The sequence below is a fragment of the Thalassotalea euphylliae genome, from assembly GCF_042682785.1.
GTDB classification, from domain to species: domain Bacteria; phylum Pseudomonadota; class Gammaproteobacteria; order Enterobacterales; family Alteromonadaceae; genus Thalassotalea_F; species Thalassotalea_F euphylliae.
This window is the reverse complement of sequence record NZ_JBHUIB010000012.1, coordinates 1-56,163: the sequence shown is the minus strand read 5'-3', so window position 1 is coordinate 56,163 and position 56,163 is coordinate 1. Positions and strand designations below refer to the sequence as shown.

Below are 56,163 nucleotides of genomic sequence, written 5' to 3'. Positions count from 1 at the left end.
CAAAAAACGAAGTGATTTGGCAGGGTAACACAGCAACAGCTGACCAAGTTGACGAAGCGATCAAAGCTGCTCGCGCAGCTTTTGCTAGCTGGTCAATGCAAAGCTTAGAAGCGCGTATCGCAGTTATCGAAGCATACGGTAAGCAGCTGGAAGAGAACAAAGAAGAAATGGCGCGCACCATCGCAGAAGAAACGGGCAAGCCATTGTGGGAAACACGCACTGAAGCTGGCGCAATGATGGGCAAAATTGGCCTTTCATTAAAATCGTATCACGAACGCACGGGTACAGTTGAAAACCCTATGCCTGGCGCAAAAGCGTTTATTCGTCACAAGCCACATGGTGTTGTTGCGGTATTTGGCCCATACAACTTCCCTGGTCATTTACCAAATGGCCACATTGTGCCAGCATTAATTGCGGGTAACACGGTAGTATTTAAGCCAAGTGAATTGACGCCTAAAGTGGCTGAATTCATGTTAAAGCTATGGGAAAAAGCAGGTCTACCAGCAGGTGTAATCAACCTGATTCAAGGTGAATTAGAGACAGGTAAAGCGCTTGCTAGCCACCCGCAAATTGACGGTTTATTCTTCACGGGCTCTTCAACAACTGGCAAGTTGTTACATGAACAGTTTGGTGGTCAACCGGGCAAGATTTTGGCACTAGAAATGGGTGGTAATAACCCACTTATCGTAAAAGACGTTGAAGACGTTGATGGCGCAGTGCATGAAATCATCCAATCAGCGTTTATTACGACAGGTCAACGTTGTACTTGTGCACGTCGCCTATTCATTAAGAATGACGCTAAAGGTGATGCGATCATCGCAAAGCTTATCGAGGTGACAAAGAACATCAAAATTGGTCACTTCGACGCTGAAGACCAACCATTTATTGGTTCAATGATCTCAGAGCGAGCAGCATTGGGCCTAGTTGCAGCGCAAGCACAATTGGTTGAAATGGGCGGTAAGAGCTTAGTTGAGTTGAAGCACCTTGAAGCAAGCACTGGCTTTGTATCGCCAGGTATCATTGACGTAACAGCGATTGATGCATTACCTGATGAAGAGCACTTTGGTCCTCTACTAAAAGTGTTCCGCTACGATGACTTCGATGCAGCAATTGTAGAAGCAAATAACACAAGCTTCGGTTTATCAGCTGGTCTACTAGCGGATAGCAAGGAAGATTACGACTACTTCTTTGCACGTATCCGTGCTGGTATCGTTAACTGGAATAAGCAAATCACAGGTGCAAGTGGCGCTGCGCCATTTGGCGGTATTGGTGATAGCGGTAACCACAGAGCAAGCGCTTACTACGCAGCTGACTACTGTGCATACCCGGTTGCTTCAGTTGAAGCGGAACAGGTTGCAATGCCAGCAACATTAAGCCCAGGTTTAACGATTTAGTTGATCTACATTAATTTTTCGTGGCGGTAGTTACTGTATAGTAATTACCGCCTTGATTGGTTAAAATATCAACATGACTATGACATACAATTTACGAACTGCGGGCCGTCGCCCAGCATTCTTCAAAAGTATCGATCAAATCTAATTTCTGACGCTATTAGTTAGCGTCGGCTCACGTCTGTATATCTCATTATCACGCTTAGTTTGTCGCTAACTGTTTACCTTTTTTTATTCGTTTTATTAGGAAGACAACTATGACAGCGCAAGTCTCAGCACTATTTGACAACATTTGGGAAAACTACCTAGAAGTTACCCCTTCAGCAAAAAAAGTTCATGCCCTATTGGGTTCTGGTAACGACGTGATCAACGACCATGTTGCTTACCGTACGTTCAACATTGAGAAAGTAGGTCTAGAAAAGCTTGCTGCTCACTTAATTAACTTAGGCTATAAAGAATGTGGTGAGTACCACTTCGAAGCTAAGAAGCTTTATGCAAAGCATTTTGAACATGCCGATGCAACAATGCCTAAAGTATTTATCAGTGAACTACTTGTAGAAAAGTTCTCTGAAGAAGTACAAAGCATTATCCATAAGTTAGTTGATCAGTTACCTGCAGAAGCTGTGCTTGCCGATGATTTTCTTTTCTCAGGAAAGAATTGGGACGTGAGCTATGAAGACTACCAAACGCTTCTAGCGGAGAGTGAGTATGCTGCTTGGATGGCGGCTTGGGGCTACCGTGCAAACCATTTCACAGTAAGCATTAACCACCTAGAAAACTATAGCTCGATAGAAGCAGTGAATGATGCGGTAAAAGCAGGTGGCTTTACCCTAAATAGCTCTGGCGGTGAAATCAAAGGTGATGAGTCAGTAAAACTAGAGCAGTCATCAACAATGGCTGATGTTGCTCCCGTTTCATTCAGCGACCAAACCGTAGAAATCCCAAGCTGCTTCTACGAATTTGCTAAGCGTTACCCATTGGAAAATGGTGAACTTTACACAGGTTTTGTTGCTGCATCAGCTGATAAAATCTTTGAAAGCACCAACGCTGCAGCATAGATTAGCGTATTGTTTTAAAAAAGCCCGCTATAGCGGGCTTTTTTGTGCGTTTCGTAAAGACAATTATGGTCAAGTAATCGCCACTTGCTATAAACAGGGCAAACAGAGTAAAGTAAAGCCTCTTCGAGAAGGTTTAGTTTTATCGACATATGGTTACAGATACTGACGGCTACGTACATATAATCGAGTACCTAACCGAACATTTAAGTTTGTTTGAAAGTGCTGAGCAAAGCAGCTCTAGTGATACCGTAATGGCTGTCATTGAGCAAGAACTGAGTGAGCAAATCATTCTAGTTTGTAGTCAAAACGAAGCATTGACCTTCAACCAACGCAATATGATTATTCGTGAAGTAGACTCCATTGTGTACGATCTCGAAGAAATCCTATCCGGCGTAGTAAACAACCCAGTATCGACCCAACAGAAAACGTTTATCGTTGAGTTTGCCACGCTAATCAAAAATCTATTTGATACCGAAATCCATAACTTGCCACATTAGTGCGACGACAAGAGTCGCAATCAATTTATCGTATCGCTACAATAGCTTTGTCTCCCTTTTTTGGTTATGAGGAAAGTATGAAAGCTAAAGTAGAATGGATGAGCGATGAGCGTTTTGTTGCCACCACAGAAAGTGGTCACGCCATAGTATTAGATGCAAATGGTGGTAAAACAGCGCCAAGCCCTATGGAAAACGTTTTACTGTCTCTAGGTGGTTGCTCTTCCGTTGATGTTGTTAGCATTCTAGAGAAAGCTCGCCAAAACGTAACAGCAGTACGTGTCGAGTTAGACGGTACCCGCGCGGATGCCGTTCCTGCGTTATTCACTAAAATCCATTTACATTTTGTTGTCACGGGGAAAGGCGTTGCAGAGAAGCATGTTGAACGCGCTGTGGCATTATCTGCAGATAAGTATTGTTCAGTGGCATTAATGCTAAATAAGGCAGTAGAAATCACTCATGATTTCGAGGTTATTGAAGGCTAATAGCAGCTTAGCTTGTTTGGAGCCTGATAAAGGGCTCCAAACTATTTGAGAATCAAAACGTCCAACTCATTGAGTCCTGCCTCGTCCAGATAAAGTGACGCTGCCGAGCGAAATTGATCAACACCTATCTCTTGGCTAGATTTTTTGTTGTGTAGCAATGCCAACCAAAAATCAAAGGCTATTTTTTCTGGATTACCATTACTCTTGGCCATTTTTTGATAAATCGCATGTCCACACGAGTATAAGTCACTATATTGTCCTTGGTCAGCGAAGTTATCCAGTGCGGTTTTATTTAACGCGCTTTTACACGCTTCTCGCGCTTGTTGTCGTTTACTCGCCACAAAGCCCTTACTTTCAGGTTTAAGCATCAGTAGGAGCTGCCCTGCAACGAATTCGGCATGCCCTTCATGTATCCACGCGTCTTTGTTCGATATAGATAATGAATCATTGCCTTGATACAAATGAGCAACTTCATGTGCAAAGAACCATAGCAGTTCTTCCATAGGCTCATCGCTTATCTTGCCATACCAATGCATAAAGATTTGATGGGGTAATACACCACCCTGCCGTCCATATCGGTCACCTTCCGTTTGTCCAAAGGAGGCAAACAACATGGGTTTAGTCTGGATTGGTGGGAATCGTGTACCAAGTGTCCTTATTGCAATAGGAATGAATGAAGAAAATGCGTCAACTACTGACTTAGGGAGACCTGGGTCGACTACTGCAAAATAAGCCGTATCATTAGTCTGATTCACCTTTCCAACATACACTTTCCGGCCATCGTTATGATCATACCAACTGACTTTTTCATACGCCGTCATGCCGTTGATAATAATAGCGTCAGAAATAGGGGCTGAAAACGTTAAATACCACGTGTTTTCTGTTCCGGAGCAAAAGTTTGCACAAGCAAAAAAACGACCGCTATGAAACAAGTTACTACCATCAGAATAAGGCGAAAATGGCGCATAGGATTTGGGCAAATTGGTATAAGTAGGGGTCAATTCAAACGTAACTTCTGTGAATGTTTTTCCACTATTGGCAAACACTGTATCTCTACCACTAAGAGATTGAAAAGTTAAACCGGTAGTTTTTAAGCGCCACCTGTCATGGCGAGAATGATCAGGGGTATGATGAAACTGAATGCTCGAAATCGGTGTTTTACTTCGGTAGGTAACTGACCAATTATTATCCGCTGTTTTAACAATATCGGTAATTAAGATATTGTTTGCAAACGTAGATAGGCTACAACTGAATATACAACCAATTACTAGCCTAAGAATAACGCACATTTACAAGTCTGACATCCAATCAAGCTGCTTATTCGCTTCCGCTTTTTTGTCCATTAGATCACGTATTAAGGGCGTCAAAATCAGCTCCATCGCTAAGCCCATTTTCCCACCAGGTACAACTAACGTATTTACACGAGACATAAAGGCACCATCAATCATTGATAAGTAGAACGGAAAATCTACGTTGGATGAATCTCTAAAACGAATAACTACAAAGCTTTCGTCTAGCGTTGGAATTGCTTTAGCACTGAATGGGTTAGAGGTATCAACAGTTGGTACGCGTTGGAAGTTTACATGTGTACGTGAAAATTGCGGCGTAATAAAGTTGATGTAGTCATCCATTGATCGCACAATGCTATGCGTAACCGCTTCACGACTATGGCCGCGTTGATTGGTATCTCGGATGATCTTTTGAATCCACTCCAAGTTAACAATAGGGACCATTCCAATAAGCAAATCAACGTGTTCTGCGACATTATTTTTGTCAGTCACTACGCCACCGTGAAGCCCTTCATAGAAGAGTAAATCAGTCCCTTCCCCAAGATCTTCCCAAGGCGTAAAAGTACCTGGCATTTGATTATATGGTACGGCTTCGTCAAACGTATGCAGGTAACGACGCATTTTGCCTTTGCCTGTTTCAGAATAGTCCTTAAATAACCGCTCAAGCGCGTCAAAGTCATTCGCCTGATCACCAAAATAACTAATAGTTCGACCTTCTTCGCGTGCTTTGCGCTTTTCAAGATCCATTTCTTGGCGGGAAAATCGATGGAAACTATCTCCTTCAACATTTGCCGAGACAATACCTAGAGTACGGAAGATGTGCTCAAAGGATTCCGTAGTTGTCGATGTGCCAGCACCAGATGAACCAGTGACAGCGATAATTGGGTTGCGTGAAGACATGAAATGCCGTTAGTTAACAATTAAGCAACAGATGTTATACGGGTTATTAGTGTTTATATCAAGACATGATAAGAAAGGAGTGTATTCGCAGCATATATTTCGGACATAAAAAAACGGAGCATAAATGCTCCGTTTTTATTTAGATAATCTTTCGATTATGCGTCTGCGTTAGCTTCTTCCGCTACTTCAACTGCTTCTTCAACAGCTGGACGGTCTACTAACTCAACGTAAGCCATAGGTGCTTTATCACCAGTACGGTAACCACACTTAAGAATACGTGTGTAACCACCTGGGCGTTCTTGGTAACGAGGACCAAGTTCGCTGAATAAAAGACCAACAACTTCTTGATCGCGAGTACGAGCGAAAGCTAAACGACGGTTAGCAACGCTGTCAGTTTTAGCCAAAGTAATTAGTGGCTCTACTACGCGACGTAATTCTTTAGCTTTAGCAACAGTAGTTTTGATAACACCGTGCTTAACTAAAGAGCTTGCCATATTGCGGAACATCGCTTGACGATGACTGCTATTACGGTTTAACTGGCGACCGCTTTTACGATGGCGCATAAGTTAATCCTTCTCTACAAATTAGTTAACGATATCGATTTAGTCGTTATCAGCGATGCTTTCTGGTGGCCAGTTTTCTAGGCGCATACCTAGAGACAAACCACGAGACGCTAATACGTCTTTAATTTCAGTAAGTGACTTCTTACCCAAGTTAGGTGTTTTAAGAAGTTCAACTTCTGCACGCTGTACTAAATCACCGATATACTGAATTGCTTCTGCTTTCAGACAGTTCGCTGAACGAACAGTTAACTCTAAGTCATCAACAGGACGAAGCAAGATTGGATCAAATAGAGGTTTCTCTTCTTTTTGCTCCACTTCAGTCACATCACGTAATTCAACAAACGCATCTAACTGTTCAGCTAGGATTGTTGAAGCGCGACGGATAGCTTCTTCCGGATCTAACGTACCGTTAGTCTCCATGTCGATAATTAGCTTATCTAAGTCTGTGCGTTGTTCAACACGCGCAGAGTCTACGTCATAAGCAATTCTTTCTACAGGACTGAACGATGCATCAACCAATAAACGGCCGATTGCACGATCTTCTTCTTCGGCATCACGACGAGTAGATGCTGGTACGTAGCCACGACCAATTTCTACTTTAATGCGCATGCTGATTGAACCGTCACCAGTTAGGTGACAAATCACATGCTCAGGGTTAGCGATAGTTACATCGCCATCGTGTTGGATATCAGCTGCCGTAACAGGGCCTTCACCAGACTTAGTGATAGTTAGAACAGCTTCATTTTTGCCTTCTAAGCTAACTGCAAGTCCTTTAAGGTTTAACAGTATTTCGATGATGTCTTCTTGAACACCTTCTTTACTACTGTACTCGTGTAATACACCATCAATTTCAACTTCAGTTACAGCACATCCTGGCATTGAAGATAAAAGAATGCGGCGTAACGCATTACCTAATGTGTGACCAAAACCACGCTCTAATGGCTCTAAAGTAACTTTAGAACGTGTAGGGCTGACAGTTTCAACATCAACTAAACGTGGTCTTAAGAATTCGGTTACAGAACCCTGCATTATAGTCCTCTCTTAAAGTTCAGCTTTACTTAGAGTAAAGCTCGACAATCAACTGTTCATTAATTTCAGCAGACAAGTCTGAACGCTCAGGAACGCGTTTGAAAACGCCTTCCATTTTCTTGCTGTCTACTTCAACCCAGACTGGCTTCTCACGTTGCTCAGCTAATTCTAAAGCTGCGACGATACGCGCTTGAGTCTTAGACTTTTCACGAACTGAAACCACATCTTCTGCTTTAACAGTGAAAGATGGAATGTTTACAACTACACCGTTAACTACGATAGCTTTGTGGCTAACTAGTTGACGTGCTTCTGCACGAGTACTTGCGTAACCCATACGGTAAACAACGTTATCTAAACGTGTTTCTAGAAGCTGTAGCAAGTTCTCACCAGTGTTACCTTTAAGACGAGCTGCTTCTTTGTAGTAGTTGCGGAATTGCTTCTCTAATACACCGTAAATACGACGTACTTTTTGTTTTTCACGAAGCTGTACACCATAGTCAGATAAACGACCGCGACGCGCGCCGTGCTGACCAGGGATAGTTTCGATTTTACATTTAGTATCGATCGCGCGAACACCAGACTTAAGGAATAAGTCAGTACCTTCACGACGGCTAAGTTTTAGCTTAGGACCTAAATATCTTGCCATTTTCTTTCTCCAACTATCCTATTAAACGCGACGTTTCTTAGGAGGACGACAACCATTATGAGGAATAGGAGTAACGTCAGTAATGTTGGTGATTTTGAAACCAGCAGCATTTAAAGCACGGATCGCAGATTCACGACCTGGACCTGGACCTTTAACGAATACTTCAATATTCTTCAAACCAAACTCTTGCGCAGCTTTACCAGCGCGATCTGCAGCTACCTGAGCAGCAAATGGAGTAGATTTACGTGAACCACGGAAACCTGAACCACCAGCAGTCGCCCAAGATAATGCATTACCTTGACGGTCTGTAAGAGTTACGATTGTGTTGTTGAAAGAAGCATGGATATGAGCCATGCCATCAGCAACTTGTTTTTTTACGCGTTTACGCGTACGAACTGGAGTTTTAGCCATGTCTAATTACCTCGCTACTTCTTAATAGGCTTACGAGGACCTTTACGGGTGCGCGCATTTGTTTTAGTGCGTTGACCACGTAGAGGTAGACTGCGACGATGGCGAATACCACGGAAACAGCCAAGGTCCATCAGACGCTTGATGTTCATAGAAACTTCACGGCGTAAGTCACCTTCTACAGTGTACTTATCCACTTCTGCACGAAGCAAATCAATTTGAGCTTCGTCTAATTCGCTGATCTTTGTAGATTCTGCGATACCAGTTGCCGCCAAAATTGCTTTTGAGCGAGTCAAACCGATACCGTAAATCGCAGTAAGGGCAATTACTGCATGTTTACGATCAGGGATGTTAATGCCAGCGATACGGGCCACTAACACATCTCCTATATTAAAAATTAATAACCACAGGTTGAAAAGCCCGTTAGGATACTCAACCTGACTCTTTTTTGCAAATTTAAGTGTCACCACCTAAGTGATGACACTCGCATTTAAAGATTAACCTTGGCGTTGCTTGTGCTTAGGATCGGTCTTACAAATAACACGAACCACACCTGCACGCTTTACAACTTTACAGTTACGGCAAATCTTTTTTACGGATGCACGAACTTTCATCTTACTACTCCGTCAAATCTTATCGGCCGTAGCCTTTAAGATTAGCTTTCTTAAGCACGCTGTCATATTGATGAGACATCAAATGAGTTTGTACTTGTGCCATAAAGTCCATGATAACAACAACAATGATAAGTAACGAAGTACCACCAAAGTAGAACTGTACGTCCCACGCGATCATCATAAACTCAGGAACCAAACAAACAAAAGTAATGTATAACGCACCCGCTAGGGTTAAACGCGTCATTACTTTATCGATATATTTCGAAGTCTGTTCACCCGGACGAATACCCGGAATAAACGCACCAGACTTTTTCAGGTTATCTGCTGTTTCACGCGGGTTGAAAACCAACGCCGTGTAGAAGAAGCAGAAAAAGATTATCGCTGCAGCGAGTAACATTACGTATAGCGGCTGACCCGGAGAAATTGTCATAGACAAGTTCTGGAAGAAATCAGCTACTGCACCTTCACCTTGACCAAACCAGTTCGCCAGTGTACCTGGGAAAAGGATGATACTTGAAGCGAAAATAGGTGGAATAACACCAGCCATATTTACTTTCAATGGTAAATGAGTGCTTTGCGCAGCAAATACTTTACGACCTTGTTGGCGTTTTGCGTAGTTAACAACGATTCGACGCTGACCACGTTCAACAAAAACAACGAAGAAAGTCACTGCAAATACAATCACTGCAATTAGCAATAATACTAATAAGTGCAATTCACCTTGACGCGCCATCTCTGCAGTTTGACCTACAGCTGATGGCATACCAGCAACAATACCAGCAAAAATAAGAATCGAGATGCCGTTACCGATACCACGCTCAGTAATTTGTTCACCTAACCACATTAAGAACATGGTACCAGTAACCAAAGATACTACCGCAGCAAAATAAAAACCAAAGCCTTCGTTAATAACGAGACCTGGCATCATAGCCGGTAAACCGCGAGCAATCGCGATCGATTGGACTGTTGCTAATATTAAAGTACCGTAGCGAGTGTACTGACTGATCTTACGACGTCCAGCTTCACCTTCTTTCTTTAGCTCTTGCAGGCTAGGTACCATATGAGTACCTAACTGCATGATAATCGAAGCTGAAATGTACGGCATAATACCTAGAGCCAGTACAGAGGCACGCTCAAGTGCACCACCAGAGAACATGTTAAACATTTCTACGATGGTGCCCTTTTGTTGTTCAAACAACTGAGCTAATACAGCGGCGTCAATACCAGGGATTGGCACAAATGATCCTAGTCTAAACACGATTAGTGCTAAGAACACGAACCATAATCTTTGTTTCAGCTCGGTTAAACCACCTTGAGCTTTATCCATACCTGGTGTAGCCATACTCTGTATTATTCCTCGATTTTACCGCCAGCAGCTTCAATGGCTGCACGTGCGCCTTTAGTAACACCAATACCACGAATTGTAACAGGCTTAGTGATCTCGCCAGAAAGCATGATCTTAACTGTTTCAATGTTACGCGTGATAAGGTTAGCGTCTTTTAGCGTGTGAATGTCAACAACATCGCCTTCGATTTTGTTCAACTCGTGTAAACGAACTTCAGCGTGAACTAAAGACTTACGAGAAGTAAAACCGAATTTAGGTAAACGTTGTTTTAAAGGCATTTGACCGCCTTCGAAACCTGCACGTACGCCACCGCCAGAACGAGACTTCTGACCTTTGTGACCACGACCACCTGTTTTACCTAAACCAGAACCGATACCGCGACCTACACGTTTCTTGGCTGATTTACTGCCTGGTGCAGGAGATAATGTATTTAAACGCATAATTAGTCCTCCACCTTAATCATGTAATGTACTTGATTAATCATACCACGTACAGAAGGAGTATCTTCTAACTCAACTGTGTGATTGATACGACGTAAACCAAGACCACGTAATGTAGCTCTATGCTTCGGTAAACGACCGATTGAGCTTTTTACTTGAGTTACTTTAACTGTTTTAGCCATGCTTAATTACCCCAAGATGTCAGCAACGTCTTTGCCACGCTTAGCTGCTACAGACTCAGGCGATTTCATGTTCGCAAGAGCGCCGATAGTAGCGCGTACAACGTTGATTGGGTTAGTAGAACCGTATGCTTTTGACAATACGTTCTGTACGCCAGCAACTTCTAGTACTGCACGCATCGCACCACCGGCGATGATACCTGTACCTTCAGAAGCAGGTTGCATGTAAACTTTAGAACCTGAGTGACGACCCTTGATAGGGTGCTGAAGAGTAGTACCCTTCAAGTCAACAGTTACTAAGTTACGACGAGCCTTTTCCATTGCTTTTTGGATTGCAGCAGGAACTTCACGTGCCTTACCGTAACCAAAACCAACACGGCCATTACCGTCACCAACTACAGTTAATGCTGTGAAACTGAAAATACGACCACCTTTAACCACTTTTGATACGCGGTTAACAGCGATTAGCTTTTCAGCCATATCTGTTTGCTGTTGTGTGTTTTCTACATTAGCCATGACCAACTCCTAGAACTGAAGACCAGCTTCACGAGCTGCTTCTGCTAACGCTTTAACGCGACCGTGGTAACGGAAACCCGAACGGTCAAATGCTACAGACTCAATGCCTTTCGCTTTTGCGCGTTCTGCGATTGCTTTACCTACAGCTTCTGCTGCAGCTTTGTTACCAGTTTTTTCAACTTGTGCTTTCACTTCTTTATCTAAAGTAGATGCAGTTGCAATTACTTCAGAACCAGTTGGAGCGATAAGTTGCGCGTAAATGTGACGAGGAGTACGGAATACAACTAAACGATTCGCACCCAACTCGCTGATTTTTGCACGTGCACGTTTTGCACGGCGTAAACGAGATGTTTTCTTATCCATCGTATTACCCTACTTCTTCTTAGCTTCTTTACGACGAACGTATTCGTCTTCGTAACGGATACCTTTACCTTTGTAAGGCTCTGGCTCACGGTACGAACGAATGTTCGCAGCAACTTGACCAACCAACTGCTTGTCAGCGCCTGTAAGCACAACTTCAGTTTGGCTTGGAGTTTCACACTTAACCCCTTCAGGGATAGCGTGGTCAACTGGGTGAGAGAAACCTAAAGAAAGGTTTAACACTTTACCAGCAGCTTTTGCACGGTAACCAACACCGTTAAGAATTAATTTCTTAGTGAAGCCTTTAGCTACGCCTTCAACCATGTTGTTGATGTTAGCGCGAGCTGTACCAGCTTGCATCCACGCAGCTTTTGACTCTTCAGCGACAGTAGTAGTAATAGTTTCGCCCTCTTGAGCAACGTTTACTAAACCGTTAATAGTGCGAGTCAACTCACCTTGTGGACCTTTAACAGTAATGTCTTGACCTGATAACGTAACAGTAACGCCTGCAGGAATTGACACAGGTGCTTTTGCAACACGAGACATATTCTTGCTCCTTACGCTACGAAACCGATGATCTCGCCACCAAGGCCCGCAGTGCGAGCAGCGCGATCAGTCATTAAACCTTTAGAAGTAGAAACAATAGCAATACCTAGACCTGCTAATACTTGAGGAAGCTCGTTGCTGCCTTTGTATACACGTAGACCAGGACGTGAAACACGTTTGATTGTTTCGATTACTTCTTTACCTTCGAAGTATTTCAGCTCAACAGTAAGAGCAGGCTTAACACCAGCTTCTACAGAGTAATCTGAAATGTAACCTTCTTCTTTAAGCAAGTTAGCAATAGCTACTTTTAGCTTTGAAGAAGGCATAGTTACTGCACCTTTAGATGCAGATTGACCGTTGCGGATGCGTGTAAACATGTCCGCGATAGGATCAGTCATCATAATTGCTTTCTCCTTATTACCAACTAGCTTTCTTAAGACCAGGTACTTCACCGCGCATCATCGCTTCACGAAGCTTGATACGGCTCATGCCGAACTTACGTAAGTAGCCGTGTGGACGACCTGTTACGTTACAACGGTTACGTTGACGTGAAGAACTTGAGTCACGTGGTAAAGATTGAAGTTTTAATACTGCATCCCAACGCTCTTCTTCAGAAGAATTTACGTTAGAGATAATTTCTTTAAGTGCACGGCGCTTTTCTGCGTACTGAGCGACTAATTTAGTGCGCTTAGCTTCGCGTGCTTTCATAGATGATTTAGCCATAACTCTACACCTTATTTCTTGAACGGGAAGTTAAAGGCAGTCAGCAAAGCACGACCTTCCTCGTCAGATGCCGCAGTAGTAGTGATAGTAATATCCATACCACGGATCTTATCGACTTTATCGTAGTCGATTTCAGGGAAAATGATTTGCTCACGCACGCCCATGCTGTAATTACCACGGCCATCGAACGACTTAGGGTTCAAGCCACGGAAATCACGGATACGAGGAACTGAGATAGAGATTAAACGCTCTAAGAATTCCCACATGCGCTCGCCGCGTAAAGTTACTTTTGCGCCAATAGGGTAGCCTTCACGAATTTTGAAGCCAGCAACTGATTTGCGTGCTTTCGTGATTAAAGGCTTTTGACCTGAGATTGCAGTAAGATCATTTGTGGCGTTTTCTAATACTTTTTTATCAGTAATAGCTTCACCAACACCCATGTTTAGGGTGATCTTTTCAATCCGAGGGACTTGCATGACACTTTTGTACTCGAACTTCTTTTGAAGTTCAGCTACAACTGTATCTTTGTAAAAATCATGCAGTTTCGCCATCGTTTACTCCAATATTAAACTAATTCGTTATCAGACTTGAAGAAACGAACTTTTTTGCCGTCTTCAGTTCTGAAACCTACGCGATCTGCTTTACCCGTTTTAGGGTTAACAATCGCTACGTTTGAAACGTGGATAGGTGCTTCTTTTTCAATGATGCCGCCAGCTTGCTGTAACTGAGGTACAGGCTTCTGGTGCTTCTTAACTAGGTTAACGCCTTCCACAAATACTTTGCTTTCTTCAACAAGAACTTTAGTAACTTTACCAGTTTTGCCCTTGTCTTTACCTGCAAGTACGATTACTTCATCATCACGACGAATCTTAGATGCCATTATCGTGACTCCTTATAGTACTTCTGGCGCTAGTGACACGATTTTCATGAACTTCTCGTTACGAAGTTCGCGTGTTACTGGGCCGAAAATACGAGTACCAATTGGCTGTAAGTTTGCATTAAGCATTACAGCCGCGTTGCCGTCAAAGCGAATGGCTGAGCCATCCTGGCGACGAACGCCCTTTTTAGTGCGCACCACTACCGCGTTCAGTACATCACCTTTTTTAACTTTACCGCGAGGAATAGCTTCCTTCACTGCAACTTTGATGATGTCACCTATGCGTGCATAGCGACGGTGCGAGCCACCAAGGACCTTAATACATTGCACGCGTCGAGCGCCACTGTTATCAGCAACGTCTAGCTGTGTTTGCATTTGGATCATTTTATGTGCTCCGCTGTTATTAAATTCAAGGCCAGAAATTTGACCCGTCACTGCCTTTAAAACCCGACCGGATTTCGGCGGGCGCGAGATTATAACACCACACTAAAAAAAATGGTACTTTATTTAATCAATTAATTAGTGTGCAGAAAAACTCGCCGAAAGGCAGTGAGTAAAAGAAGAACAAGTACCGCTCAAAATAAAGCCAAGCCAATGTTTTCTATCATGTCTACGATAGTCTTGTGTGTCTTCTTTTACGACGTGAACTAGGTTTTGATCATATTAAGAAGAAACTTTTTCGCGGCAGAACCTTCAATTTCTAGTTCAGGTTCAATAGCGTCTTCTCGAAGTTGCTGCTCCACAGCTATCGCATTTAATCTATTTTTAACCGCAAGAATACGGTCGTTCTCAGTCTGCACTTTGGGGAACTCTTTAATATTGTTGACTGGTGCATTCTCTTGACCACCTAGCGCTTTGGACAATTTATCTTTTACAGCAAGCACTTTCTCACTTGCTTGGGAATCACTACATGCCGAAGTCGCTTTCTTTGCGGCGTTTGGCATAGCGATACCTTCTGCCGCCATGCGCTCCATTAACGCAGGAGACGGTAACTTAAGGTAGTGTTCAAGCGTATCGAGCATTTCCCGCACTTCAATACGTTCTGAGTATGCTAGCCCTTCCATTGCAACAAGGAGCTCTTGATGATTAAGGAACATGCGGTACAAGTTAGAGCGAATAACACTCGCTGGTATATCAACTGCTGCGCGTGAATTTTTCGATACCTGGGTGTCTAAATCAGACAGTGATAAACCTTCCGCTTCCATTTGCGCAATCAGTTCTGCTGATGGAATTTTAAGTTGAGTAAATACCGCATCGAAGTTTTGCTTTACCTGAAGTGCCTGCGGTACAGAATATTTTTCAAAGACCTGCGCGATATTTTCTCTGTCAGTTAATATTGCAAACATATCCATTCCTAAATTGATGTTCGTAAACTAGATCACCCATACTTCAACACGACGATTGCGTTCACGTCCTGCTTCCGTATTGTTGTTAGCAACTGGCAAAAGCTCACCATAAGCTTCAACCGCCATGACTGGAATACCGCGAGAGACCAGTTCTTTTTCTACCGCTTTTGCTCTGCGATAGGAAAGCTGTCTATTACTTGTTTGTGCACCAGAACTATCTGAGAAGCCCATCAATACAACGCGACGACCTGGATTCTTCTCAACAAACTCGATTAGGCGAAGTAAATCACGCTGCCCTTTATTATCGAGGTCTCCGTTACCGTGATTGAAGCGAAAGTTAAGTGACAAGCGTTGGCCCTGGCGTGTGTAGTTATTGTATGAACGCGGGGCTCCTTCTGACGCGTAGACTTGTTGCAAGCGAATATTTTGCGAAATTAGGCCAACTTCATCGACCAATTCTTGGCCTTCACGACCAATAGCGAATTGGGCAAAGTCTTTTACTAGTGCTGATGCTGCTGTTGGAGTGTATAAGTACAAACGACGCGATAACGCATAGTCTTCGGTACTTACGGTGAATTTAGTTGGGAAAATAGGGGTTGCGCCGCGCCCTTCGGTAATAGCCAGCGCTTTATTGTGGCCAATGTAATTTAAGCCAATAAAACCGATAGCAAATTCATTTTGAGATACCTGCTCGGAAAGTTGTGAGCTTGATTCAAACCTTGAGGCCGTCGAAGAGAGTTTCTTGCCCGTTTTTTTAAGCACCAGCTTATTAAACGTATCCCAAGTACCTGAATTCGCATCACGTGCGAACAGCTTTATTTCACCCTCAGCCTGTCCTATTTGTCCCCAATTAGTGACTTCACCCGAGTATATTTTCGCCAGCGTATCAATTGACATTGCTTTTATAGGGCTGTTTTGGTTCACAATAACGGCTAAGCCATCTAGGCCAATGATATGCTCATTACCAACACGGCTTAAATCTCCTAGCGCCGCTTTGGTTTGGGTAAGTTCCTTTACCTTAACTGGCCGAGAAGCCATTCCAATATCAGCGCTGCCACTAAGCATATCTTTAAAAGCCGTGCCCGAGCCATGTGCATGTAGCTCAACCGCCTTAACACTGCCTTTTTCGATGAATTGTACGGTGCGCTCTACGTCGCTTTCACCTTGAACCCACTCAAACTCCTTAACACCACGTTGCTCAAAGAAAGCTTCAATGAGTGCCGGAGCAAGTTTTTCGCCAATAGTATTCGAGCCATGTAAACGAAAGACCATATCAGGATTTGCGACAGGTAAGACAGGCAGGCCATTTTCTAACAATGAATCTGTCTGAGCGGGTTGTGCCGTTGCTTGAACAGGCTGAGAAGCTGCAGATTGGGCAACGACTTTAGGTAACACTTGAGGCTGAACATCTTGACGCGGTGATGCAGAGTCACTCATAGCAAACATATACAAAAAACTAAGCGTGACTATAGTGAGCGCTGCCCCTAGCAGAATAATGACGTTTTGATGACGAGATGGCTGAGTATCAGCCGCCGCTTTTCCTTGATTGGAGTCAATAGACGACAGCTGTGTAATGCTATCCAATAATTCATTAATTTGCGCATCACCTAACGTTCTTAGCTCATGCAGTACGGTTAAGCGATAGCTTGCATCATCAAGCATTTGTGATACTGAGACTGTGATGTCGAATTTTTGTTTGACGTGCCCGGCAAGGCTCCCAATTTGTTCTTCTAAACTAGGCTTACTTTCAGCCTTATTCCCTTTAAACGAGTTAAACATCTTACTTCCACTTCAAACTCAATGATGCCAAATGGGCTGTAGAGAATAACGGGAATCTATGTCATTTTTGTGAAAGGTTTTTTAAGTCATTTAAATACTTAAACGCCTAAAAACGCAAAAAGCCAACCTGCTGGTTGGCTTTGACTGGCTAAAACTTTTGTCTCTTTAAAAGACGTATTTAACACCTACAGCAAGTGTATCCTCTCGGCCTAGGTCAGAGCCATCTGCTGCTGTAGAGTTATCATCCTGTTGAAATTCAACAAAGATATCAAACAATGGATCGAAGAAATATGCAGCCCCTACCATTTGCGAATTACGCTCATAACTGTTGTTTAATCCGCTAGAGTCATCTTCAAGTGAGTTGTAACCTGCGTAGACCATCGCTTTATCGTCAGCAAATCGATAACTCGCCCAAAGCTCAAGACCAATAGTATCTTCCATCAATGCGTTTCTGTCATTAAGCTCATGGAACTCACCTTCCACCATAATGGCAACTATATAGAAAGGATCATTTTTGCTTGTACCATATGAAATTGAAAAGGCTGTAAGCGTATCATCAATATCTATAGCCCCTACTGCATCAGAGCGGAACTTTAAGTTTGCTTCGTTGTAACCTGCACCGAGGTGCACATTAAATGGCAACGAATATTTCAAACCAAAGCCGTAACTGTTGTCGAACTCAGCAGTAACACCCGGAATTTCCTCGCCGAACTCATCATAGACGTCAATTTCTTCTTGCGTTGACTGGAATTGCACACTGACAGATAAATCACCGAATTGATTATTGTATTGCAATGCTTGTTCAGCACGACCAGTACCAGAGAAGCCACCATCACTACCTAAATTGTAAATACCCGCTGCATCACCACCAAAGTAGTGCCATATATCAGCCTGTCCTGACACCGTATAAATACTGGCCCATTGTTTACCCAGAGTAATTTTTCCGTATTTTTCATGTTCTACACCAACGAAGCCTTGGCGCAACCAAACGCTATCGTCTTTTGACGATGAACCTTTGATACCGTCACCGGAAATAACAAGTCCACCATTGTTTTCAGCAAGTTCAACACCTAGCTCCAAATAGCCAAGTGCTTGCCAGCCTTGCTGAAGCTGTCGGTCAAAACCAAAAGCAATACGTGAATTACTATCAACAAATTCGTCGGTACCATCACTTGATACATGTTGAATCTGGTAATGACCGGTTAATGACGCGCTATGTTTACTGTCTTTGTAAATCTCTACTGCACTCACAGGCGCAGTAACTGTTGCTACTGCAAGACTTAAAGCACTCAGTTGTTTACTTGCCTTTGTCATAAGGTTCATCCTTAGTGTTTTCATAGTTATTCTTCTAGTGTTGTCATTTATAAATCCAGCAAATGACAAAGCTTTAGCGATTTTGGAGTCACTAAAACATGGTTATCTTTTAACTTCTTCTTCCAAGTAATCCACTAACATCACCAACAACGCGGTATAAAAAGGGGAGGCTGTACGTTTACTTTTTACCTTTTTTATCAATAGTGGTAACCAATTCAACAGGTGCGCATTGATAAACGCCTCTTTTTCAGCCTCAATCGAGTTGCTAGCGCCACTACTTAATCCTCTCAAAATAAGGTTACCCAAATAATCTAGCTGAATTGCAATATGGTCAGCCGGCTCGTTGAAATTTTTGTCAACGACTATGCCTTTGTCTGCAAGCAGCTTAACCATAGCTTGATGTTGTTCTTGAAACATTAAACCGCTTTTTGAGAGGTAAACTGACGCGTAAGGCGGCGCTCCCGCTTTAGCGTCTGTTAAAAACAATTCGGTGAACTGCGCAGCCAATTCAAGGTGAGGTATTTTATGTGTGTTCAATGCTTCAAGCGCTGAACGCAGCGTTGAAATGTGGTCTTCAAATAGTTCAATACTTTCGAGCTGTTTAAGATACTTGGCGCCATCTCCTTTCAAGTAACTCGACAGCTGCACTTCGGAGAGCTCATGTGCAAATAAGGTTGAGAACCACCAACAAATATTGGCGCGAGCTTCAACTAACTCTTTTTCAACTACGTCCATTTAACTTCTCTATTTACACGACAGAACTTGGGAATGTAAAAGAGGTCACCTCTGGGGCTTTCTCTTTAAACTTCTCTATCTGCACTAAACAGGTATTTGCACTGGTCGCCTGCGATAGTTTCGACGCCCCCCAATCCATGGTGACTGTATTCGGATCACCATAAGTATCCAGAGAGCCTATTGTTTCATCAATCGGTCCATACCAAGCACCTTCATGTATGCGTGCTACGCCCGGCGGGAAGTCATCTGTTACCACTGCGCCAGCGAGTAGCTGTCCGCGTTCATTGAACACTCGTACAATATCACCATGGTCAATACCTCTGACTTTCGCATCTTGTGGGCTCATATAAATAGGTTCGCGCCCTTTGACCGCATATGTGTTTCTGTACTCTGTAGAGTCACACATTTGTGAATGTAGGCGTTTGTCAGGATGACAAGACTGCAGCCAAACCGGGAATTTATCTGACATTGGACCGCCATGCGAACGCTCAAACTTCTCAAACCACATCGGATGTCCTTTACAATCGTCATAGCCAAAGCGATCTATCTTGCGACTAAATATCTCGATAAAACCTGATGGTGTCCCAAGCGAATTAAGTTCAGGATCTTTTCTGAAATCGGCATGACGTGTCCAACTGTTGCCCGCTTTAAAGGTGACTAAGCCTTCTTTCCAGAACGTATCAAAGTCTGGCATTGGGTGACCAGCATCTGAATTCACGGTTCGGCAGTCATTGTACAACTGACGCACCCATTCCATTTCAGACATATTGCGAGTGTATTCTTTATGCTTTCCAAAGCGCTTTGTTAGTTCTGTAAAAATATGGAAGTCGGTGCGCGACTGATAAAGTGGATCTACCAATTTTTGCATGGCGATAATACCTGTGACACTGTAGCTACCATAGGCATCAATGTCATTGCGTTCCCATTGGGTGCATGCCGGTAACACAATATCTGAAAAACGACAGGTTGCTGTCCACGTAAAATCTACAGCAACTACCGTTTCCAATTTTTGCCAAACACGTTTCATACGGTTTCGGTCTTGGTGGTGATGCCATGGATTGTTACCACTAAACACCATCATTTTAATATCAGGCAAGGTAATTTTTGCACCTGCGGCATCTATCACGTCGCCTGGCCGATCAATCGCATCAATCCAACGTGCAACAGGTATAGTGCTGCTAGCACCTTTGAAATCTTGGTTCTTATGAATTCGATCATCATTATTATCTGGGTTTAATGGAAAGGCGCCCGGCGCTGCAGCGCCTGTAGAAGATACGCCAATACCACTGTAATGATGCGCGTAACTGATGCCGCCACCCGGCAAACCAATTTCTCCTAACATCGATGCCAGTACCGCTCCCATCCAATAGGGTTGCTCACCGTGCTGTTGACGCTGGATACACCAACCAAATAAGAATTGTGTTCTTTTCGCTGCTAAATCTCTGGCAAGTTGTTTAATATTTTCAGCCGACACACCACAAATGCCGCTTGCCCACTCAGCAGTTTTCTCTGTTTTATCTTCCCCTTTACCAAGCAAATAAGGGACAAAATCTTCAAAACCTAGCGTATACGTTTTTATAAACTCTTTGTTATACAGATCTTCTGTATATAGGGTATGCGCCATTGCCAACATCATCGCGACGTCAGTTTGAGGGTTGACGTACATATGTTCGCAATCTAAGTATTTCTGCGTCTTACTTTTTACTGGGTCAATACTGATAACACGTATATCACCATTAGCGACTTTCGCCTTCAATTGTTCGAGATAGTCATATGATTCATGTGTTTCACAGTTCCATCCAACTTGCAGGTTTTTATGTAAATCACTGGCCCACAAGACAATATTTTTACTGTTCTGAAGAATCAGTTCCCATGACGTACCTTGGGCATATACTTCTGTCGATCCAACGACGTAAGGTAAAATTGTTTGGCCAGCGCCCGTAGAGTAATCACCTACTTTTTTTACTGAGTAGCCATGCATACCAACTGCACGTTGCATATGTGAATTGCACGAATGAAATTGACCTGTTTGCCGCCAGCCTGTTTGCCCAGCATGCAACCCTTGCGGACCATAGGTTTTTTGCACACGCTCCAATTCTTCATAGAACATGTCGAGCGCTTCATCCCACGTAACTCGTATAAAACGGTTGTCGCCACGTTGGCTGGTGTCGCTTTTATGACGTTTCAGATACCAGTCATAACGCACCATGGGATAGCGGATACGCGACGGGCTATAAATAATCCCTTTTATACCATTGATCATGTCCGTTGGATGGCGGTCAGATTCTAGCGGTTGGATTTCTTGAACAATACCACCGAGCACTCTTGCCCGAAAAGCGCCCCAATGCGAACCGGTTATTTTCCATGTTCCATCAGGCCCGTTAGCCGCGATAGCTTTCGTTAATAAACTTGGGCCAATTAGACTCGCCCCTGCACCAACAGCGAGACCTTTTAAAAAACTACGTCTTGAAATTGCCATTGTGATCTTCCTTATTAATGGTGCGCATTAAAGTCTGAAGAATGCTTTTGCAGATATTTAAGAATCAGCGCTTGGCTGTCGCCATCGAGGTTTACGAAAGACAACATGCCGTTGAACATGCCTGGCCAAGTATTCGTGTCAAAGTGGTTTTCCGCTGGTTGTGCATGACAAACACTACAAGATGTTGTGTATTTATCTTTCGCATACGCCCAAAGGTCTTCGTTACTTGTGGCTAATGAACTGGCACGCATCCAGACATTCACTTTAATAGGTTGCCAAGGCAGTCCGGTTAATTCATCGATTTTCTCTTCGCCTGCGGTTGAGACAAAGTTGTCGTCTTGCGCTACTTCTGGCGTTAAATAGCCATCATTGATATTCATAGCGAAGTCTTCAAACATAACGCGGCCAAAACCTTTGTTCTTGCGCCACACGCTCAACTCTACTTGAATAGCATTTCCCTCTTGCTTGAGAATTTTCACTCGCGTTGCTGCGTTAAGTTGGCCAGCTTCCGTTTTCAATGCTTGATCTTGGAACAAGGCTAGCTGACGGACGCTGTAGTATTCTTCGCTAGGATTTAGTGATGAGGTAGAGAAAGCTTCTAACTCCGCCACCACACCAGAGCCTGCGTTCATATCTTGCGGTAGTTTGTGTGCTATACCCTTATGGCAATCAATACAACTTTGATCACGCTCAGCGGCAACTTTCATTTGCACAGCTGCTCGCTCGCTCATACGCTCCCAATCCATGCTTTTGTAGTCGTGACAGTTTTTGCATTCCAATGAATTATTGGCCGTTAGTCGTGCCCACTCGTGCTGTGCTAGTACGCCACGTTTTGCTTCGAATTTTTCAGGTGTATTAATTGTGCCAAATACAGCTCCCCATACTTCTTTGGACGCTTGCATTTTTCGCGCTATTTTATCTGTCCAATTGTGAGGGACGTGGCAATCAGGACAGGTAGCGCGAACACCCGATGGATTCTTCCAGTGAGGGGTGCTTTGCAGCTCTACATACACATTGTCCTTCATTTCATGGCAACTGATACAGAATTCCTCTGTATTGGTGACTTCTAGAGCTGTGTTAAAACCACCCCAAAATATAATACCTGCGATGAAACCACTAAACGCTATGGTGCCAAGGCTAAAGTAGACGCTTGGTTTGGCAATGACCTGCCAAAACTTTTTCAAACTGGTGAGCATGTTTCGTCCTTGAGTTTAGCCGTGGCCTGGAGGACCAAAAATGAGTTGTGAAAACCACACAATGAAACCGTAACTGCCAACGAGTGCTGTGGTAACAATGGGAAAGAAGAATACCAATATGACAATTAGTGCCTTAGTTTCTCTTCTTTTAACTACTGCACCTTCATTATCGTGTTCCGACATAGCTCCCCCTGCTTTGAAGATACTTCTTTCGCGGTTACACCAGTAACCAATTAGCTGCATACTTCAAGCCTAGTATAGCTTGTTGAAAGCGCAAGGAATTTTGAGTGAATTAACTTAAGGGCTACTTAACTTTCTAGAGTGCGCCTCTAGTCGAGGTAAGTGATTACTTGAGGCAAAGCACCTTTATAGAAATAGAGCTTTGTATCGGCTTATCAAACTCGTCTAATTGACGTTATTGCTCATGATTTTGTTTTCGCGCGATTAGACATATGCGCACCAACCAAGCTTGCTACCAAAATGGTTAAATAAAACTGCCCAACTACCGCTTCTAAATACACCAACATGCGCGCTATCGCAATAACGGGCGAAATATCGCCAAATCCCAAGGTTGTTAATGTCACAAATGAGAAGTAAACAAAGGTAGGTAATAAATCGAACCAGTTATGTGTTTCGCCAACACCATTAAACGAGTTAGTAAACATCATTGCCACTAACGTATAACCCAACGCCCAAATAAGCCCCATCAGGATGTATAAGCAAATAGCACCGAGTATATTATTGCCTGTCACCTCACCGCTGAATAATACTTGTTTGGCAACTCGCAAGGCAGTCAATATAAAAAACACGAGCAATATTAATACGTGGGTATATTGCAAGTTGCTGCTATCAAGCCAATAACCAGCGACCGCATTAAAAAAAATGACGACCAAGAAAATATAATTTTTGCGTGTAACAAATTCACTTACATCGGCGCGCCACACAACGGTAATTAATGTGACAACCGTTGCTGACTGAACTAAACGTTGTACTGAGGTATCAAAGAACTGCTGCGCAAATGCCATAGCAACCAGTAAAGTCGTTAGTGCCACCGTTAAATAAATAAAGTTGTCGTCAGACGACATTGATTGATGTTTATTTTGCAAATTAGACATAACGGATGGATTACATTAGTGCATAGTTAAGAAATGAAACGGCGACTTAGTGTCGCCGTTTTTTGAGGACTATCGTTCAATTTGTAGTTCACGATACTTCATATACAAGGTTCTCATGCGTTCATATTCAAACGCAGAACCTGATGCATAATACCTGAATGGAACATTTGCTCGCGCATCGATACTTCTTAGGAAATTAAGAAACAACTCTTCTTCGTCTTTCATCCCAAATTCATCGATTGTCGCTTGATATGCAGCCATATCAACTAACGAGCCAGTTGCGTCCCGCACTGATGATGGCCCCAAGAATGGCAGCACTAGATAAGGACCAGGACCAACACCCCAGTGACCTAGTGTCTGGCCAAAGTCTTCATTTTGTTTATCGAGTCCAATTGGTGTCGCAACATCAATAAACCCTGCCAAACCTATTGTTGAGTTTGTAGCAAAACGCGCTAATGTTTCACCTGCAACGCCCAACTTAAACTGCAAGACAGCATTAATAAACGTCGGTATTTCACCAAGGTTAGAGAAGAAGTTACTAACCCCAGTTTCTGCAAAATCAGGCATGACGGCTTTGTAACCACTCACTACTGGCAGTATCACGTACTCATCAGCTTTCGCATTGAAGTAGTACATACGACGGTTAAAACCTTCAAATGGGTCATCATATACTTGGCGATTAACGGCTTCACCAGGTTGTTCAACGCGCGGCGGTATCGCGTCACTTTCCAACTTGGGCTTTGAAGAACAAGCACTCAGACTTAACACGAAGGCAATGCACAATAGCGAATTTAATTTTTTTGTTAACGCGTTCATTATAATTGTGCTCCTGCAAACTGAGTTTTCATGTAGTTGACAAAGCTTACGCGATCCATATTTCCGCAGTGACCACCACGCTCAAAAATCTTTGCTCGGTTACCAAAAAGCGATTGAAGATATTCCACTTCACCTTCTGCCAAAATGATATCGTCAGCATTAGTCACAACACTGATTTTCTCAGAACCTTTTAGATAATCTTCGATGTTACGCAAACTTAACTTATGAATGAGGGACTCTCTGGTCACACTTGGATCATCTTCCTGCGACCATGGCACCATGGCTTTTTCAAAGTAGTCTTGAAAGGTAATAGCAGCAGCGCGATCCATTGAATGAGTCACCGATTCAAATTTTGATACTTCATGATTTTTGTAGGTTAGCGCACCCAAATCATACGTTAGGTCAATTGCGTAAAGCATATCACTCAATGACATTCTAAATGCGACACCTATAAGCAACTGAAGCTCTTCTTCCGTTAAGTCTGCTTCACCAAACATTGCATAAATAGTGTCGGTATTAAATTTCGAGGTTTCGCTCTCAGCGTACCCTTCGGCAAACTTATCAATGATGCGTTCGAACATTTGATAAGACTGCTCACGTTTGGTTTTTAAATCTAGGTAGCCATCTAAAATAGAGACAGAGTTATATAAGCTGACTGGCGGGTTCACCATGACCACTTTTTCAAAGTTGAACGCTTTTTCAGTCTCGTCTAAATGAGAAATAAACGCAGAGTGAGCACCTCCCAGGCTATAGCCGGTTAGCACATACCCGTCGACATCGACGCCGTCTTCTTGCTTCGCTAACTTGTCTACTATCTTCATAATGCGATACAGCGTTTTGGCGTCTTTTTCTAAGTCACCGATCATGTCGCTGCGCGTTGTTGCATTGATGATGTGATTAGAAAAGGTTGGCGATGCTAGTGAAATGACATGATACCCCTGCTCAAACAGTACCTGCTGCAAGTTAACCATTTTGGCCGTATCATGTGATGCACCTGTACCTGCGATAACAAAGGCCATTGGTGCTTTGTTTTCTTGTTTAATCAGGGAGTAGCGAAGCTTCTCGTTGTACCAGAAAAACTCAGGAATATCCTCCGTTGACCTCATTTCGAGCTCTTTTTCTTCTATCGGGAGGTCTTCGATGAGGTTTGCCCTCTCCTCCTGACAATACCCTGTTACTGTGGCTTGGTACTTGGTGTAGGCTAAATTACACGTTGGAGATTCAACCTCCGCAACCTCGTCTGTTTGCTTTGTACTGCTGCACGCCTGCAGCAGAAAAACAAGTAGGATTGATATAAACCGCACTACTTTCCCCTTCTTTTTTAAATGTAATTCGCCATTAAATATGGCCAATGTTTAATTTCTATTAAGCACTTCATGTTACGAACCACACTACGATCACAAAACTCACATAACATGCACTGCTATCAGAAACATTTTGTAACGCACTTATCTACTTATACCGTAAATACCATGCAGATCAAACAGTTTGTCGTGCAAAGTAGCCCCGATATTAAAAGCACCTTACTGTAGAATCTTTTTCAGAGACATTAGGAAATTTACCAAGACTATTGAAGTAAAAACGCCGATAATTAGCACATAGTTTTTCAGTACAATATGCCGTTATAAACAAACTACTGCTAAGTTTGATAAACAGCGCGCTAAACCTAGGTCCACTATGGAAATTAAAGTTAACTTTCTCGACAACCTTCGTGTCGAGGCAAAATTTGACGACTTTACGGTCGTTGCTGACCAACCTATTCGCTATAAAGGTGATGGTTCTGCACCTAGCCCGTTCGACTACTTTTTAGCGTCATCTGCCTTGTGTGCGGCGTACTTCGTTAAGGTGTACTGTAAATCTCGCGATATCCCAACCGATAACATCCGTATTTCGCAGAACAATATTGTTGACCCTGAGAACCGTTATAACCAAGTTTTCCAAATCAATGTAGAGTTGCCAGAAAGCATTTCGGAAAAAGACCGCCAAGGTATTTTGCGTTCAATTGATCGTTGCACGGTGAAAAAAGTTATTCAGACGGGCCCTGAATTTAAGGTTGAAGCTGTCGACAGTATTGATGCAGATTCGCAAGCAATGATCATGGTATCGCCAGACGAAGATGCAAGTACCTTCATTCTGGGTAAAGACTTACCACTTGAGAAAACCATAGAGAACATGACGGGCATCCTAGAAAGCTTGGGCATGAAAATCGAAGTCACTTCTTGGCGTAACATTGTACCTAATGTTTGGTCGCTCAATATTCGTGATGCAGCTTCGCCAATGTGTTTCACTAACGGCAAAGGTGCCACTAAAGAAAGCGCTCTGTGTTCAGCATTAGGCGAATTTATCGAGCGCTTAAACTGCAACTTCTTCTATAACGATCAGTTCTTTGGTGAAGACATCGCAAATGCGGAGTTTGTTCACTACCCCAACGAAAAGTGGTTTCCATTAGAAGGCGACGATGCGTTACCCGCAGGCCTTTTAGACGACTACACGCTTGGCATCTACAACCCTGACGATGAACTGTGCGGGTCACATCTGATTGATACAAACTCGGGCAATATTGAGCGCGGTATTGTGTCAATCCCCTACACTCGTCACTCAGACGGTGAAACGGTTTACTTCCCATCAAACCTAATTGAGAACTTGTTCTTGAGTAATGGTATGAGTGCGGGCAACAACACATATGAAGCGCAAGTTCAGTGTTTGTCGGAAATATTTGAACGTGCAGTGAAACGCCAAATTATTGAGCAAGAAATTGTGCTGCCAGATGTACCTCAAACTGTTCTCGAAAAGTACCCAAGTATCCTTGCCGGTATTCAAGGGCTTGAAGAGCAAGGCTTCCCTGTTGTTGTTAAAGACGCGTCACTAGGCGGTCAATTCCCAGTGATGTGTGTCACGTTAATGAACCCCAGAACCGGCGGTGTTTTTGCTTCATTTGGCGCTCACCCAAGTTTTGAAGTAGCACTTGAGCGAAGCTTAACTGAGCTATTACAAGGTCGCAGCTTCGAAGGGTTAAATGATGTACCTAAACCCACATTCAATAGTAAAGCGGTTCAAGAGCCTGAGAATTTTGTCGAGCACTTTATCGATTCAACGGGTGTTATTTCATGGCGATTCTTTAGTAGCGCTAACGAATATGATTTTGTCGAATGGGATTTTTCTGGCACCAATGAAGAAGAAAATGCTGCACTATTAAGTATTTTAGAAGCCATGGGCAAAGAAGTTTACATTGCTAATTTTGATGGATTAACACCGGATGGCGGCGCAAGCGCATGCCGTATTCTTGTGCCAGATTATTCAGAAGTATATCCCGTTGAAGACTTAATCTGGGATAACACCAACAAAGCATTAGAGTATCGTGAAGACATTCTTAACCTTCACCGTCTAGATGAAGACGCGCTTATCGACCTAGTAGAGCGACTAGAAGACAGTCAGCTCGACAACTATATCGATATCCGCACGCTGATTGGCATTGAGTTTGATGAGAATACGGTTTGGGGTCAACTGACGATTATCGAACTTAAAATTCTTATTTATCTTGCTGTTGGTGGCTTAGAACAAGCACATGAGTTGATTGGCGATTTCTTGCAGTACAACGACAATACGGTTGAACGTACTATGTTCTTCCATGCGGTCAACACCACGCTTGAGATTGCGCTGAATGACGAACTAGATTTTGAACATTATCAACATAACCTAACACGTATGTTCGGTGAGGAAAGAATGGCAGAGGTCATTGGTTTGATTAACGGCGAAAACAATTTCCACGGACTCACCGAAACGAGTATGGCACTTGAAGGTATCGAGCCACATCTGCGCCTTATCGAGAGTTACAAGAAGCTTCATAGCGCGAGAGCGAAGTTAGCTAAACAGTAATTTAAGCAGCGTCATTGAAGGAATAAAAAGGGAAGTCGTGACTTCCCTTTTTTAATGGCAAATTTATGTTTTACCAGGAGCCGTACATTGCATTTGGCAACAACACTAGACTGCCATCAGACGATGACAATAGTGCTTCTGCGTCGGCATCTTCTTGCGTTACTTTAGCGAAGTCTTCAATGTTGTCACCTACTTGCATCACTATTTTGTGCGCTGAAAAGTTTGAGTGACGCTTATTCGCAGATGCATAACAACTCGCAGTACCCGCTTCAATTTGCTGACGTCTCAGGTCTTTATCATTCACAATCATAGAATGATCGATTTTGCTTTTATCTTCTGCTGTACGTCCCATCAAACACGTATTTTCAGGTGATACTGGTAAACCAAGCGCTTGTAAGTTTCGCCACGTGTGATGATCAAGCGTTCTGTCACGGTTAGTCACTAGTGCTAATTTCCCGCCTTTGTTAAGCACCGTTTCAATAAAGCCTTTTACACCTGGCACCAAAGTCGCTTTTTCAGATTTTACCCAAGCAGCCCATGTATCGGGGTGGTAAGTTTGACCGGCTTGTTCAATACCGACTTGATAAGCAACATTGTTTAATACGGTTTCATCAATATCCATCATCACAACCCAAGGCGTGTTAGGCAGAGGTTTACGATTAATGGTATTGGTCGCTCCTTGGTAAATGGAACGTGTTAGGTAGCCATATTCTTTGCTTTCAACTTGCCATTTAACCGCTGTCGATAATGGATGTTGAGGTATTGTCAGCTCAAAAGACACAGCACAGTGGTCACTCAACATGGCTTTAGGGTCCATGTCGTCAAAAAGAATAGCTGTTGACGACTTGCTCAAATCACCTTTGAAGCCACCCACTAAAATATGGTCGATAGGGGCAGGATAATAAGGGTGACAACCTATCATGTCAGCACTGGTATTCACTAAAGACGATACTGTGTTATCCGAATTTTTCATTAGCTCCATGGTTAAGCGATTGTATGGAGCAGATAAACGGTGGTTAAAATCACCCAGCACGACGTAAGTGCTATCTTGCTTTTCTTTAGCCTCTACCCAACTGTCAAGAATTGGGGCTTGCTTTGCAAAGATCTCACAGGCCTCTTTCTCTTCTCGGCTGTAGTTATCAACAAAACAACCACTCTTCATATGAACATTCAACAAGCTGATGGTGCCGAGCTCAGAATCAACATCAAGCTCTAACCCATGACGTAGACCCACCATGTCCAAACCTAATGGGCTGAACGTGTTAACGTCATTCACTTTAATACCCTTACGGACGGCGAAGGCAACTTTTTGCTGGGTAGATTCTCGACCTGATTTACGACAAATGTATGCTGGGCTATCTTCACGCTCAGAGATAAACAGCTGCCAGTCACTTTCAGGGAACAACTGTGCTGCAGCTTTCAACGAAGCAACTTCTTGTAACGCAACGATGTCTGACTCTAGAGAGCTCGCGTACGCTTTAAGTTTTTCCATTTCAGCGTCGGTTCGAGGAGTACAGCCGTCAGTGGCTGGATATGCTAAATGCTCAACATTCCATGTCGTCACAACTAAGCCATTGTGGTGCAATGAAGCCGCAGCTTCATTACCATCAGCTGCTTGGCAAACGCTTAACAGAGCACTAGCTCCTGCTAACGCTATACCTTTCATAACTTGGCTAATATTCATAAAGTTGTCCAATTGGTTAATTTTATCCAAGAGAAATTATCACACCCTTGCCTATTTTTCAGTACCAATTACCCATGAAATATTTATTACGGCCTAAATAAGCTGATGGTCTGTATCTTCCGTCTCAATATAAGGACGGATTTTGCTCAGGCATAAAAAAGGCGCTAACTGTAGCGCCTTAATATTCTAGATGATTATCTTTTTACTATATAACGGGTATTGCCTGTTTCAGCATACCTTCAATCTGGTCAACAATGCCTTTCACTTCAGCTTTCTTCCATTCTTTAATTCTAGGTGTATGAATGTGCCCAACGGGCAAATTAGGCTTCAGAGCATTTCGCAGCAAAATACTACGATATGATATTTCATTAGATAAATAACCACCGCCAGAACCATTCACTGATGTACTGTTAGCAAGTTCATCTAACGACTTTGCTTCAAACTTGCCTTTTTGGAGGGTTTCCACCTTATGGTTATCAATCACTTTATAGGGGCCCGTCGCTTTTTGCATCGCTTCTACAGGTAACGAGAATTCAACAAATTCTGGCCCTGACAATATTTCGCCTCGCAAGAATGGTACTAAAGGTTGCTCAGAACTTGCGCCAGTATAAACGTTTAAGTTACCTGGTGCTTTGGCACTGCGACGTAAACCAGGAAAGCGCTCTAAATCGAAATCCTCTCGCCCCATACTGATAGTGGCAATCATATCGACATGAGCAAAGTGCTCAGTCAGCATAGTTTCAATAATGCCTTGGTCAAAGTCTACAAATCGTACTGGCACCATCAAAGACTGTATTTCTGCCGTCTTACCTTGATGAGAAATCACTTTATTATCCAACATCATGGCAGCGATGCCAGACGGGTTAGATTGCTCAATATTTCTATCAAGGAAAAACGGATCGAAGCCAGTGATGAGGATTTTTTTATCTGTTTTTGTGCCAAACCCCGTTTGGCCAACACCGCGGCTTGCTAACTCAAAAGCAAACATTAATGCATTTTGTGCAGTGTCATCTAACTTGCGATAAGTTTCATTGGCGCGAATCAGTTTAGTCATTTGCAATCGAGTCCAGTAGAGCGCTCGATCGTCATAGCTTTGAGAGGACTGAATATTTTCAACAGCTTGTTTAAATAAGCGTTTACCGTGCTCAACTACAATGCTTTCTAATTGAGGAAGTGTCTCTATAGTCTTCAACGACTGTTCAAATGCTTGAACACGATCGTTATGCACACTAAACATAACCGGATTCGCTTCATTTGCTTTTTCGATACGAGCTTCTTCAACAGTGAAATAGGTAGCACTTTTGCCCAGAGCAAAGAATGGCATTAACAATGCGCAAGTCACGCTCGCTATTAGTCGTTTTTTCATCATAGGTAAATTGACAGAAGGAAAAACAACAACATAAGAGGGAACCGATTTAATAGCAAGTTTCGCGTATGAGAATTGCAAAACGGCATAGCTTCAGCATCAAGTTATTAACCCGATGCTGCCATAGTTTTTATCCATCAAATACCAAAGTTAATTAATAAATTGGAATTGGTTATCAGAGCGGATGTATAACGTTGTTTCCGAAGCCGCAGTCAACTCATGGGTAAAGGGGCTCGACGAACTAAAATAGCTTCCAGCTTGTAAAGATGTCGACGATGTAATTTCTTCACTTTGATAAGACAGCTCACCGGAAATTACAACCGCCTTAAGTTCGTTACCATTCACCTTTAATTGACCTTTATAGCCTTTGGGTAGCTTAACTAATACGCCACCAGTTTGCCCAGGCTCTGCGCTTCCCCAAAGAAACGATGTTGCGAGATCATCCTGTTTTGAGCTCACCCAAACCATGTTTGATGCCGCAAGATTAATTGGCAACTCGCCATTGTTAAATGCTTCTTTCGAGGGCTTGACTAAATAAGGGCCACTATCAATTTCCAAATAGATTAAATTCGTTTGACCGTCAGCAGCAGTTATATGATTTTCACCTGCAGGCTGTGTCCAAAAAGATCCTGTCGGCATCCACATTTTACCTGCTGTTGGATCGTCATTATGCATAGCGCCCTGAATGACAACACCTCGATACGAAATATTATGGATATGCGGTGGAGATGAGAAACCTTTGTTGAAGCGCACTAACATACCAGTTGCCGTATCTTTTGTTCTATCGCCCCACAAGTCAGCTGCGCCTGGGCTTTTGTCACCTCGAAGTGGGTTAAGGTAACCCCATTGAACTTGTTCAGCAGATATTACCACTGACACTTTTGCAGGAGTGGCATATGAGAAGCTACTAATAAATAATGGGAATATCGACGTGATGATGAGCGAATTAAGCAATTTTTTCATAGCGAGTAAATCCGAATAGAAATAAGGCAAAAGACCTTACTTCAATTTACTTTAGCTGATAACTGCACGAATGATAGAAATAGTTTCTACCATTCGTTGATAATAGTCGTACGCAAGCGTTATTTATCCCTGCGACTGGAATATCTCTATTTCGCTCGTAAGTTCATATTTCTCTAAATATCGGCCAATAGAGCTAAACGACGTTGTTTTCACTTTGCCACTGTGGTCTTTCGTCGTAATACCTTCGGCAAACAGGCCACCTAAAGCAAGTTTGAATCGATTAACCTTTACACGTTGTGGCTCAAAGTAGGCTTCTGCATTAGCCTTTAGCTGCTGCTTATCTGTGGTTTGGTATATTGCTGCATTAATAATGTCGAGTGTATGCTCAGTACAGTTTTGGTATTGACTGTTAAATGGGTTAGCAATCAAAGAGTACTTCGGGTTGTGAAGCACTTTGTTTTGTCCACTGGCAATTACCTCTATTATTTTACTCTGCAGATCAGGAGTAGGAATAATAATACCCGCTTTCAGTTCGTGTGTTCCCCAAAAAAAGTCAACGGGGTAATCAGTCACCAACGAGCTTTTGTCCCCATTTTTGGCATTCTGATAAAGATTGTGAATAGCATATCCATTGACTTTTTCCCCGCTGTCTAACGTTATTTCGGAATAGACAGCAATGGCAGTATGCGTGAATTCAATACCCTTTGGCAGTTCTGATTTTGGCTGGCCCACTCGCGCTACAATAAACGCTCTTGCGCCTTTCTTAGCCGCATATTTCTCGACATTTTTAGCAAATGTAGCAATTTCTTCTGGTTTAAACTTAGCTTCTGTCGCTTGGTTACTGCCCGCAGTAGCATGTAAAGTGCATAAAGTTACTAAAATAAAAAATAAGTTCTTCATCATTGCCTCCGGCTCAATCATCCATCTCTAAAATCCATTTGAATGTAATCTTATTGATTACCTTTCTTCATGGCTTCGGCTGGCGAGCGGTCAACGGTAATAGTGATTTCAGTAACTTCTAGTTCTGCAGGTTTAGCTGTTTTACTACTATGACCTTTGCTGACAGCGGCATCAGATATTCCATCGGCCAACTCTACGCTGGCAACCCCTGCACTCAGAGCAACACCTCCGGTTACAATCAAAGGCACGGCAACTACTGCACTTGCAACTTGTGCGCTGCCTGCAGCACCATGAGAAAGCGCTAATGCCGAATGCTTGCTGGCTTCACTACCGTGGTTAGTTGAAGGTTCAGCCGCACTAGAAAAAGAAGTCAGTAATGCAACGGCTAGCAATGTTTGTGTAGTGAACTTAGTAGTTACGTTCGATTTAGTTTTCATCATATTTTCCTTAACAATTGAATTGCTAACTAACTTAGTCGCCGAACACTTCGCTGTAAATCAACATGTTTGATGTATCACTTAAAACAACTTAAAGTATTAAAATCTAATACTTTAAGGAAGAAGAATGAGTCAAATTAAGCTTGTAACAGATACTCTCAAGCAATTACTTAAACAACATAACATTACCTATCGCCAAGTTGCTTCTGCCTTAGAGATGAGTGAAGCAAATATCAAACGCGTATTTGCCAACCACAGCTTTTCACTAGAACGATTAGAGCAAATATGTGACATCATTAATCTGACTTTATCTGATCTATTTTCTTTAGCAGCCAAGCAAAGACAGGAAGAGATTACTGAACTAACACTTGAGCAAGAACAAGAGCTCATTGATAACCCAAAGCTATTATTAGTTGCTGTATTAGTTAGGGACTATTGGAAATTTGAGGAAATTATTGAGCATTACGACATCGATAAGCATGAAGCTATCCAGCTACTCGCAAAACTCGACAGAATAAAGTTAATTCAACTACTTCCCAACAACAAGTATAAATTACTTATCGCCCAAGACTTTAGGTGGATCAGCAATGGACCGCTGGAAAAGTTCATGGAAAAAGAAGTACTCAACCGCTTTATGGCGAGCAAATTTGATGGCGAAGATTGCTTTCGGTTTTATTTACGAGGTAGATATTCTCAAACGTCTATCGACATCATTCAACGCAAGCTCAATCAACTCACTAAAGAAGCGGCTGAACTGAACATTGAAGACAGTGAGTTACCGCTGTCCAAGCGCAAGCATACAGGTATGCTGTTTGCCATGCGTCCATGGGAACCCTCATTATTCGAACAATTCAGGAAAGTGAAAGAGCAGTAAACACAATATAGTGGTGCAACAAATAATACCCTGAACGATTCCAATAGTACTAAAGTTTATATATATGATACTACCAGTCTCATTAGGCTATCCTTTCGGCAACATGGTTTACTTGTTCACACTTTCAAAGAATACTCTCACCCAACAACGCTACAAGGTCGTAGCTTTTATAAAAAGGAAAACAACATATGAACGGTAAACCTACCAAAGCTTTTGTTCTAGTATCTATTGCGATGCTTATCGCTGGTGTTTCAGCTTTTTGTATCGGCTTGCTTAATGCGCAAATGGCATTAAATGAAAAAGGTTACTATTTTGCCATACTCATTTTTGGGCTTTTCTCCTTCGTGTCATTGCAAAAGACAGTCAGAGATAAACTAGAGGGAAGCTTCATATCTAAACCTTATATCATTATGTGCTGGGTTGCTTCAGCAACATCAATCGCTTTGCTCACCATCGGACTAATTAACGCTGAGCTATTGTTAAGCGAAAAAGGGTTTTACGCTATGGCATATTTGTTAAGTGGATTTGCTGCTATTACGGTGCAAAAAAATGTAAGAGATAGCATTGCGGTCTCAGAAAATATTGAGTCCCAAGAACTAGAAAAACCTGAAGAAGTAAACGAAGAATTGTTAACCAATTAGTTTTAAAAAAACCGATTACGTACCTTGAATAAAAAGGCTCTGCTATTACTAGCAGAGCCTTTTTAATGAACTAATTGTGAATAGTATTTAGCGATTAAGCTTTTTCTACTACGTCAACCAATGTCCAAGACTTAGACTTAGAAATTGGAGCACATTCACGAATAGTTACTACGTCGCCCATGTTACATACGTTTGCTTCATCATGTGCTTTCAACTTAGTTGAACGCGTAATGAATTTACCGTAGATAGGGTGTTTTACACGACGCTCAATCAAAACTGTGATCGACTTGTCCATCTTGTCGCTAACAACGCGACCTTGTAATGTACGGATTTTATCAGTCATTACGCACCTGCCTTCTCAGTGATGATTGTCTTAACGCGTGCAATGTTGCGACGCACTGTACGTAGCATGTGTGTTTGAGCTAACTGACCAGTACTTGCTTGCATACGTAAGTTAAATTGCTCACGTAGTAAGTTAAGTAATTCAGCATTAAGCTCTTCAATGCTTTTTTCTTTAAGTTCGTTAGCTTTCATTACATCACCGTTCTAGTTACGAAGGTTGTTTTGAACGGAAGTTTAGCTGCTGCAAGCTCGAAAGCTTCGCGTGCTAATTCTTCAGATACACCTTCCATTTCATAAAGAACACGACCAGGTAGGATTTGACATACCCAGTATTCTACAGAACCTTTACCTTTACCCATACGAACCTCAAGAGGCTTCTTAGTAATTGGCTTGTCTGGGAATACACGGATCCAAATTTTACCTTGACGCTTAACGTGACGTGTCATAGCACGACGAGCTGCTTCGATTTGACGAGCTGTCATACGACCACGCTCAACAGATTTCAAACCGTAAGTACCGAAGCTTACTGAGCTACCAGTGTGTGCAAGACCACGGTTACGCAGTTTCATTTGCTTACGGAATTTAGTACGTTTTGGTTGTAACATTACTTAACTCCTACTTGCTCTTGCGGTTGTTTCTTTTCTTAGGCTTAGGCGCTGGTGCTTCAACCTGTGCAGGCATACCACCAATTACTTCACCTTTGAAAATCCACACTTTGATACCGATAGTACCGTAAGTTGTTTCGCCACGCGCAGTTGCGTAATCGATGTCAGCACGTAAAGTGTGTAATGGAACACGACCTTCACGGTACCACTCAGAACGAGCGATATCTGCGCCGCCTAAACGACCGCTAACTTCAACTTTGATACCTTTAGCGCCTAAACGCATAGCGTTTTGTACTGCACGCTTCATAGCGCGACGGAACATTACACGACGCTCTAATTGGCTACCAATGCTATCAGCAACTAGTTGTGCATCCATCTCTGGCTTACGTACTTCAGCAATGTTGATTTGCGCAGGTACACCAGCGATTTTTGATACTTTAACGCGTAACTTTTCTACGTCTTCACCTTTCTTACCGATAACTACACCTGGACGAGCAGTGTGGATAGTTACACGGATAGATTTAGCTGGACGCTCAATTACGATTTTTGATAATGAAGCACGCTTCAATTTCTCAGAAAGGTATGCACGAACCAAGTGGTCACCGTGTAAGTTTTCTGCGAATTCTTTTGTGCCTGCATACCATGTAGACGCGAAAGGCTTTGTGATACCTAAGCGAATACCGGTAGGATGTACTTTTTGACCCATACTAATAATCTCCTAGCTATCAGCTACAATCACAGTGATGTGACTTGTACGCTTAAGGATACGGTCCGCGCGACCTTTCGCACGAGGCTTAATACGTTTCATCGTTGGGCCATCGTCAACCATAATAGTTTTAACGAATAACTCATCGATGTCTGCACCTTCGTTATGCTCTGCGTTAGCAATCGCTGAGTTTAGAACTTTCTTAACTAAAACAGCAGCTGACTTGTTGCTGTATTCTAAGATTTCTAAAGCTTTCTCAACGTGTAAGCCGCGGATTTGATCCACAACTAAACGTGCTTTTTGCGCAGAACCGCGGGCAAATTTATGTTTAGCAATAGCTTCCATCTAACTTCCCCTTACTTCTTCTTCGCTTTCTTGTCCGCAGCGTGACCACGGTAAGTGCGAGTTGGTGCAAATTCACCCAGCTTGTGACCGATCATTTCATCGGTAACAAATACTGGAACGTGTTGACGGCCATTATGGACAGCAATGGTCAATCCGATCATGTTAGGGATGATCATTGAGCGACGAGACCAAGTCTTAATAGGTTTCTTGTTCCCGCTTTCCAGAGCTTTCTCTACCTTCGTCAACAAGTGTAGGTCAATAAATGGACCTTTCTTGAGAGAACGTGGCATGGTAATTCCTCTTAATTAATCTTTAGCTAGTACTATTACTTAGTACGACGACGTACGATGAACTTGTCAGTACGCTTGTTCTTACGAGTCTTGTAACCCTTAGTAGGTACACCCCAAGGTGATACTGGGTGACGACCACCTGAAGTACGACCTTCACCACCACCGTGCGGGTGATCAACCGGGTTCATCGCCACACCACGAACGGTAGGACGAACACCACGCCAGCGCGAAGCACCAGCTTTACCAAGAGAACGTAACATGTGTTCTGCGTTACCGATTTCACCTAAAGTTGCACGACATTCTGCTTCAACTTTACGCATTTCGCCTGAACGAAGACGTAGAGTTACGTAAGCACCGTCTTTTGCAACTAGTTGTGCGTAAGTACCTGCAGCACGCGCGATTTGAGCACCTTTACCAGGCTTCAATTCGATAGCGTGAATCACACTACCTAGAGGCATGTTGCGAAGTGGCATAGCGTTACCAGTTTTGATTGGCGCGTCTGCACCAGACTGGATTGCATCACCAGCTTTTAAGCCTTTAGGAGCAAGGATGTAACGACGTTCACCGTCTGCGTATAGTACTAGTGCGATGTTTGCACTACGGTTTGGATCATATTCCAAACGCTCAACTTTCGCTGGGATACCGTCTTTAACACGTTTAAAGTCGATTACACGGTAATGGTGCTTGTGACCACCACCAACGTGACGAACTGTGATACGACCAGTATTGTTACGACCACCAGACTTAGAGTTTTTCTCTAATAATGGAGCGTAAGGCTTACCTTTGTATAAGTCCGGGTTAACCACTTTAACGACGTGGCGACGACCCGGAGAAGTTGGTTTACATTTAACAACAGCCATTTGTACTTCTCCTATGCTTCTGCGCCAACGAAGTCGATGTCACTACCTTCAGCAAGAGTAACGTACGCTTTTTTCCAGTCGCTACGACGACCAAAACGAGCACCTGTACGCTTTGTTTTACCCTTAACGTTAAGAGTGCGAACACCATCAACTTTAACTTCAAATAGTTGTTCAACAGCAGCTTTGATTTCTGCTTTAGTAGCAGTAGTAGCTACTTTGAAAACTACTGTATTATTTGCTTCTGCAGCAACAGTTGCTTTTTCAGAAATGTTTGGTGCTAAAAGCACTTTTAACAAACGTTCTTCGCTTATCATGCTAACATCTCCTCAATTTGCTTAACTGCACCAGCAGTCATTAATACTTTCTCGAAACCAACTAAAGAAACTGGGTCGATACCCTGTACGTCACGTACGTCAACTTTGTATAAGTTGCGAGCAGATAGGAATAAGTTCTCATCTACTTCAGGAGTAACGATTAATACGTCTTTAAGTTCTAAACCTTTAAGCTTAGCAACTAACTCTTTAGTTTTTGGTGTTTCAACTGCAAAATCGTTAACCACAACTAAGCGTTCTTGACGAACTAACTCAGAAAGGATGCTTTGGATAGCACCACGGTACATTTTACGGTTAACTTTTTGGCTGTGGTCTTGAGGACGTGCAGCGAAAGTTACGCCACCAGTTCTCCAGATTGGACCACGAGTTGTACCAGCACGTGCACGGCCAGTACCTTTTTGACGCCATGGCTTTTTACCACCGCCGCTTACTTCAGAACGGTTCTTTTGCTTAACAGTACCTTGACGAGCACCTGCTGCGTAAGCAACAACTACTTGGTGTACTAAAGCTTCGTTGAACTCACGACCGAACGTTGCTTCTGAAACTTCAACAGCGCCTGACGCGTCTTTTAATGCTAATTCCATCAAAATTCTCCTCAGACGTTAAGCTTTAACAGCTGGCTTGATGATTACGTCAGCGTTTACGTGACCCGGAACTGCACCTTTAATAAGAAGCAAGTTACGTTCAGCATCTACGCGAACTAACTCAAGGTTCTGTGTAGTAGTCTTCACAGCACCCATGTGGCCAGACATTTTTTTGCCTTTAAATACGCGACCTGGAGTTTGACATTGACCGATTGAACCGTTTGAACGGTGAGACAATGAGTTACCATGTGACATATCTTGAGTACGGAAATTCCAACGCTTGATACCGCCTTGGAAACCTTTACCTTTTGATGTGCCAGTCACGTCTACTAATTTAGTTTCGTTGAATAGCTCAACAGTGATTTCGCTACCTGTTTCTAAATCAGCACCTTCGCCGTCATTTAAACGGAATTCCCATAAACCACGGCCAGCTTCGATGCCAGCTTTAGCGAAGTGACCCGCTAATGGTTTATTTACGCGGTTAGCTTTCTTAGTACCTGTAGTTACTTGAACTGCTGAATAACCATCGTTGTCTACAGTTTTAACCTGAGCAACACGGTTAGCTTCAACTTCTAGGACTGTTACAGGAGTAGAAACGCCATCTTCAGAGAAGATACGAGTCATACCAACCTTACGTCCAACTAGACCTATAGTCATGTTAAAACCCCCTATTAACCCAAGCTAATTTGAACGTCGACACCAGCTGCTAAGTCTAAACGCATTAGTGCGTCAACAGTCTTTTCAGTTGGTTCTACGATATCAATTAAACGCTTGTGTGTACGAATTTCGTACTGGTCACGCGCATCTTTGTTAACGTGTGGAGAAATCAAAACAGTGAAACGTTCTTTGCGCGTTGGAAGTGGAATTGGACCACGAACCTGAGCACCAGTACGCTTAGCAGTGTCAACGATTTCTGCTGTAGATTGATCAATCAAACGATGATCAAACGCTTTCAAACGAATGCGAATTCTTTGATTTGACATTTATCAAATCCCCTAATAAAAGAACGAACAAAATACGACCCATCACCTTTATTTTTGATAAAGGGGGGTGTATCGATTAAATCATTCGACTCCAAATCGGAATCGCTGTAGTCGTGAAAAGCCGTAGCTTTTCGCGAAACAAACACGAGAGCACAGCTCTACGTGGAGCGCGTATTATACGCCCATTGGTCAAAAGTGCAACAGTTTATTTGCAATGAATTCCTGCCAATCTGTCAAGGCTATCCATATTACGACAATCTCTTCCACTTCTTTTGCAAACCGCTGATTCTTAACTATATTTGACTGAAAGTACGGATATTCAAGCGTGGCATTAAGCCAAAAACAAAAGGGTAGGAAATGAGTCAAACGCTAGACACCATAAAACAGCTACAAGAACATATTGGTAAATCGGTGATCGGTCAACAACACATGGTCGAAACCTTGCTAATCGCCCTGCTCACTAACGGTAATGTACTACTTGAAGGCTTACCCGGCACAGCGAAAACGCGATCAATCAAATCACTTTCCAAAGCATTATCCGTTGACTTAGGTCGTGTACAGTTCACGCCAGACTTACTTCCTTCTGATGTCACCGGCACCGAAGTCTATCAAGACGTCGATGGCAAACCGACGTTAACCTTCCAGCCAGGTCCCGTATTTAACAACTTACTGCTGGCTGACGAGATCAACCGTTCACCCGCGAAAGTTCAAGCAGCGTTATTAGAGGCAATGGAAGAAAGGCAAATTACCGTTGCCGGTAAAACGCACAAACTACCTGAGTTATTTATGGTGTTAGCGACACAAAACCCGGTAGAGCAAGAAGGAACATACCCTTTACCTGAAGCGCAAATGGACCGCTTCATCATGAAAATTAATTTGGACTACCCAGATGGACCATCGGAAAAGGAAATCATCAAATTAGTGCGTGGTGAAGAAAAACCAACTGCAGAGACATTCGAGCCAATCGACCCACAGTGCATTTTTGATGCGCGAAATGAAGTAAGAGACATTCACTGTAGTGAGTCGGTGCTTGATTACATGGTTGCCATTATCATTGCCACTCGCGAACCAGAAAAATATACAGACTCGCCATTAGCGACTTGGATTCGTGTTGGCTCTAGCCCACGTGCAAGCCTCGCACTTGATAAAAGTGCACGCGCGATGGCTTGGCTCAACGGTAAAGACTTTGTCGATCCGGATGATGTACGCCAAGTGGTGCATGCGGTATTGAGACACAGACTCATGCTAAGTTACGACGCACTTGCCGAGGGCGTAACACCGGACCAAGTCATCGATGAGATTCTGAAACAAGTCGCAGTCGCTTAATAAGCGATACTCTTAAGAAGCGATACTTAAGCGATACAATAGAGGCTTTATTGATGGTGGTTCCTTCAACAAAAAACTCACAAGCATTAGACGAGTTCGACGCTGATATCTACACCAGTTTAGATACACTTACCCGTATGCAGTTTAAAGCGCATGGCTTTTCCTTTAATCCAAAGCAACCTATCAACAGTATTCTCGCCGGCAAAAACGTTTCCAAACTGCGAGGCCGAGGGCTTAATTTTGAAGAGATGCGTCAATATCAGCTGGGTGATGACATCCGTACCATGGATTGGAAAGTCACCATGCGTACGGGTAAGCCACACGTCAAAGTGTATACCGAAGAGCGCGAGCGAAATGTGCTATTACTTGTCGACCAACGACAATCTATGTTCTTCGGTAGCCAAGGAAAAACGAAATCAGTGATCGCCGCGGAGATCGCAGCACTTGCTGCATGGCGAACACTTCAAGCGACAGATCGCGTCGGTGGCATCATATATAGTAGTGAGAATAGCGTCACAATCTCCCCAAAACGCAGTAAGCACCATGTATTACAATTTCTCGCCGAAGTGTGCAGACAAAATCGCGCATTAAGCAGCGGTATTCCCAATACTAACGCCATCCTATCGCTAGAGAATATGTTTGAACAAACGTTAAGAATTGTTGGCCATGACAGTTTGGTTATTTTCATTAGTGACGGTATGGGATGGAACGATAAATGCGCAGAGCTCGTCAAAACCATTAGTCAGCACAACGACATTATTTGCTGCCATGTGACCGACCCATTAGAGCATCAGCTTGCTGGCATGAAGCAAATGGTAGTGAGTGATGGTGATATGCAAATAGAAGTGTCCTCTGACCAAACACAACTTCAACAAGCTTTTCAACAAGACGTTGTTCAGGCTATCGATAACTTTAGAGTCGCAGCTCGCAAATACCGGATTCCATTGCTGCCGTTTAACACGTTAGAACCGAGCGAAACACAACTTAGAAAAGCGCTTGGGTTGGTGGTTGCATAATGACTAGATCACAAGTGAATGACGCGCTGACACCTAAAAACGGAAACCCTTTACTAGAAGGCTTCGATGAAATATCACGTCCAGCTGATATTAGTTGGTGGCCAGAAACATTAGGGTGGCAAATACTATTCTTTTTTCTTTTACTGTTAATTCTGCATCGCGTCTATCTGCTATTTAAGCATTACATGGATAATGCCTATCGCCGTTGGGCAGATGAGCAGCTGAAGCAGTTGAATCAAAGCACAGATGATATTCAAAAGCTTCCTGTTCTACTGAAAAAAACAGCGATCTATGCCTACGCACGAGAAAACGTTGCCGACCTTACAGGAAAACAGTGGGAAGCATGGCTTGATAAAGAGTGCGCTAGCACCACATTTTCTCAAGCTCCTCTGTCGGGATTACTAAGTCACTTATCCTACAGCCAGTCTCCTGACGTTTCCGCGGAGCAATTTGAGCAGCTCAAGCAACAAACAAGTATATGGATAAAACATCACAAGGGGGCACGATGATCGAGCTCGCCCACCCTTGGTTACTTTGTTTTATCGCTTTACCTTTATTCGTCTATTGGCTCTTCCCTACTTACAAAGAGCAGAAAGACTCGATACAAGTGCCCTACTTCCAACGACTCGCTTCCCTTTCTGGCGAAGAACCGAAACAAGGCGCGGTAAAGTTAAATCGCAGAATACTACAACGCGCACTACTGCTTATCGGCTGGATTGCTTTAGTCGTCGCCGTCGCTAAGCCCGAGTGGGTCGGCGAGCCAGTTGAACAGAAAAAATCTGCTAGAGAAGTTATGTTTGCGCTCGATTTATCAGGCTCGATGTCTGAAGAAGACTTTACGGATGAAGATGGCAACAAAGTCAATCGACTCGTTGCGGCTAAGAAGGTACTGAATGAATTTGCGAGTAGGCGCCAGCATGACCGACTGGGGCTGATATTGTTTGCTGACGCCCCCTATTTGCAAGCCCCTTTTACCGAAGACGTGGGTACCTGGCAACAACTGCTCAACCAAACGCAGTTGGGCTATGCCGGTTTTAAAACGACATTTGGTGATGCCATCGGCTTAGCCGTTAATATTTTCAAACAAGACAGCAAAAAACAGCGCGTACTTATCTTACTCACAGATGGTGAAGATACCGGCTCTATGATGCCACCTATCAAAGCGGCGGAAATCGCAGCCAAAAACAACATCAAAATTTATACAATTGCCGTTGGTGACCCAAGCAGCGACGGTGACTATAAAATGGATATTCCGACATTAGAAAAAGTGGCAAGTATAACGGGCGGGCGAAACTTCCAAGCACTAAATAAAGAAGAACTCAGCCAAGCTTATGATGCTATCGATGAACTTGAGCAAGAGTTGTATGAAACCTTGTCTTATCGCCCTAGAACGAGTCTGCATTATTGGGCATTTGGGCTTTATTTTGTCGCTAATCTATTAATTGCCATCATTTTCTTATTCGCAAGACTATTCAGCCAGAATAAAGCGCCGTTAGTAGATGAAAAACAAAATGTTCCATCTACAAGTAATGATGAGGTGAAACATGCCTGATTTCACCCTCAATCTAATTGATGCACTTGCACTTCACCAGCTTGCCAATTTTCACTTTTTGCGTCCATGGTGGTTGCTCGCCATTATCCCTATGTACTTATTTATGCGATATGTCGTAACTAGTGAAGACTCACTGTCCCAATGGCAGCCACACATGTCAGAGAAAATGATCTATCACATGGCAATCAAAGAGCAGCAAAAAAGACGCGTCACCCCGACCAAGCTTTTTATGTGGTTCGCAGCTATCTCTACGTTGGTTATGGCAGGCCCAACATGGCAGCAACAACCAACGCCATTTTTCACCGACGAATCAGTGCTGATTATCGGTCTAGATGTATCGGACACTATGAATACATCTGATGTGCAGCCCTCTAGACTCTTGCGCGCAAAACAGAAAATCAATGAGCTATTGGAAAAACGTGGCGATGCAAAAACTGCCTTAATAGCCTTTGCTGGCTCTGCCCATATTGCGATGCCCATCACCCAAGATAAAGAAATGATCCGACACTTTCTCGATGTACTCGATAGCAGCTTAATGCCCGCGTCAGGGAAATTACCGCAGTCCGTATTACCGCCAGCGGAAGATTTATTAGGGCAAGTAAAAGCGCCATCAACGCTTCTTTTGTTGACTGACCAAACGAACCAACTAGCCATTACTGGTGCAAATAATCTCTTGTCTGAAACACCGCATCAATTGGTTGTATGGGCAATTGGAGAGAACCCAGATAGCGGGCTAGCAAGCAGCACAGGTATTAGTACAAACGATTTAAGCTTACTTGAAGAGCTTGCCAGTGCAGGTAACGGGAGTATGGTGCCATTTACCCATAATTCTGATGATGTTGACGATATTATCCGCTCACTCAACAACACCCTACAGAATGTTGATGACAATTCCCTTCCTTGGTTTGACGCAGGCTATTGGTTGCTGTTTCTACTCATTCCTATACAAGCACTATGGTTTAGAAAAGGGTGGACGTTGCAATGGTAACCCGTACACACAACAATCCAGCTGAAAGTAACCCTAGTCTTTTCTTAACCGTTAAGAACAGTATTAAGCAATACAAAGCGCGTTGGCTTATCGCCAGCCTAGTGATTTTAGCCACATTAATGGTCAGCAACCCGCAGGGTTTTATCAACCTATGGTTGACTCGCGATCAACAAGCCATGCTAATGGTTGAGCGCCAAGAATTTGGGAAGGCTGCACTCACCTTCTCCGATCAACATTGGATTGCCTACAGTTATTATGCCAACGGTGAATTCTTGCAAGCAGCCACTATATTTGCCCAGCTGACGGGAGAAGAAGCTTTGTTTGGTGAGGCCAATGCGTTAGCACATGCGGGCAATATCAATTTAGCAATAAAACGTTATGAAGAACTGCTCGCTGAGGGCCCACAAGAAAACACTAATAATGCGCTTCGCGAACAGGCACAAGCAAACTTAGCCATATTGACAGAACTTGCGAAGAAGCAAGTAAAAACCAAAGCGAAAGACGGCTGCGGCCCACCACCTGATGATGCAATACAAATGAGCGAAGAAGAACTCGCGCAGATAAAAAAGAATAGCCCGAAAAACCAAGCTAACCTGTCTGGCGAAATGTGGTTGCAACAAGTACAGCAAAACCCGAGCAAATTTTTGAAGAAGAAGTTTAAGCAGGAGTATACCGATGCTAATCGTTAACACACTCCGCAAGCTAGTCACACACTTAGCGCTGATATTCTTACTGACGATTCTGCCAGGCCTTAACGCATTGGCATCAATGCCAGAAGATTCTTCTGCCACTTCAACTGCGTCATCTTCGTCCCCATCAACCACATTAACCATTGTTCAGCTAGTCCAAAGCGGTGACCTCAGCATATCAATGACTATTGAAGATCAAGAGAATATCGTGCCCCGCCAGCAAGCCATTCTCAATATTGAGGTGACGAGCAGTTTCGATTTTGCGGGTAATACCGAGATCGACTTTTTTGATATTGAAAATGCAGTGGTCGGTAAACCATACGCTAAAACCGGCTTTAACACCGAAACTATCGACGGCAAAGAATGGTATAAACAAACGAAAAAAGTGCCTATTTACCCCTTAGAGGCAGGTGATTATCTAACAGATCCAATTACCGCTAAAGTACAAATCAATATCGATAACAATACCGTAACGGGTAAATTATCGACGCAACCATTTAGTTTCAAAATAAACCAGGCCGAACAACTAAAAGGTGTAAGAGACTACATTGCGAGCTCAAATTTAGAAGTTATCCGAGAAGCCAAAGAAAAAATAGAAGGTGAGCTCACTATTGGCAGTGCAGTAACGCTTAAACGAGAGCTGCACGGTGATAATTTACATGCGGTCATGCTACCTGATCTTGAAGCCATATCGTTTGACGGTGCTCAAGTTTATGATAAGCCAGCAAATAAGACTGATCGCTACGACGTGATGAGTGATATCAATATTGCCCATTTGACATCAGAAGTGACCATTATTTTTCAACAAGAAGGGAATTTTACGTTGCCCGCTACCGAAATATATTGGTGGGATACAACGAATCAAAAGCTCAATACTGTTGCTCTACCAAAACTAAGCTTTCAAGTAGGTGAGTCAACAAAGATAATTACCGCCAATGCGCCAGCAAAGCAGTCCGAGCAAACCTATAACGAATCCAACGCACAGAGAACCCATTGGTGGGTTATACCTGTTGCCCTCGCCTTTATTGTATTTTTATATGCAATTGGTCGTGTAATAAAGCGGAATAAGCAGCTGCTTGTTGCACGTTACACGCAAAAAACGCATTTTAAAAAGCGTGTTGCTCGATACCTCTCAGCTATTGAACAGAAAGACTATACCTCGGCAGTTGCGAGTCTTTACCTGCTTGCTGACATCAAACATGAAAATAAAAAAGCACTGTCGTCACTTGTGACAGAAGCTAAGGCTATTGAGATTCTAGAGTCTTTGTTTCGTTTAGCGTTTGACAACCACAGCGCCCATGGAGACATTTCGACCCAACAGGCTAAGATGCTGCTGCAAGTCATTGTCGATAAAAAGACAAAGACGCATTTTTTCTCGCCCATGAGCTTTGATTTAAAGTTGAATTAGGGAATCGCCTAAAGCAAAAAAGGAAGGCATTAGCCTTCCTTCTTCTAGAATGAGACTAATTAAATCTACTTTGCTTTAACGAACGGTAGTAAACGATAACCATCATTTTTCACACGATCTGATGGCATATAGTGACGAATGCCTAAGTTAAATACACCACTCGCATTTTTGGTGGGGATATTATTGATTGCCTTATCACCACAGCCAAAACTTATCGTATAGGTGCCATCTGGGTTTGGTTTAGCCGTATTTGAACTCAGATTTGCCAAGTCATTAAACATAAAACCTTTTTTGTCATAAACCGTAATTGACCAGAATGCATTGTTTTTAGGGTCTTCAAAGGTCGCTTGATGACACATATCTGCTGGATAGTTACCAGACACTTCATACACATTGTCCGCTAGCTGTGCCCCGCCCCAACCGATTGCTGCGCCTACCGCATACTTCTCTTGGGTATACAACTCTTTGGAGGCGTCTTTTGGATCGGTAAACATGCCGTATAAGGCTTCAGCGCCGTCACGCTTTAAGATTTTGAGCATTTGCGTTTTCAAATCCATTTCCACTTTTTCAAAAGACGCTTTATCGAATTGCCCCGATTGATATTTGTTATCTGATTTAGCCACAATCTTCATTTGGTCTTGGATTTTTGAAGCTTCCTCTTGTGTGAACGTTGAGTCTAGGCGAACAACAACATAGACGTGCGTGCCGATATGGGTTGTTAGGTCGAATTTTCCAGAGCCATAACGCATCGCTTGAATGCGATGATCTTCCGTCACCGGCTGAATCGACATGTACTTACCTTTCGGGATGTCAGGCATTTCAATGTATGCCCCTTTAGACACATCGATAATAGCAAATGAATAATATGTATCACGGTTCATACGAACAACAGGTTGATTATCCGTTGGTGTAAGCTCCCGTTTGTGTAGAAACTTATTCACGCCCGCCAAGTCTTGATTCTTGAGAAACTGTCGTGCTGATTCAGCCGCCGCATAATTCTCAGCAGTGACCACTGCACCACCCTTAGCAAAGAATTCCTTTTCCGTTGAAATCATTTCGCCAGCCAACACAGTACTTGCTATGAAACTCATGCCAATTGCAGAGGCTAATACTAACTTTTTCATATCCAACTCCTTGCTATCAATCATCTTCACATTTATTTCTTGTGATTAATTTTCATCCAACCAAAACTATTAATCAAATGACTTAAAATCAATTTTGTTATGCATAGTAAGCATATCTCGCTAGTTCGTTTTATCGGTCTCTTTGTGTTTCATCACCACAATAAAACCTATCAGCGCAATACCCCATATGACCCCTTTTAGAATGACAGAGTTAATGTCTTCGTGCGGGTGATCTGGTCGAAATGTCGCATCGCGTAAATACGCTTCAAGATGTGCGAAGAAGGGAACAAACATACCGCCAGCAGTATACGCCCAAGCGCCCACCATAAATTTATATGCATGCTGCGACCCTTTAGACCAAAGCACTGCCGCGAGAATCAGCAACACACCACAAAAATAGTCTTCAAACATAGTCGTCGCGTTGATAGACAAGTAGCTAATACCACGTCGCAGCGTTTCACCCAGTATAAAAACCGCCGCCATAAAATAGGTCAAGTAGTGGACTACCTTCATAAATAACCTCGATAAAAATATTTATTAAACGAAAAAGGAAAGCCCAACGGGCTTTCCTTTGAGTGCTGATTAGCGGTGCTAGCTACATCGCTTTGACGAAAGGTAGAATGCGATAACCTTCGTTTTTCACACGGTCTGAGGGGATGTAATGACGGAAGGCCATATTGAACATGCCGGTGTCATTACCTTCCATAGTAGGGATGTTGTTTACTGCGTCTTTTCCGCAACCAAAGCTAACGGTATACGTACCATCCGCATTAGGTTTAGCGGTATTAGAACTTACATTGGCCAAATCGTTAAACATGAAGCCTTTCTTGTCATAAACAGTGACTGACCAAAACGCTTTGTTCTTAGGGTCTTCAAACGTAGCTTGGTGGCATTTGTCTGCAGGGTAATTACCTGAAACTTCATAAACATTATCGACGAGTTGAGCACCACCCCAACCGATTGCGGCACCTACCGCATACTTTTCTTTGGTGAACAGTTCTTTTGAGCCATCGGTAGGTGCAGTGAACATACCGTAAGTTGCTTCTGGGCCTTGTGATTTCAATATGCCAGGCATTTTCGCTTTTAAGCTGTTCTCAACCTTTTCAAAAGAGGCTTTATCGACCTGTACAGAAGTAAACAAATTGTCCGATTTAGCGGTAATTTTCATTTTATCTTGTATCGCATTGGCTTCTTCTTGCGTATACGTTGCATCTAAACGCACTAGCGCATAGACATGGTCGCCAATATGTGTATTTAAGTCATGATTTCCTGCGCCGTAGACCATAGGTTGAACGCGGTGATCTAGGGTGACCACTTCAAGCGACATATATTTACCTTTGTCAATTTCAGGTAGAGTCACGTAAGCGCCCTTGGATACATCAACCACAGAGAATGAGTAATAGGTATCACGATTCATTCTAACCACAGGTTGTTGGTCAGTTGGTGTTAGTTGTCGTTTATGGTCAAATGTATTCACCCCAACTTTGTCTTGTATCTTTACCAGTTGGCGAGAGGTTTCATGGGTTGGATAGTTATCTGTAGTAACCTTGACACCTTTATCGGAGAAAAAGGTTTTTAAACTTGAGACCATTTCATCAGCGAATGTTGGGCCTGCCAATAAACTGAGGCCTATCGCTGTTGAGAACACTACTTTCTTCATCACTTCATCCTTCGAATAAAAACTATAAATAAAACAATATGTTTTCGCGCACACTTCTAGTTAAGTTCAAGATCTTTGAGATTACAAATGACGCACTGATATTTATTTTGTAATCCAATAAAAGGAAAACGACATAATTATCCACTTAGATCTCAATGGGTATGGCGACAGTTATTCAGCCATTGCTTTTGTAATAAGCTACTTTTTGACATAAGAAGTCGTTGAAAGATCAAAAGTAAAGAAATTACTGATTCTGCAATGAATGCCTAAATTGGTCGAAACCAGCACCAACAGCGCTTGAAATATTATTACTTAGTGAAAATCTGCCGTTTACTATGTTTGTTTGCATTAAGTTCTGGTATACTCGCGCGGTTTTTAATCACTAACCCCTAATTGATTTCAAATTAGGTACAAGCAGAGCAAGAAAATGGCAGATTTATCGAAATACAGAAATATTGGTATTTTCGCTCACGTTGACGCGGGTAAAACCACTACAACTGAACGAATTTTGAAACTTACAGGTATGATCCACAAGATCGGTGAAGTTCACGATGGTGAATCTACTACTGACTTCATGGAGCAAGAAGCTGAGCGTGGTATTACTATCCAGTCTGCTGCTGTAACGTGTGAGTGGAAAAAGCACCGTTTCAACGTAATCGACACCCCGGGTCACGTTGACTTCACAGTAGAAGTTTACCGTTCTCTTAAAGTTCTTGATGGTGGTATCGGTGTATTCTGTGGTTCTGGTGGTGTTGAGCCACAATCAGAAACTAACTGGCGCTACGCTAACGAATCGAAAGTTGCTCGTCTAATCTTCGTAAACAAGTTAGACCGTTTAGGTGCAAACTTCTTCCGCGTTAAAGATCAAGTACAAAAAGTACTTGGCGCTAACCCACTTGTTATGACTTTACCAATCGGTGAAGAAGATAACTTCGTTGGTGTTGTAGACGTACTATCTCAAAAAGCTTACGTATGGGATGATTCAGGTCAGCCAGAAAACTACGAAGTTCAAGACATTCCTGCAGACATGGTTGAGCAAGCTGCTGAATACCGTGAAATGCTTATCGAAACTGCTTTAGAAGCAGACGAAGATATGCTTATGGAATACCTTGAGGGTGAATTAGACCCAACAGAAGAGCAAATCAAAGCATGTATCCGTAAAGGTACTAACGAACTATTGTTCTTCCCTACATACTGTGGTTCTGCATTCAAGAACAAAGGTATGCAACTTCTTCTTGACGCTGTTGTTGACTACTTACCGTCTCCAACTGAAGTACCACCTCAGCCATTAACTGATGAAGAAGGTGAGCCTACTGGTAAATTCGCTTTAGTTGATGCTGAAGAGCCGTTCCGTGCATTAGCATTCAAAATTATGGATGACCGTTTCGGTGCACTTACGTTCGTACGTATCTACTCTGGTCGTCTTAAGAAAGGTGACACTGTTCTTAACTCATTCACAGGTAAGACAGAGCGTATCGGCCGTATGGTAGAGATGCAAGCTGAAGACCGTACTGAGCTTACAGAAGCTCAAGCGGGTGACATCTTAGCTATCGTTGGTATGAAGAACGTACAAACTGGTCACACGTTATGTGATGTTAAAGACCCTTGTACACTTGAAGCAATGGTATTCCCTGAGCCAGTAATCTCTATCGCTGTTTCTCCAAAAGAGAAAGGTGGCGCTGAGAAGATGGGTATCGCTATCGGTAAGATGGTTGCAGAAGATCCAACGTTCCAAGTTGAAACTGACGAAGATTCAGGTGAAACCATCCTTAAAGGTATGGGTGAACTTCACTTAGACATCAAAGTTGACATCCTTAAGCGTACTTACGGTGTTGAGCTAGAAGTTGGTAAGCCACAAGTAGCATACCGTGAAACTATCACGCAAGAGATTGAAGATTCTTACACGCATAAGAAGCAATCTGGTGGTTCTGGTCAGTTCGGTAAGATTGACTACCGCATCAAGCCAGGCGAGCCAAACACAGGCTTCAAGTTCACATCAACAGTTGTTGGTGGTAACGTTCCTAAAGAATTCTTCCCAGCAATCGAAAAAGGTTTCGCTGGTATGATGGAACAAGGTCCAGTTGCTGGCTTCCCAGTACTTGACGTTGAAGTTGAACTATTCGACGGTGGTTTCCACGCGGTTGACTCATCAGCAGTAGCGTTCGAAATCGCAGCGAAAGGCGCATTCCGTCAATCAATGCCTAAAGCTGGTGCTCAATTACTAGAGCCAGTAATGAAGGTTGACGTGTTCACTCCAGAAGATCACGTTGGTGACGTAATCGGTGACCTTAACCGTCGTCGTGGTATGATCAAAGACCAAGAAGCTGGTAACACAGGCGTTCGCATCAAAGCTGACGTACCATTATCAGAGATGTTTGGTTACATTGGTCACTTACGTACAATCACTTCAGGTCGTGGTCAATTCTCAATGGAATTCAGCCACTACTCTGCAGCACCACAAAACGTTGCTGAAGAAGTTATCGCTGAAGTTAAAGCACGTAACGAAGCTAAGTAATTTAGTTTCTGACAATGCTTTTAAAAAGGTCGCGTAAGCGGCCTTTTTTATGTCTGAAGCTTTTATCGATGGGCAACATAGGAATTCAGCCAGTTTACCCAGATCCAGCAGCACCACAAAACGTTGCTGAAGAAGTTATCGCTGAAGTTAAAGCAGTTACATAATAAATAAAAGGAAGCTAAGTAATTTAGTTTCTGACAATGCTTTTAAAAAGGTCGCGTAAGCGGCCTTTTTTATGTCTGAAGCTTTATCGATAGGTAACATAGGGATTCATCCAGCTTACCCAGATCTATACCGAACTTACCGACCCTATTGATATTCTAACCTACTGCACTCAAAGCAAAAAAAGACTAATAGCTATTGAGCGAGATCATCAATAACGCGTTTAAGGATGGCATTCTTGAACTGAGTTGCTAGAGTTATAAATACACAACTTACCTTTCATTTTCTGCATGTTACCGTTAAACAATATTCCGAAGCTGAAACAATTAGAAATTATTGGCCGCATCCCATTTTTCAAATCGTTCACGCTTGAACAAAGAGACCTGCTGCTGCAAAAAAGCAAGATCTACCAGTGTAAAGCCTATCAACTTGTGCAATCAGAAGTTGATCATAATAGTCACCTCTACATCGTGCTCTCTGGAGAAATAGAGATATTGAGACACAACAACGATGCACGACTTGGTGTTATACAAGCGGGTGAATTTATCGGTGAAGGTAGTTTTATCAATCGTCGCCCCAAAAGTGCAACGGCTAGAGCGCTTAGCGACGCCATAGTGCTTTGCATGGACCAAGATACCCTTAGGGGCTTGCCGTTGGCACTAAGGGACAAGTTTAAAGACTCGGTTATTGCGGGTATGGCAGAGAGAATTGTTTATCTCAGTGATCAAATTCAAGAACTGCAAGCGTCGCCCTAATAATGACTAAACAAGTAGCTTATTGCGCCTTACTAATATTTGCGTTAATCCCGTCAGCAATTGCCAGTGCTAAAGAAAGGCTGCTATTAACAACACATAATTTAGCACCCTATGGCAGCTTTCCTAAGGATTCACCAATAAAAGCAATAGCAGATGATAGCTTTAATGGATATGCGGTTGAGGCAGCGCGCTGTGCACTTGAGAATATCAATTGGCAATTTGAGATACGTGTAGTGCCATGGAAGCGGGCACAAAAAGAAGTAGAGATAGGCAAAGCACATGGGTTTTTCGCCGCATCTCAAAGCGATTTTAGAGATAGCTATGCAACAATGACAACAACATTAGCAGACCAACAATGGACCTGGTACTACAAGCAAGATAGCTCAATTCCACCAAATCATCCTGAGTTTAAAGCCGACGCTTTGGTTGGCTCATTCGCTGGCGCAAATATGCAGGCATGGTTGGAGTCAGAGGGATTTAACGCGTCTTTTTCAGCCATCGACTCAGCAACATTATTAGACGCACTTTTAGTTGAACGGATTGATGCCATATTGGCCAACAACTATGTAATGGATAAAATTCTCAAAGAGCGTTCGCTGCGACTAGGAAAGCAAATCCAACAAGACAAACCGTTAGGCATTTATTTTAGAAATTCGTTTTTAAAAAAATACCCTAGTTTTCTACCACAACTCAATGCGGCTATTGATATCTGTCGCAGCTCTGACTAAAACATCTCACTACGTATCTAAGTGTGATAAACCAGACTCAGTTATAGTCACTTGATTAACATCACTTCCTTTTACAACAACGCGACAATTTCGAGCCCCTATAGGCAATGTAAAGCCATTAGTTTGTCCTAATTCTTTCACTAAATTGACGCAGCGTAGCTGAATAGCATAGCTGTCGTCATTGTTACTACTTACGTCAACTGTGGTTCTCGACAACTTATGGTAGATAGGCGCTTTGCCATTGTATGTCTTTTTAAGTTCAGGGTATTTATTCAGCTCTGTATCAATGGCTGTCATATACTCTTCGTAGACTTCTTTAGTCAATGAAATACCTTTAATACTCCTAAAAGTGTTTACAACTGACTTTGCTAATCGAAAATCTTTTTGATGCAGTGCGACTTCAAACATATTTTTGATTGCGTAATAAGCATATTGTTCGGGTAAATACTGTCTCAGTACCCAAGCTTGAAATGCCGATTCATTATAATTAGCCCAGTCCTCGACAAGTGCGAAATAACGGGCACTTACCCATGCATAATGCGCTTGTTCATCTAAGTTTTTAACACGTGTTTTTAATTGCGACTGTGCATCTTTGGCTGTACTTGTATTTTTGTTTTTTATCGCGTGATTTAACGCGTCATACGCTTTACTAAAGCCTACAGAGACTCCTTCGTTAGTGCTACCTAAGAGTTTCTTTCCTAACTTCCAATGCTGTCTTTGTTCAACTTTTATGGGTACACCTGCATTCATAGCAGGCTGATAGCGGAGTTTAGAAAAATATTGCTTTGCTAACCCTGAAATATCACGAAAAGGTCCCTGATTGACCATGATGATATCCTGAGGTACACCCTTTTCATCAATGATATAACTCAGGTAGATATGTGATTCCAGGCGAGATTTTGACTCGTCTGTTAGGTACTTTTCGTTTAAATTTTCAGAAAATTTTGGCGATTGGAATTGGTCAGCGTTCGACCATAACGGAAAAGCGAGTAGTAACGCGATGTAGATTTTTTTCATTACTTCATCCATGAATAAAATTAAGGTTCGTACTATAGCAAACAGGGCAACAAGATAAAGGAAATTAGCAACAGCAAGACTTAATGGGTAAAAGAATATTGAATTAAAAAGTTGAGGATATGTCCGTCACAGAAACAGGTTTATTTAGGACACAAAAAAGGCCGCAAATGCGACCTTTTTCGTTGTTTGTATTCTAGAATCTATCGATATTATTCGATGATTTTAGATACAACACCAGCACCTACTGTGCGGCCACCTTCACGGATAGCGAAGCGTAAACCTTCGTCCATCGCGATTGGGTTGATTAGCTCAACAACAAACTTCAAGTTGTCGCCTGGCATTACCATTTCTACACCTTCTGGAAGCTCTACTGCACCAGTGATGTCAGTTGTACGGAAGTAGAACTGTGGACGGTAGCCTTTGAAGAATGGCGTGTGACGACCACCTTCATCTTTTGTTAGTACGTATACTTCTGATTCGAACTTAGTGTGTGGGTTGATTGAACCAGGCTTACATAGTACTTGACCACGTTGTACTTCTTCACGCTTAGTACCACGTAAAAGAACACCACAGTTCTCACCAGCACGACCTTCGTCTAGAAGCTTACGGAACATTTCAACACCAGTACATGTAGTTGAAGTAGTTTCTTTGATACCTACGATTTCAACTTCGTCACCTACTGTGATGATACCGCGCTCTACACGACCAGTAACAACAGTACCACGACCTTGGATTGAGAATACGTCTTCAATCGGAAGGATGAAGTCACCGTCAATCGCACGCTCTGGCTCT

General features: G+C 42.9%; 67 protein-coding genes (1 of these 67 only partly in view). 17 read left to right on the top strand and 50 right to left on the bottom strand.

Translation table 11 applies throughout. The features are described from left to right. From astD to ACFSJY_RS14775, 4 genes are all read left to right on the top strand, one after another. Window positions 1-1,394 carry the 3' portion of a succinylglutamate-semialdehyde dehydrogenase gene (astD, locus tag ACFSJY_RS14790; RefSeq protein WP_386035816.1) on the top strand. 76 nt of this gene lie to the left of the window's left edge, so the window shows 1,394 of its 1,470 coding nt (coding positions 77-1,470); its start codon lies beyond the left edge, outside the window; it ends in the stop codon at window positions 1,392-1,394. Window positions 1,395-1,648: 254 nt separating this feature from the next. After that, window positions 1,649-2,449: a DUF1338 domain-containing protein gene (locus ACFSJY_RS14785; RefSeq protein ID WP_386035813.1), complete on the top strand. Its 801-nt coding sequence runs from the start codon at window positions 1,649-1,651 to the stop codon at window positions 2,447-2,449. Window positions 2,450-2,598: 149 nt separating this feature from the next. Further along, a complete protein-coding gene (locus ACFSJY_RS14780) occupies window positions 2,599-2,946 on the top strand; it encodes a DUF3802 family protein (protein WP_386035810.1) in 348 nt (115 codons plus the stop codon). Window positions 2,947-3,023: 77 nt separating this feature from the next. Next, a complete protein-coding gene (locus tag ACFSJY_RS14775; RefSeq protein ID WP_386035807.1) occupies window positions 3,024-3,428 on the top strand; it encodes an OsmC family protein in 405 nt (134 codons plus the stop codon). A gap of 41 nt (window positions 3,429-3,469) precedes the next feature. On the opposite strand, the gene ACFSJY_RS14770 is transcribed toward ACFSJY_RS14775, so the two are convergent. The 29 genes from ACFSJY_RS14770 to ACFSJY_RS14630 all read right to left on the bottom strand — a co-directional run bounded on the left by ACFSJY_RS14770 (window position 3,470) and on the right by ACFSJY_RS14630 (window position 25,947). Continuing rightward, a complete protein-coding gene (locus ACFSJY_RS14770; RefSeq protein WP_386035804.1) occupies window positions 3,470-4,717 on the bottom strand; it encodes a hypothetical protein in 1,248 nt (415 codons plus the stop codon). Next, window positions 4,718-5,617, bottom strand: a complete 900-nt coding sequence (locus ACFSJY_RS14765; protein WP_386035801.1) for a phosphoribulokinase — start codon at window positions 5,615-5,617, stop codon at window positions 4,718-4,720. It lies immediately after the preceding gene. A gap of 155 nt (window positions 5,618-5,772) precedes the next feature. After that, complete coding sequence (rplQ, locus tag ACFSJY_RS14760) at window positions 5,773-6,180, bottom strand: 50S ribosomal protein L17 (protein WP_386035798.1); 408 nt, start codon at window positions 6,178-6,180, stop codon at window positions 5,773-5,775. 39 nt (window positions 6,181-6,219) lie between these two features. Beyond that, window positions 6,220-7,209 carry a DNA-directed RNA polymerase subunit alpha gene (locus tag ACFSJY_RS14755; protein ID WP_386035795.1) on the bottom strand — a complete coding sequence of 330 codons (990 nt, stop codon included), beginning with the start codon at window positions 7,207-7,209 and terminating at the stop codon, window positions 6,220-6,222. A gap of 25 nt (window positions 7,210-7,234) precedes the next feature. Further along, complete coding sequence (rpsD, locus tag ACFSJY_RS14750) at window positions 7,235-7,855, bottom strand: 30S ribosomal protein S4 (protein ID WP_386035791.1); 621 nt, start codon at window positions 7,853-7,855, stop codon at window positions 7,235-7,237. Between the two features lie 21 nt (window positions 7,856-7,876). Continuing rightward, window positions 7,877-8,266 (bottom strand): 30S ribosomal protein S11, encoded by a 390-nt coding sequence (gene rpsK, locus ACFSJY_RS14745; RefSeq protein WP_076420861.1) that lies wholly within the window; start codon window positions 8,264-8,266, stop codon window positions 7,877-7,879. A 14-nt stretch (window positions 8,267-8,280) separates the two neighbouring features. Then, the gene (rpsM, locus tag ACFSJY_RS14740; protein ID WP_115998826.1) at window positions 8,281-8,637 is read right to left on the bottom strand and encodes a 30S ribosomal protein S13; all 357 of its coding nucleotides are present in this window, start codon (window positions 8,635-8,637) and stop codon (window positions 8,281-8,283) included. 123 nt (window positions 8,638-8,760) lie between these two features. Then, entirely contained in the window at window positions 8,761-8,877 is a 117-nt protein-coding gene (gene rpmJ / locus ACFSJY_RS14735) for a 50S ribosomal protein L36 (protein WP_074496180.1), read from the bottom strand. Window positions 8,878-8,896: 19 nt separating this feature from the next. Next, a complete protein-coding gene (gene secY / locus ACFSJY_RS14730; protein ID WP_386035787.1) occupies window positions 8,897-10,219 on the bottom strand; it encodes a preprotein translocase subunit SecY in 1,323 nt (440 codons plus the stop codon). Window positions 10,220-10,227: 8 nt separating this feature from the next. Beyond that, a complete protein-coding gene (gene rplO, locus ACFSJY_RS14725; protein WP_386035784.1) occupies window positions 10,228-10,662 on the bottom strand; it encodes a 50S ribosomal protein L15 in 435 nt (144 codons plus the stop codon). A gap of 2 nt (window positions 10,663-10,664) precedes the next feature. Then, complete coding sequence (rpmD, locus tag ACFSJY_RS14720) at window positions 10,665-10,844, bottom strand: 50S ribosomal protein L30 (protein ID WP_115998823.1); 180 nt, start codon at window positions 10,842-10,844, stop codon at window positions 10,665-10,667. A gap of 6 nt (window positions 10,845-10,850) precedes the next feature. After that, complete coding sequence (rpsE, locus tag ACFSJY_RS14715; RefSeq protein WP_386035781.1) at window positions 10,851-11,357, bottom strand: 30S ribosomal protein S5; 507 nt, start codon at window positions 11,355-11,357, stop codon at window positions 10,851-10,853. 9 nt (window positions 11,358-11,366) lie between these two features. Further along, entirely contained in the window at window positions 11,367-11,720 is a 354-nt protein-coding gene (gene rplR / locus ACFSJY_RS14710; RefSeq protein ID WP_386035778.1) for a 50S ribosomal protein L18, read from the bottom strand. Window positions 11,721-11,729: 9 nt separating this feature from the next. Continuing rightward, a complete protein-coding gene (rplF, locus tag ACFSJY_RS14705) occupies window positions 11,730-12,263 on the bottom strand; it encodes a 50S ribosomal protein L6 (protein WP_386035775.1) in 534 nt (177 codons plus the stop codon). A gap of 11 nt (window positions 12,264-12,274) precedes the next feature. Continuing rightward, a complete protein-coding gene (rpsH, locus tag ACFSJY_RS14700; protein WP_386038403.1) occupies window positions 12,275-12,667 on the bottom strand; it encodes a 30S ribosomal protein S8 in 393 nt (130 codons plus the stop codon). A gap of 13 nt (window positions 12,668-12,680) precedes the next feature. Then, window positions 12,681-12,986 (bottom strand): 30S ribosomal protein S14, encoded by a 306-nt coding sequence (gene rpsN, locus ACFSJY_RS14695; protein ID WP_386035772.1) that lies wholly within the window; start codon window positions 12,984-12,986, stop codon window positions 12,681-12,683. Window positions 12,987-12,997: 11 nt separating this feature from the next. Beyond that, window positions 12,998-13,537, bottom strand: a complete 540-nt coding sequence (gene rplE, locus ACFSJY_RS14690) for a 50S ribosomal protein L5 (RefSeq protein ID WP_115998818.1) — start codon at window positions 13,535-13,537, stop codon at window positions 12,998-13,000. Between the two features lie 14 nt (window positions 13,538-13,551). After that, the gene (gene rplX, locus ACFSJY_RS14685; RefSeq protein ID WP_386035769.1) at window positions 13,552-13,866 is read right to left on the bottom strand and encodes a 50S ribosomal protein L24; all 315 of its coding nucleotides are present in this window, start codon (window positions 13,864-13,866) and stop codon (window positions 13,552-13,554) included. Between the two features lie 12 nt (window positions 13,867-13,878). Beyond that, window positions 13,879-14,247 (bottom strand): 50S ribosomal protein L14, encoded by a 369-nt coding sequence (gene rplN / locus ACFSJY_RS14680; RefSeq protein WP_386035766.1) that lies wholly within the window; start codon window positions 14,245-14,247, stop codon window positions 13,879-13,881. 263 nt (window positions 14,248-14,510) lie between these two features. Continuing rightward, window positions 14,511-15,209: a hypothetical protein gene (locus ACFSJY_RS14675; protein ID WP_386035763.1), complete on the bottom strand. Its 699-nt coding sequence runs from the start codon at window positions 15,207-15,209 to the stop codon at window positions 14,511-14,513. A 27-nt stretch (window positions 15,210-15,236) separates the two neighbouring features. Further along, entirely contained in the window at window positions 15,237-16,988 is a 1,752-nt protein-coding gene (locus ACFSJY_RS14670; protein WP_386035760.1) for a substrate-binding domain-containing protein, read from the bottom strand. A gap of 165 nt (window positions 16,989-17,153) precedes the next feature. Beyond that, a complete protein-coding gene (locus ACFSJY_RS14665; protein ID WP_386035757.1) occupies window positions 17,154-18,302 on the bottom strand; it encodes a porin in 1,149 nt (382 codons plus the stop codon). A gap of 102 nt (window positions 18,303-18,404) precedes the next feature. Further along, window positions 18,405-19,037: a molecular chaperone TorD gene (torD, locus tag ACFSJY_RS14660; protein WP_386035754.1), complete on the bottom strand. Its 633-nt coding sequence runs from the start codon at window positions 19,035-19,037 to the stop codon at window positions 18,405-18,407. A gap of 13 nt (window positions 19,038-19,050) precedes the next feature. Further along, on the bottom strand, window positions 19,051-21,516 hold the full coding sequence (torA, locus tag ACFSJY_RS14655) for a trimethylamine-N-oxide reductase TorA (RefSeq protein WP_386035751.1): 2,466 nt from the start codon (window positions 21,514-21,516) through the stop codon (window positions 19,051-19,053). A 14-nt stretch (window positions 21,517-21,530) separates the two neighbouring features. Further along, the gene (gene torC / locus ACFSJY_RS14650; protein WP_386035748.1) at window positions 21,531-22,712 is read right to left on the bottom strand and encodes a pentaheme c-type cytochrome TorC; all 1,182 of its coding nucleotides are present in this window, start codon (window positions 22,710-22,712) and stop codon (window positions 21,531-21,533) included. A 15-nt stretch (window positions 22,713-22,727) separates the two neighbouring features. After that, window positions 22,728-22,895 (bottom strand): periplasmic nitrate reductase, NapE protein, encoded by a 168-nt coding sequence (locus ACFSJY_RS14645; RefSeq protein ID WP_386035745.1) that lies wholly within the window; start codon window positions 22,893-22,895, stop codon window positions 22,728-22,730. A 239-nt stretch (window positions 22,896-23,134) separates the two neighbouring features. Next, window positions 23,135-23,827 carry a potassium channel family protein gene (locus tag ACFSJY_RS14640; RefSeq protein WP_386035742.1) on the bottom strand — a complete coding sequence of 231 codons (693 nt, stop codon included), beginning with the start codon at window positions 23,825-23,827 and terminating at the stop codon, window positions 23,135-23,137. A gap of 69 nt (window positions 23,828-23,896) precedes the next feature. After that, on the bottom strand, window positions 23,897-24,643 hold the full coding sequence (locus ACFSJY_RS14635; protein WP_386035739.1) for an MlaA family lipoprotein: 747 nt from the start codon (window positions 24,641-24,643) through the stop codon (window positions 23,897-23,899). After that, a complete protein-coding gene (locus ACFSJY_RS14630) occupies window positions 24,643-25,947 on the bottom strand; it encodes a hypothetical protein (RefSeq protein ID WP_386035736.1) in 1,305 nt (434 codons plus the stop codon). The genes ACFSJY_RS14635 and ACFSJY_RS14630 overlap by 1 nt, the downstream gene beginning before the upstream one ends. A 373-nt stretch (window positions 25,948-26,320) precedes the next feature. On the opposite strand from ACFSJY_RS14630, the gene ACFSJY_RS14625 reads away from it, so the two are divergent. Then, complete coding sequence (locus ACFSJY_RS14625) at window positions 26,321-28,519, top strand: OsmC domain/YcaO domain-containing protein (RefSeq protein WP_386035733.1); 2,199 nt, start codon at window positions 26,321-26,323, stop codon at window positions 28,517-28,519. 70 nt (window positions 28,520-28,589) lie between these two features. On the opposite strand, the gene ACFSJY_RS14620 is transcribed toward ACFSJY_RS14625, so the two are convergent. From ACFSJY_RS14620 to ACFSJY_RS14600, 5 genes are all read right to left on the bottom strand, one after another. Beyond that, a complete protein-coding gene (locus ACFSJY_RS14620; protein WP_386035730.1) occupies window positions 28,590-30,203 on the bottom strand; it encodes an HAD family acid phosphatase in 1,614 nt (537 codons plus the stop codon). A 205-nt stretch (window positions 30,204-30,408) separates the two neighbouring features. After that, window positions 30,409-31,527: a pyroglutamyl-peptidase I family protein gene (locus ACFSJY_RS14615; RefSeq protein WP_386035728.1), complete on the bottom strand. Its 1,119-nt coding sequence runs from the start codon at window positions 31,525-31,527 to the stop codon at window positions 30,409-30,411. 192 nt (window positions 31,528-31,719) lie between these two features. Continuing rightward, entirely contained in the window at window positions 31,720-32,532 is an 813-nt protein-coding gene (locus ACFSJY_RS14610; protein ID WP_386035725.1) for a DUF4437 domain-containing protein, read from the bottom strand. Window positions 32,533-32,655: 123 nt separating this feature from the next. Further along, entirely contained in the window at window positions 32,656-33,432 is a 777-nt protein-coding gene (locus ACFSJY_RS14605) for a DUF2145 domain-containing protein (protein ID WP_386035722.1), read from the bottom strand. Between the two features lie 50 nt (window positions 33,433-33,482). Further along, window positions 33,483-33,869 carry a hypothetical protein gene (locus ACFSJY_RS14600; RefSeq protein ID WP_386035719.1) on the bottom strand — a complete coding sequence of 129 codons (387 nt, stop codon included), beginning with the start codon at window positions 33,867-33,869 and terminating at the stop codon, window positions 33,483-33,485. 127 nt (window positions 33,870-33,996) lie between these two features. Here ACFSJY_RS14600 and ACFSJY_RS14595 point away from each other — a divergent pair, with 127 nt between their 5' ends. Both ACFSJY_RS14595 and yiaA read left to right on the top strand, forming a co-directional pair. Next, window positions 33,997-34,743 carry a helix-turn-helix domain-containing protein gene (locus ACFSJY_RS14595; protein WP_386035716.1) on the top strand — a complete coding sequence of 249 codons (747 nt, stop codon included), beginning with the start codon at window positions 33,997-33,999 and terminating at the stop codon, window positions 34,741-34,743. 188 nt (window positions 34,744-34,931) lie between these two features. Further along, complete coding sequence (gene yiaA / locus ACFSJY_RS14590) at window positions 34,932-35,384, top strand: inner membrane protein YiaA (RefSeq protein WP_386035713.1); 453 nt, start codon at window positions 34,932-34,934, stop codon at window positions 35,382-35,384. Between the two features lie 94 nt (window positions 35,385-35,478). Here yiaA and rpsQ read toward each other — a convergent pair whose 3' ends face one another. Genes rpsQ through rpsJ form a run of 11 tightly spaced genes read right to left on the bottom strand, consistent with a single transcriptional unit; the run spans window position 35,479 to window position 40,431 of the window. Further along, window positions 35,479-35,727, bottom strand: a complete 249-nt coding sequence (gene rpsQ, locus ACFSJY_RS14585; RefSeq protein ID WP_386035710.1) for a 30S ribosomal protein S17 — start codon at window positions 35,725-35,727, stop codon at window positions 35,479-35,481. After that, on the bottom strand, window positions 35,727-35,918 hold the full coding sequence (rpmC, locus tag ACFSJY_RS14580) for a 50S ribosomal protein L29 (RefSeq protein WP_115998808.1): 192 nt from the start codon (window positions 35,916-35,918) through the stop codon (window positions 35,727-35,729). Before rpmC ends, rpsQ begins: the two co-directional genes overlap by 1 nt. Further along, entirely contained in the window at window positions 35,918-36,331 is a 414-nt protein-coding gene (gene rplP / locus ACFSJY_RS14575; protein ID WP_169074986.1) for a 50S ribosomal protein L16, read from the bottom strand. Before rplP ends, rpmC begins: the two co-directional genes overlap by 1 nt. A 10-nt stretch (window positions 36,332-36,341) precedes the next feature. Continuing rightward, on the bottom strand, window positions 36,342-37,037 hold the full coding sequence (rpsC, locus tag ACFSJY_RS14570) for a 30S ribosomal protein S3 (protein ID WP_386035705.1): 696 nt from the start codon (window positions 37,035-37,037) through the stop codon (window positions 36,342-36,344). Window positions 37,038-37,049: 12 nt separating this feature from the next. Then, window positions 37,050-37,382: a 50S ribosomal protein L22 gene (gene rplV / locus ACFSJY_RS14565; RefSeq protein ID WP_115998805.1), complete on the bottom strand. Its 333-nt coding sequence runs from the start codon at window positions 37,380-37,382 to the stop codon at window positions 37,050-37,052. 11 nt (window positions 37,383-37,393) lie between these two features. Beyond that, on the bottom strand, window positions 37,394-37,672 hold the full coding sequence (rpsS, locus tag ACFSJY_RS14560) for a 30S ribosomal protein S19 (RefSeq protein WP_115998804.1): 279 nt from the start codon (window positions 37,670-37,672) through the stop codon (window positions 37,394-37,396). 35 nt (window positions 37,673-37,707) lie between these two features. Then, window positions 37,708-38,532, bottom strand: a complete 825-nt coding sequence (gene rplB, locus ACFSJY_RS14555; RefSeq protein WP_386035700.1) for a 50S ribosomal protein L2 — start codon at window positions 38,530-38,532, stop codon at window positions 37,708-37,710. A gap of 11 nt (window positions 38,533-38,543) precedes the next feature. Further along, window positions 38,544-38,846: a 50S ribosomal protein L23 gene (gene rplW, locus ACFSJY_RS14550; protein ID WP_386035697.1), complete on the bottom strand. Its 303-nt coding sequence runs from the start codon at window positions 38,844-38,846 to the stop codon at window positions 38,544-38,546. Next, window positions 38,843-39,448 (bottom strand): 50S ribosomal protein L4, encoded by a 606-nt coding sequence (gene rplD, locus ACFSJY_RS14545; protein ID WP_386035694.1) that lies wholly within the window; start codon window positions 39,446-39,448, stop codon window positions 38,843-38,845. The genes rplW and rplD overlap by 4 nt, the downstream gene beginning before the upstream one ends. Window positions 39,449-39,466: 18 nt before the next feature. Further along, window positions 39,467-40,105, bottom strand: coding sequence for a 50S ribosomal protein L3 (gene rplC / locus ACFSJY_RS14540; RefSeq protein ID WP_386035692.1), 639 nt, complete (start codon window positions 40,103-40,105; stop codon window positions 39,467-39,469). A 14-nt stretch (window positions 40,106-40,119) separates the two neighbouring features. After that, window positions 40,120-40,431, bottom strand: coding sequence for a 30S ribosomal protein S10 (gene rpsJ / locus ACFSJY_RS14535; protein ID WP_115998799.1), 312 nt, complete (start codon window positions 40,429-40,431; stop codon window positions 40,120-40,122). A 357-nt stretch (window positions 40,432-40,788) separates the two neighbouring features. Between rpsJ and ACFSJY_RS14530 the strand changes: the two genes are divergently transcribed. From ACFSJY_RS14530 to ACFSJY_RS14500, 7 genes are read left to right on the top strand one after another with little or no spacing between them, the layout of a single operon-like run. Beyond that, window positions 40,789-41,757 (top strand): AAA family ATPase, encoded by a 969-nt coding sequence (locus ACFSJY_RS14530; RefSeq protein WP_386035688.1) that lies wholly within the window; start codon window positions 40,789-40,791, stop codon window positions 41,755-41,757. Window positions 41,758-41,810: 53 nt separating this feature from the next. Then, window positions 41,811-42,773 (top strand): DUF58 domain-containing protein, encoded by a 963-nt coding sequence (locus ACFSJY_RS14525; protein WP_386035685.1) that lies wholly within the window; start codon window positions 41,811-41,813, stop codon window positions 42,771-42,773. Continuing rightward, on the top strand, window positions 42,773-43,282 hold the full coding sequence (locus tag ACFSJY_RS14520) for a DUF4381 domain-containing protein (RefSeq protein WP_386035682.1): 510 nt from the start codon (window positions 42,773-42,775) through the stop codon (window positions 43,280-43,282). Before ACFSJY_RS14525 ends, ACFSJY_RS14520 begins: the two co-directional genes overlap by 1 nt. Continuing rightward, on the top strand, window positions 43,279-44,325 hold the full coding sequence (locus tag ACFSJY_RS14515; RefSeq protein WP_386035679.1) for a vWA domain-containing protein: 1,047 nt from the start codon (window positions 43,279-43,281) through the stop codon (window positions 44,323-44,325). The genes ACFSJY_RS14520 and ACFSJY_RS14515 overlap by 4 nt, the downstream gene beginning before the upstream one ends. After that, the gene (locus ACFSJY_RS14510; protein WP_386035676.1) at window positions 44,318-45,313 is read left to right on the top strand and encodes a vWA domain-containing protein; all 996 of its coding nucleotides are present in this window, start codon (window positions 44,318-44,320) and stop codon (window positions 45,311-45,313) included. Before ACFSJY_RS14515 ends, ACFSJY_RS14510 begins: the two co-directional genes overlap by 8 nt. After that, a complete protein-coding gene (locus tag ACFSJY_RS14505; RefSeq protein ID WP_386035673.1) occupies window positions 45,307-46,002 on the top strand; it encodes a hypothetical protein in 696 nt (231 codons plus the stop codon). The genes ACFSJY_RS14510 and ACFSJY_RS14505 overlap by 7 nt, the downstream gene beginning before the upstream one ends. Beyond that, window positions 45,989-47,410, top strand: coding sequence for a hypothetical protein (locus ACFSJY_RS14500; protein WP_386035670.1), 1,422 nt, complete (start codon window positions 45,989-45,991; stop codon window positions 47,408-47,410). The genes ACFSJY_RS14505 and ACFSJY_RS14500 overlap by 14 nt, the downstream gene beginning before the upstream one ends. 65 nt (window positions 47,411-47,475) lie before the next feature. Here ACFSJY_RS14500 and ACFSJY_RS14495 read toward each other — a convergent pair whose 3' ends face one another. From ACFSJY_RS14495 to ACFSJY_RS14485, 3 genes are all read right to left on the bottom strand, one after another. Continuing rightward, window positions 47,476-48,534 carry a DUF1254 domain-containing protein gene (locus ACFSJY_RS14495; protein ID WP_386035667.1) on the bottom strand — a complete coding sequence of 353 codons (1,059 nt, stop codon included), beginning with the start codon at window positions 48,532-48,534 and terminating at the stop codon, window positions 47,476-47,478. A gap of 120 nt (window positions 48,535-48,654) precedes the next feature. Further along, complete coding sequence (locus ACFSJY_RS14490) at window positions 48,655-49,047, bottom strand: hypothetical protein (RefSeq protein WP_386035664.1); 393 nt, start codon at window positions 49,045-49,047, stop codon at window positions 48,655-48,657. 82 nt (window positions 49,048-49,129) lie between these two features. Continuing rightward, entirely contained in the window at window positions 49,130-50,194 is a 1,065-nt protein-coding gene (locus ACFSJY_RS14485; RefSeq protein WP_386035661.1) for a DUF1254 domain-containing protein, read from the bottom strand. 427 nt (window positions 50,195-50,621) lie between these two features. Between ACFSJY_RS14485 and fusA the strand changes: the two genes are divergently transcribed. The 3 genes from fusA to ACFSJY_RS14470 all read left to right on the top strand — a co-directional run bounded on the left by fusA (window position 50,622) and on the right by ACFSJY_RS14470 (window position 54,354). Then, window positions 50,622-52,709: an elongation factor G gene (gene fusA, locus ACFSJY_RS14480; RefSeq protein ID WP_386035658.1), complete on the top strand. Its 2,088-nt coding sequence runs from the start codon at window positions 50,622-50,624 to the stop codon at window positions 52,707-52,709. A gap of 452 nt (window positions 52,710-53,161) precedes the next feature. Further along, on the top strand, window positions 53,162-53,626 hold the full coding sequence (locus ACFSJY_RS14475) for a Crp/Fnr family transcriptional regulator (protein WP_386035655.1): 465 nt from the start codon (window positions 53,162-53,164) through the stop codon (window positions 53,624-53,626). A gap of 2 nt (window positions 53,627-53,628) precedes the next feature. Then, window positions 53,629-54,354 carry a substrate-binding periplasmic protein gene (locus tag ACFSJY_RS14470; RefSeq protein WP_386035652.1) on the top strand — a complete coding sequence of 242 codons (726 nt, stop codon included), beginning with the start codon at window positions 53,629-53,631 and terminating at the stop codon, window positions 54,352-54,354. Between the two features lie 9 nt (window positions 54,355-54,363). On the opposite strand, the gene ACFSJY_RS14465 is transcribed toward ACFSJY_RS14470, so the two are convergent. Continuing rightward, window positions 54,364-55,371: an energy transducer TonB gene (locus tag ACFSJY_RS14465; protein ID WP_386035649.1), complete on the bottom strand. Its 1,008-nt coding sequence runs from the start codon at window positions 55,369-55,371 to the stop codon at window positions 54,364-54,366. Window positions 55,372-55,580: 209 nt separating this feature from the next. After that, on the bottom strand, window positions 55,581-56,163 hold a 583-nt coding region (locus ACFSJY_RS14460; RefSeq protein WP_386035197.1), incomplete at its 5' end, for an EF-Tu C-terminal domain-related protein.

Bases quoted from the DNA above. Each gene is read 5' to 3' on its own strand.
- ACFSJY_RS14620 (WP_386035730.1), bottom strand. From the start codon at position 30,203: ATGAATATTAGCCAAGTTATGAAAGGTATAGCGTTAGCAGGAGCTAGT.
- rplW (WP_386035697.1), bottom strand. From the start codon at position 38,846: ATGATAAGCGAAGAACGTTTGTTAAAAGTGCTTTTAGCACCAAACATT.
- rplX (WP_386035769.1), bottom strand. From the start codon at position 13,866: ATGGCATCTAAGATTCGTCGTGATGATGAAGTAATCGTACTTGCAGGT.
- ACFSJY_RS14600 (WP_386035719.1), bottom strand. From the start codon at position 33,869: ATGAAAACTAAATCGAACGTAACTACTAAGTTCACTACACAAACATTG.
- rplN (WP_386035766.1), bottom strand. From the start codon at position 14,247: ATGATCCAAATGCAAACACAGCTAGACGTTGCTGATAACAGTGGCGCT.
- ACFSJY_RS14530 (WP_386035688.1), top strand. From the start codon at position 40,789: ATGAGTCAAACGCTAGACACCATAAAACAGCTACAAGAACATATTGGT.
- ACFSJY_RS14645 (WP_386035745.1), bottom strand. From the start codon at position 22,895: ATGTCGGAACACGATAATGAAGGTGCAGTAGTTAAAAGAAGAGAAACT.
- rplV (WP_115998805.1), bottom strand. From the start codon at position 37,382: ATGGAAGCTATTGCTAAACATAAATTTGCCCGCGGTTCTGCGCAAAAA.
- torA (WP_386035751.1), bottom strand. From the start codon at position 21,516: ATGGCAATTTCAAGACGTAGTTTTTTAAAAGGTCTCGCTGTTGGTGCA.
- rplC (WP_386035692.1), bottom strand. From the start codon at position 40,105: ATGACTATAGGTCTAGTTGGACGTAAGGTTGGTATGACTCGTATCTTC.
- ACFSJY_RS14785 (WP_386035813.1), top strand. From the start codon at position 1,649: ATGACAGCGCAAGTCTCAGCACTATTTGACAACATTTGGGAAAACTAC.
- ACFSJY_RS14775 (WP_386035807.1), top strand. From the start codon at position 3,024: ATGAAAGCTAAAGTAGAATGGATGAGCGATGAGCGTTTTGTTGCCACC.
- rpsD (WP_386035791.1), bottom strand. From the start codon at position 7,855: ATGGCAAGATATTTAGGTCCTAAGCTAAAACTTAGCCGTCGTGAAGGT.
- rpmJ (WP_074496180.1), bottom strand. From the start codon at position 8,877: ATGAAAGTTCGTGCATCCGTAAAAAAGATTTGCCGTAACTGTAAAGTT.
- ACFSJY_RS14605 (WP_386035722.1), bottom strand. From the start codon at position 33,432: ATGAAGAACTTATTTTTTATTTTAGTAACTTTATGCACTTTACATGCT.
- ACFSJY_RS14640 (WP_386035742.1), bottom strand. From the start codon at position 23,827: ATGTCTAATTTGCAAAATAAACATCAATCAATGTCGTCTGACGACAAC.
- rpsN (WP_386035772.1), bottom strand. From the start codon at position 12,986: ATGGCTAAATCATCTATGAAAGCACGCGAAGCTAAGCGCACTAAATTA.
- rpsS (WP_115998804.1), bottom strand. From the start codon at position 37,672: ATGCCACGTTCTCTCAAGAAAGGTCCATTTATTGACCTACACTTGTTG.
- rpmD (WP_115998823.1), bottom strand. From the start codon at position 10,844: ATGGCTAAAACAGTTAAAGTAACTCAAGTAAAAAGCTCAATCGGTCGT.
- torD (WP_386035754.1), bottom strand. From the start codon at position 19,037: ATGGACGTAGTTGAAAAAGAGTTAGTTGAAGCTCGCGCCAATATTTGT.
- ACFSJY_RS14490 (WP_386035664.1), bottom strand. From the start codon at position 49,047: ATGAAGGTAGTCCACTACTTGACCTATTTTATGGCGGCGGTTTTTATA.
- rplF (WP_386035775.1), bottom strand. From the start codon at position 12,263: ATGTCTCGTGTTGCAAAAGCACCTGTGTCAATTCCTGCAGGCGTTACT.
- ACFSJY_RS14595 (WP_386035716.1), top strand. From the start codon at position 33,997: ATGAGTCAAATTAAGCTTGTAACAGATACTCTCAAGCAATTACTTAAA.
- rplR (WP_386035778.1), bottom strand. From the start codon at position 11,720: ATGGATAAGAAAACATCTCGTTTACGCCGTGCAAAACGTGCACGTGCA.
- ACFSJY_RS14755 (WP_386035795.1), bottom strand. From the start codon at position 7,209: ATGCAGGGTTCTGTAACCGAATTCTTAAGACCACGTTTAGTTGATGTT.
- ACFSJY_RS14510 (WP_386035676.1), top strand. From the start codon at position 44,318: ATGCCTGATTTCACCCTCAATCTAATTGATGCACTTGCACTTCACCAG.
- ACFSJY_RS14770 (WP_386035804.1), bottom strand. From the start codon at position 4,717: ATGTGCGTTATTCTTAGGCTAGTAATTGGTTGTATATTCAGTTGTAGC.
- ACFSJY_RS14500 (WP_386035670.1), top strand. From the start codon at position 45,989: ATGCTAATCGTTAACACACTCCGCAAGCTAGTCACACACTTAGCGCTG.
- yiaA (WP_386035713.1), top strand. From the start codon at position 34,932: ATGAACGGTAAACCTACCAAAGCTTTTGTTCTAGTATCTATTGCGATG.
- ACFSJY_RS14515 (WP_386035679.1), top strand. From the start codon at position 43,279: ATGATCGAGCTCGCCCACCCTTGGTTACTTTGTTTTATCGCTTTACCT.
- ACFSJY_RS14635 (WP_386035739.1), bottom strand. From the start codon at position 24,643: ATGAACGCGTTAACAAAAAAATTAAATTCGCTATTGTGCATTGCCTTC.
- rplE (WP_115998818.1), bottom strand. From the start codon at position 13,537: ATGGCGAAACTGCATGATTTTTACAAAGATACAGTTGTAGCTGAACTT.
- rpsE (WP_386035781.1), bottom strand. From the start codon at position 11,357: ATGGCTAATGTAGAAAACACACAACAGCAAACAGATATGGCTGAAAAG.
- rplP (WP_169074986.1), bottom strand. From the start codon at position 36,331: ATGTTACAACCAAAACGTACTAAATTCCGTAAGCAAATGAAACTGCGT.
- ACFSJY_RS14505 (WP_386035673.1), top strand. From the start codon at position 45,307: ATGGTAACCCGTACACACAACAATCCAGCTGAAAGTAACCCTAGTCTT.
- ACFSJY_RS14525 (WP_386035685.1), top strand. From the start codon at position 41,811: ATGGTGGTTCCTTCAACAAAAAACTCACAAGCATTAGACGAGTTCGAC.
- ACFSJY_RS14610 (WP_386035725.1), bottom strand. From the start codon at position 32,532: ATGAAAAAATTGCTTAATTCGCTCATCATCACGTCGATATTCCCATTA.
- ACFSJY_RS14670 (WP_386035760.1), bottom strand. From the start codon at position 16,988: ATGTTTAACTCGTTTAAAGGGAATAAGGCTGAAAGTAAGCCTAGTTTA.
- secY (WP_386035787.1), bottom strand. From the start codon at position 10,219: ATGGCTACACCAGGTATGGATAAAGCTCAAGGTGGTTTAACCGAGCTG.
- rpmC (WP_115998808.1), bottom strand. From the start codon at position 35,918: ATGAAAGCTAACGAACTTAAAGAAAAAAGCATTGAAGAGCTTAATGCT.
- ACFSJY_RS14765 (WP_386035801.1), bottom strand. From the start codon at position 5,617: ATGTCTTCACGCAACCCAATTATCGCTGTCACTGGTTCATCTGGTGCT.
- rpsC (WP_386035705.1), bottom strand. From the start codon at position 37,037: ATGGGTCAAAAAGTACATCCTACCGGTATTCGCTTAGGTATCACAAAG.
- rplD (WP_386035694.1), bottom strand. From the start codon at position 39,448: ATGGAATTAGCATTAAAAGACGCGTCAGGCGCTGTTGAAGTTTCAGAA.
- ACFSJY_RS14665 (WP_386035757.1), bottom strand. From the start codon at position 18,302: ATGACAAAGGCAAGTAAACAACTGAGTGCTTTAAGTCTTGCAGTAGCA.
- ACFSJY_RS14485 (WP_386035661.1), bottom strand. From the start codon at position 50,194: ATGAAGAAAGTAGTGTTCTCAACAGCGATAGGCCTCAGTTTATTGGCA.
- ACFSJY_RS14675 (WP_386035763.1), bottom strand. From the start codon at position 15,209: ATGTTTGCAATATTAACTGACAGAGAAAATATCGCGCAGGTCTTTGAA.
- ACFSJY_RS14470 (WP_386035652.1), top strand. From the start codon at position 53,629: ATGACTAAACAAGTAGCTTATTGCGCCTTACTAATATTTGCGTTAATC.
- ACFSJY_RS14465 (WP_386035649.1), bottom strand. From the start codon at position 55,371: ATGAAAAAAATCTACATCGCGTTACTACTCGCTTTTCCGTTATGGTCG.
- torC (WP_386035748.1), bottom strand. From the start codon at position 22,712: ATGCTCACCAGTTTGAAAAAGTTTTGGCAGGTCATTGCCAAACCAAGC.
- rplQ (WP_386035798.1), bottom strand. From the start codon at position 6,180: ATGCGCCATCGTAAAAGCGGTCGCCAGTTAAACCGTAATAGCAGTCAT.
- ACFSJY_RS14780 (WP_386035810.1), top strand. From the start codon at position 2,599: ATGGTTACAGATACTGACGGCTACGTACATATAATCGAGTACCTAACC.
- ACFSJY_RS14625 (WP_386035733.1), top strand. From the start codon at position 26,321: ATGGAAATTAAAGTTAACTTTCTCGACAACCTTCGTGTCGAGGCAAAA.
- rplO (WP_386035784.1), bottom strand. From the start codon at position 10,662: ATGCGTTTAAATACATTATCTCCTGCACCAGGCAGTAAATCAGCCAAG.
- rpsK (WP_076420861.1), bottom strand. From the start codon at position 8,266: ATGGCTAAAACTCCAGTTCGTACGCGTAAACGCGTAAAAAAACAAGTT.
- fusA (WP_386035658.1), top strand. From the start codon at position 50,622: ATGGCAGATTTATCGAAATACAGAAATATTGGTATTTTCGCTCACGTT.
- ACFSJY_RS14495 (WP_386035667.1), bottom strand. From the start codon at position 48,534: ATGAAAAAGTTAGTATTAGCCTCTGCAATTGGCATGAGTTTCATAGCA.
- rplB (WP_386035700.1), bottom strand. From the start codon at position 38,532: ATGGCTGTTGTTAAATGTAAACCAACTTCTCCGGGTCGTCGCCACGTC.
- ACFSJY_RS14520 (WP_386035682.1), top strand. From the start codon at position 42,773: ATGACTAGATCACAAGTGAATGACGCGCTGACACCTAAAAACGGAAAC.
- rpsQ (WP_386035710.1), bottom strand. From the start codon at position 35,727: ATGACTGATAAAATCCGTACATTACAAGGTCGCGTTGTTAGCGACAAG.
- ACFSJY_RS14475 (WP_386035655.1), top strand. From the start codon at position 53,162: ATGTTACCGTTAAACAATATTCCGAAGCTGAAACAATTAGAAATTATT.
- rpsJ (WP_115998799.1), bottom strand. From the start codon at position 40,431: ATGTCAAATCAAAGAATTCGCATTCGTTTGAAAGCGTTTGATCATCGT.
- ACFSJY_RS14615 (WP_386035728.1), bottom strand. From the start codon at position 31,527: ATGCCATTCTTTGCTCTGGGCAAAAGTGCTACCTATTTCACTGTTGAA.